The organism is Streptomyces ipomoeae 91-03 (genome assembly GCF_000317595.1).
Taxonomy (GTDB): Bacteria; Actinomycetota; Actinomycetes; order Streptomycetales; family Streptomycetaceae; genus Streptomyces; species Streptomyces ipomoeae.
The window spans coordinates 1-44333 of sequence record NZ_AEJC01000290.1 but is presented as its reverse complement, the minus strand read 5'-3'; the positions used below and the strand labels follow the sequence as shown (position 1 = coordinate 44333).

40 protein-coding genes are annotated in these 44333 nt (G+C 70.6%); 19 read left to right on the top strand and 21 right to left on the bottom strand.

Going from position 1 to position 44333, the window contains the following annotated elements; genetic code table 11:
- Window positions 1-335 precede the first annotated feature (335 nt).
- The 8 genes from STRIP9103_RS19175 (at window position 336) to STRIP9103_RS19145 (ending at window position 6699) form a co-directional block, all read left to right on the top strand.
- Window positions 336-1238 (top strand): S1 family peptidase, encoded by a 903-nt coding sequence (locus STRIP9103_RS19175; RefSeq protein WP_009314945.1) that lies wholly within the window; start codon window positions 336-338, stop codon window positions 1236-1238.
- Between the two features lie 237 nt (window positions 1239-1475).
- On the top strand, window positions 1476-2453 hold the full coding sequence (locus tag STRIP9103_RS19170; protein ID WP_048820564.1) for a slipin family protein: 978 nt from the start codon (window positions 1476-1478) through the stop codon (window positions 2451-2453).
- Window positions 2454-2734: 281 nt separating this feature from the next.
- Window positions 2735-3814, top strand: a complete 1080-nt coding sequence (locus STRIP9103_RS19165; protein WP_009314915.1) for a S1 family peptidase — start codon at window positions 2735-2737, stop codon at window positions 3812-3814.
- A gap of 80 nt (window positions 3815-3894) precedes the next feature.
- Complete coding sequence (locus STRIP9103_RS49980) at window positions 3895-4053, top strand: DUF4113 domain-containing protein (RefSeq protein WP_009314909.1); 159 nt, start codon at window positions 3895-3897, stop codon at window positions 4051-4053.
- 27 nt (window positions 4054-4080) lie between these two features.
- Window positions 4081-4320, top strand: a complete 240-nt coding sequence (locus STRIP9103_RS19160; RefSeq protein WP_009314929.1) for a hypothetical protein — start codon at window positions 4081-4083, stop codon at window positions 4318-4320.
- A gap of 78 nt (window positions 4321-4398) precedes the next feature.
- A complete protein-coding gene (locus tag STRIP9103_RS19155) occupies window positions 4399-4605 on the top strand; it encodes a hypothetical protein (RefSeq protein WP_048820562.1) in 207 nt (68 codons plus the stop codon).
- A 112-nt stretch (window positions 4606-4717) separates the two neighbouring features.
- Window positions 4718-5578 (top strand): esterase/lipase family protein, encoded by an 861-nt coding sequence (locus STRIP9103_RS19150; protein ID WP_009314948.1) that lies wholly within the window; start codon window positions 4718-4720, stop codon window positions 5576-5578.
- A 350-nt stretch (window positions 5579-5928) separates the two neighbouring features.
- The gene (locus tag STRIP9103_RS19145) at window positions 5929-6699 is read left to right on the top strand and encodes a dienelactone hydrolase family protein (protein ID WP_009314941.1); all 771 of its coding nucleotides are present in this window, start codon (window positions 5929-5931) and stop codon (window positions 6697-6699) included.
- A 106-nt stretch (window positions 6700-6805) separates the two neighbouring features.
- Here the strand turns inward: STRIP9103_RS19145 and STRIP9103_RS52805 are convergent, their stop codons facing one another.
- Window positions 6806-6940 carry a hypothetical protein gene (locus STRIP9103_RS52805; RefSeq protein WP_009314949.1) on the bottom strand — a complete coding sequence of 45 codons (135 nt, stop codon included), beginning with the start codon at window positions 6938-6940 and terminating at the stop codon, window positions 6806-6808.
- A 137-nt stretch (window positions 6941-7077) separates the two neighbouring features.
- Between STRIP9103_RS52805 and STRIP9103_RS19140 the strand changes: the two genes are divergently transcribed.
- Complete coding sequence (locus STRIP9103_RS19140) at window positions 7078-7737, top strand: class I SAM-dependent methyltransferase (RefSeq protein WP_009314923.1); 660 nt, start codon at window positions 7078-7080, stop codon at window positions 7735-7737.
- Between the two features lie 80 nt (window positions 7738-7817).
- Here STRIP9103_RS19140 and STRIP9103_RS19135 read toward each other — a convergent pair whose 3' ends face one another.
- Both STRIP9103_RS19135 and STRIP9103_RS19130 read right to left on the bottom strand, forming a co-directional pair.
- Complete coding sequence (locus STRIP9103_RS19135; protein ID WP_009314917.1) at window positions 7818-8339, bottom strand: ribonuclease FAU-1 family protein; 522 nt, start codon at window positions 8337-8339, stop codon at window positions 7818-7820.
- Complete coding sequence (locus STRIP9103_RS19130) at window positions 8320-9249, bottom strand: GNAT family N-acetyltransferase (protein WP_048820561.1); 930 nt, start codon at window positions 9247-9249, stop codon at window positions 8320-8322. Before STRIP9103_RS19130 ends, STRIP9103_RS19135 begins: the two co-directional genes overlap by 20 nt.
- Before the next feature lie 71 nt (window positions 9250-9320).
- On the opposite strand from STRIP9103_RS19130, the gene STRIP9103_RS19125 reads away from it, so the two are divergent.
- Window positions 9321-9689 carry a GntR family transcriptional regulator gene (locus STRIP9103_RS19125; RefSeq protein WP_048820560.1) on the top strand — a complete coding sequence of 123 codons (369 nt, stop codon included), beginning with the start codon at window positions 9321-9323 and terminating at the stop codon, window positions 9687-9689.
- An 82-nt stretch (window positions 9690-9771) separates the two neighbouring features.
- On the opposite strand, the gene STRIP9103_RS19120 is transcribed toward STRIP9103_RS19125, so the two are convergent.
- Both STRIP9103_RS19120 and STRIP9103_RS19115 read right to left on the bottom strand, forming a co-directional pair.
- Window positions 9772-10542, bottom strand: coding sequence for a DUF72 domain-containing protein (locus STRIP9103_RS19120; RefSeq protein ID WP_009314918.1), 771 nt, complete (start codon window positions 10540-10542; stop codon window positions 9772-9774).
- Between the two features lie 82 nt (window positions 10543-10624).
- Window positions 10625-11719, bottom strand: a complete 1095-nt coding sequence (locus STRIP9103_RS19115) for a DUF5925 domain-containing protein (protein WP_048820559.1) — start codon at window positions 11717-11719, stop codon at window positions 10625-10627.
- Window positions 11720-11880: 161 nt separating this feature from the next.
- Between STRIP9103_RS19115 and STRIP9103_RS19110 the strand changes: the two genes are divergently transcribed.
- Window positions 11881-13296 carry a GH39 family glycosyl hydrolase gene (locus STRIP9103_RS19110; RefSeq protein ID WP_009314957.1) on the top strand — a complete coding sequence of 472 codons (1416 nt, stop codon included), beginning with the start codon at window positions 11881-11883 and terminating at the stop codon, window positions 13294-13296.
- Between the two features lie 35 nt (window positions 13297-13331).
- Here the strand turns inward: STRIP9103_RS19110 and STRIP9103_RS19105 are convergent, their stop codons facing one another.
- The 7 genes from STRIP9103_RS19105 to STRIP9103_RS19075 all read right to left on the bottom strand — a co-directional run bounded on the left by STRIP9103_RS19105 (window position 13332) and on the right by STRIP9103_RS19075 (window position 23069).
- Window positions 13332-17147, bottom strand: coding sequence for a lipopolysaccharide biosynthesis protein (locus tag STRIP9103_RS19105; RefSeq protein WP_009314924.1), 3816 nt, complete (start codon window positions 17145-17147; stop codon window positions 13332-13334).
- Window positions 17140-17949, bottom strand: coding sequence for a polysaccharide deacetylase family protein (locus tag STRIP9103_RS19100; RefSeq protein ID WP_009314910.1), 810 nt, complete (start codon window positions 17947-17949; stop codon window positions 17140-17142). Before STRIP9103_RS19100 ends, STRIP9103_RS19105 begins: the two co-directional genes overlap by 8 nt.
- Window positions 17946-18950 carry a glycosyltransferase family 2 protein gene (locus STRIP9103_RS19095; protein WP_009314934.1) on the bottom strand — a complete coding sequence of 335 codons (1005 nt, stop codon included), beginning with the start codon at window positions 18948-18950 and terminating at the stop codon, window positions 17946-17948. Before STRIP9103_RS19095 ends, STRIP9103_RS19100 begins: the two co-directional genes overlap by 4 nt.
- On the bottom strand, window positions 18947-19780 hold the full coding sequence (locus STRIP9103_RS19090) for a glycosyltransferase family 2 protein (RefSeq protein ID WP_009314912.1): 834 nt from the start codon (window positions 19778-19780) through the stop codon (window positions 18947-18949). The genes STRIP9103_RS19095 and STRIP9103_RS19090 overlap by 4 nt, the downstream gene beginning before the upstream one ends.
- A 344-nt stretch (window positions 19781-20124) precedes the next feature.
- On the bottom strand, window positions 20125-21246 hold the full coding sequence (locus tag STRIP9103_RS19085) for a GNAT family N-acetyltransferase (RefSeq protein ID WP_009314926.1): 1122 nt from the start codon (window positions 21244-21246) through the stop codon (window positions 20125-20127).
- 3 nt (window positions 21247-21249) lie between these two features.
- Window positions 21250-21639 carry a hypothetical protein gene (locus tag STRIP9103_RS19080; RefSeq protein ID WP_009314955.1) on the bottom strand — a complete coding sequence of 130 codons (390 nt, stop codon included), beginning with the start codon at window positions 21637-21639 and terminating at the stop codon, window positions 21250-21252.
- A gap of 224 nt (window positions 21640-21863) precedes the next feature.
- Window positions 21864-23069: a S8 family peptidase gene (locus STRIP9103_RS19075; RefSeq protein WP_048820558.1), complete on the bottom strand. Its 1206-nt coding sequence runs from the start codon at window positions 23067-23069 to the stop codon at window positions 21864-21866.
- Between the two features lie 314 nt (window positions 23070-23383).
- Between STRIP9103_RS19075 and STRIP9103_RS19070 the strand changes: the two genes are divergently transcribed.
- Window positions 23384-24190, top strand: a complete 807-nt coding sequence (locus STRIP9103_RS19070) for an SGNH/GDSL hydrolase family protein (protein ID WP_009314943.1) — start codon at window positions 23384-23386, stop codon at window positions 24188-24190.
- A 65-nt stretch (window positions 24191-24255) separates the two neighbouring features.
- Here the strand turns inward: STRIP9103_RS19070 and STRIP9103_RS19065 are convergent, their stop codons facing one another.
- From STRIP9103_RS19065 to STRIP9103_RS19050, 4 genes are all read right to left on the bottom strand, one after another.
- Window positions 24256-25995 (bottom strand): serine/threonine-protein kinase, encoded by a 1740-nt coding sequence (locus STRIP9103_RS19065; protein WP_048820557.1) that lies wholly within the window; start codon window positions 25993-25995, stop codon window positions 24256-24258.
- Between the two features lie 66 nt (window positions 25996-26061).
- Complete coding sequence (locus tag STRIP9103_RS19060; protein ID WP_009314925.1) at window positions 26062-27855, bottom strand: HoxN/HupN/NixA family nickel/cobalt transporter; 1794 nt, start codon at window positions 27853-27855, stop codon at window positions 26062-26064.
- Window positions 27852-29474: a tetratricopeptide repeat protein gene (locus STRIP9103_RS19055; protein ID WP_009314935.1), complete on the bottom strand. Its 1623-nt coding sequence runs from the start codon at window positions 29472-29474 to the stop codon at window positions 27852-27854. The genes STRIP9103_RS19060 and STRIP9103_RS19055 overlap by 4 nt, the downstream gene beginning before the upstream one ends.
- Before the next feature lie 137 nt (window positions 29475-29611).
- Window positions 29612-31138 (bottom strand): DUF4331 domain-containing protein, encoded by a 1527-nt coding sequence (locus STRIP9103_RS19050; protein ID WP_009314932.1) that lies wholly within the window; start codon window positions 31136-31138, stop codon window positions 29612-29614.
- A 423-nt stretch (window positions 31139-31561) separates the two neighbouring features.
- On the opposite strand from STRIP9103_RS19050, the gene STRIP9103_RS19045 reads away from it, so the two are divergent.
- The 3 genes from STRIP9103_RS19045 (at window position 31562) to STRIP9103_RS19035 (ending at window position 33295) form a co-directional block, all read left to right on the top strand.
- Window positions 31562-32104: a sigma-70 family RNA polymerase sigma factor gene (locus STRIP9103_RS19045; protein WP_009314922.1), complete on the top strand. Its 543-nt coding sequence runs from the start codon at window positions 31562-31564 to the stop codon at window positions 32102-32104.
- Window positions 32101-32913, top strand: a complete 813-nt coding sequence (locus tag STRIP9103_RS19040; protein ID WP_009314958.1) for an anti-sigma factor — start codon at window positions 32101-32103, stop codon at window positions 32911-32913. The genes STRIP9103_RS19045 and STRIP9103_RS19040 overlap by 4 nt, the downstream gene beginning before the upstream one ends.
- A gap of 115 nt (window positions 32914-33028) precedes the next feature.
- Window positions 33029-33295, top strand: a complete 267-nt coding sequence (locus STRIP9103_RS19035) for a hypothetical protein (RefSeq protein ID WP_048820565.1) — start codon at window positions 33029-33031, stop codon at window positions 33293-33295.
- A 194-nt stretch (window positions 33296-33489) separates the two neighbouring features.
- Here the strand turns inward: STRIP9103_RS19035 and STRIP9103_RS19030 are convergent, their stop codons facing one another.
- Window positions 33490-34272: an ABC transporter permease gene (locus tag STRIP9103_RS19030; protein WP_009314914.1), complete on the bottom strand. Its 783-nt coding sequence runs from the start codon at window positions 34270-34272 to the stop codon at window positions 33490-33492.
- Window positions 34269-35213, bottom strand: a complete 945-nt coding sequence (locus tag STRIP9103_RS19025; protein ID WP_048820556.1) for an ATP-binding cassette domain-containing protein — start codon at window positions 35211-35213, stop codon at window positions 34269-34271. Before STRIP9103_RS19025 ends, STRIP9103_RS19030 begins: the two co-directional genes overlap by 4 nt.
- Before the next feature lie 63 nt (window positions 35214-35276).
- On the opposite strand from STRIP9103_RS19025, the gene STRIP9103_RS19020 reads away from it, so the two are divergent.
- The gene (locus STRIP9103_RS19020; protein ID WP_009314930.1) at window positions 35277-35984 is read left to right on the top strand and encodes a TetR/AcrR family transcriptional regulator; all 708 of its coding nucleotides are present in this window, start codon (window positions 35277-35279) and stop codon (window positions 35982-35984) included.
- 148 nt (window positions 35985-36132) lie between these two features.
- Here the strand turns inward: STRIP9103_RS19020 and STRIP9103_RS19015 are convergent, their stop codons facing one another.
- The 3 genes from STRIP9103_RS19015 to hmgA are packed head-to-tail and all read right to left on the bottom strand — an operon-like array spanning window position 36133 to window position 39413.
- Window positions 36133-37293, bottom strand: a complete 1161-nt coding sequence (locus tag STRIP9103_RS19015) for a type ISP restriction/modification enzyme (protein ID WP_048820555.1) — start codon at window positions 37291-37293, stop codon at window positions 36133-36135.
- A 25-nt stretch (window positions 37294-37318) separates the two neighbouring features.
- On the bottom strand, window positions 37319-38068 hold the full coding sequence (locus STRIP9103_RS19010) for a GntR family transcriptional regulator (protein WP_009314950.1): 750 nt from the start codon (window positions 38066-38068) through the stop codon (window positions 37319-37321).
- Window positions 38069-38096: 28 nt separating this feature from the next.
- The gene (gene hmgA / locus STRIP9103_RS19005) at window positions 38097-39413 is read right to left on the bottom strand and encodes a homogentisate 1,2-dioxygenase (protein ID WP_009314959.1); all 1317 of its coding nucleotides are present in this window, start codon (window positions 39411-39413) and stop codon (window positions 38097-38099) included.
- A gap of 288 nt (window positions 39414-39701) precedes the next feature.
- Between hmgA and STRIP9103_RS19000 the strand changes: the two genes are divergently transcribed.
- From STRIP9103_RS19000 to STRIP9103_RS18990, 3 genes are all read left to right on the top strand, one after another.
- Window positions 39702-40319 carry a TetR/AcrR family transcriptional regulator gene (locus STRIP9103_RS19000; protein WP_009314937.1) on the top strand — a complete coding sequence of 206 codons (618 nt, stop codon included), beginning with the start codon at window positions 39702-39704 and terminating at the stop codon, window positions 40317-40319.
- Between the two features lie 138 nt (window positions 40320-40457).
- Window positions 40458-42713, top strand: a complete 2256-nt coding sequence (locus STRIP9103_RS18995) for a molybdopterin oxidoreductase family protein (protein WP_009314952.1) — start codon at window positions 40458-40460, stop codon at window positions 42711-42713.
- 123 nt (window positions 42714-42836) lie between these two features.
- Window positions 42837-44297 carry a CitMHS family transporter gene (locus STRIP9103_RS18990; RefSeq protein WP_009314920.1) on the top strand — a complete coding sequence of 487 codons (1461 nt, stop codon included), beginning with the start codon at window positions 42837-42839 and terminating at the stop codon, window positions 44295-44297.
- The last annotated feature ends 36 nt before the right edge of the window (window positions 44298-44333 follow it).

The window sequence follows — 44333 nt, the reverse complement described above, 5'->3', positions numbered from 1 at the left end:
CCGCAGCCCCTTGTCGATTCCTTTGGCTTCTTCGACTTCTTTGACCAGTTCAGCCTCTTCGGACTTTTTCGCCGACCCCTTCCGGGGCCGCTCGGGATTCACACAGAACCCCCACATATCCCCTGGTGGGATCAACTGGCCCGGCCCGCACGTCGGTTGGATTCCGTGCGGCCGAAAGGCACCCTTGCGGGGATCGGCGGTGCGGCCGAATACTTCCCGGCAGCGCCTTGTCAGGGGCACGGCGTGTTCGGAATCCGGACCAATGCCCTTGATTCGCGCCTCACGGGCCCCGACCCCACGCGGGCCCCCGACTTCCCTTTAGGAGGGAACGAATAGTGAGGATCACGCGCACCACCCCCCGCAGCGGTATAGCGAGACGGACCCGGCTGATCGCCGTGGCCGCCGGACTCGCGGCCGCAGCCGCCGTCACGGTCCCCACCGCCAACGCGGCCGGCACCCAGACCTTCAGCGCCGCCGAGCTGAAGAGCGCCAGCTCATCGGTGCTCAAGGCCGATGTCCCGGGCACCGCCTGGGCGATCGACCCGAAGACGGACAAGGTCCTGCTCACCATCGACAGCACCGTCTCCGACGCGGAGCTCGCGAAGATCAAGGAGGCGGCGGGCGACAACGCCGACGCCCTGACGGTCAAGCGGACCCCGGGCAAGTTCAACAAGCTGATCAAGGGCGGCGACGCCATCTATGCGAGTAGCTGGCGCTGCTCCCTCGGCTTCAACGTCCGCAGCGGAAGCACCTACTACTTCCTGACCGCCGGACACTGCACCGACGGTGCGGGCACCTGGTACTCCAACTCCGGTCGTACCACGGTCCTCGGCCCGACCACCGGGTCGAGCTTCCCGACCAACGACTACGGCATCGTGCGCTACAGCAACACGTCCATCGCCAAGGACGGCACCGCCGGCAGCGTGGACATCACCAGCGCGGCCACCCCGAGCGTGGGCACGAACGTCATCCGTACCGGCTCCACCACCGGTACCCGCACCGGACGCGTGACCGCCCTCAACGCGACCGTGAACTACGGTGGCGGCGACATCGTCTACGGCATGATCCAGACCACGGTCTGCGCCGAGCCCGGCGACTCCGGCGGCCCGCTCTACGGCAGCAACGGTGTGGCGTACGGTCTCACCTCCGGCGGCAGCGGCAACTGCACCTCCGGCGGCACGACCTTCTTCCAGCCGGTCACCGAGGCCCTGAGCGCCTACGGTGTCAGCGTCTTCTAGGACCTGACAGGACCGACGGATCGACAGGAGCCGGTGCTCTTTCCCCCGGGCACCCGCTCCCGACCGCTGACAGCTGACCGCAGCCGGCAGCGGACGAGCCCCCGCGCGTACGACGCGCGGGGGCTCGCCCTCGTTCGGGCGGCGGAGTTACCGTCGAGACGCGTGCATGTGCGCGCCGGAACCGCGTGCCGTGCCCGCGAGCCTCTCATACGCCCACTTCGGACCCTGGGGGCCGTGATGGTCGAGGAGCTGGTGACGGCGGGGGTCTCCCTCGCGTGTGTCGGCGGGGTGTACGTGATGTCGGCGGCGCGGGTGGTGAAGCAGTACGAGCGGGGGGTGGTGTTCCGGCTGGGCCGGCTGCGGTCGAAGGTGCGCGGGCCGGGGTTCACGATGATCGTGCCGTTCGTCGACCGGCTGCAGAAGGTCAACATGCAGATCGTGACGATGCCGGTGCCCGCGCAGGAGGGCATCACCCGGGACAACGTCACGGTCCGGGTGGACGCCGTCGTCTACTTCAAGGTGACCTCGCCGGCGGACGCCGTCGTGCGGGTGGAGGACTACCGGTTCGCGGTCTCGCAGATGGCGCAGACCTCGCTGCGGTCCATCATCGGCAAGAGCGAGCTGGACGATCTGCTCTCCGACCGCGAGAAGCTCAACCAGGGGCTGGAGCTGATGATCGACAGCCCGGCGGTGGAGTGGGGCGTCAGCATCGACCGGGTCGAGATCAAGGACGTCTCGCTGCCCGAGACCATGAAGCGGTCCATGGCCCGGCAGGCCGAGGCCGACCGTGAGCGGCGGGCCCGGGTCATCAACGCCGACGCCGAGCTGCAGGCGTCGAAGAAGCTCGCCGAGGCGGCCCAGGAGATGGCCGAGACCCCCTCCGCGCTCCAACTCCGGCTGCTGCAGACGGTGGTGGCCGTGGCCGCCGAGAAGAACTCCACGCTTGTCCTGCCCTTCCCGGTGGAGCTGTTGAGGTTCCTGGAGAGGGCCCAACAGGGTCCGGGTCCGCAGCCGGTGGCGCCGCAGCCGTCGCAATCGCCCCCGCGGCAGCCGCCGTCGGTTCCGCAGCGGCTCAGCGAGTGGGCTCAGCGGCCGGTCCCCGAGAACGCTCCCCAGTCCTCCGCCGATGATCGGCAACCGGTGCAGGAGCAACTTCCGTCACGGGTGCCTCGCTTGGATCCAGACCCGGAAGGGTTGAGTTTCGGACAGGACTAGACCTCACGGGTTGCGTAAGCGGCTGTCGCGTCGTGTGTTTGCAGTGCGAATTCCCGTGGTGCGTTACCGGACGGTAATGGCATAGGGGGCGTGCGCCCTCGTTGCGCGCCCGGCCTGAAGTCGACCTTGTGTGCCCCCTGTGCGCCTCGGAATAGTTGGCGGCGCAAGTTGGCATGGACGCGGCGCTTTTTGTTGTCCGGCGCCTCCATGTCCGTACGCCTTCCGGTCGGCGAGGGTCCCCACAACTCTCTCCGGCCAACCCCCCCACAGGAGGACGTGAGTTGAAGCACCGACGCATACCCGGGCGCCGTGCCGTCGTGACCGGGGCGGGCATCGCCGCCCTGGTCGCCGCGGGGGTGACCTTCCAGACTGCGAACGCGAGTGAGGTCGCGCCGACCCCCGAGCCGAAAGCGCTCTCCGTCGCGGCGGCCGGAAAGCTCGCCCTGAACCTCGACGCGGACCTCGGCGCCGACGCCGCGGGAACGTATTACGACGCGAAGAGCAAGCTCCTCGTCGTCAATGTGCTCGACGAGGCCGCCGCCGAGACCGTCGAGGCGGCCGGCGCGAAGGCCCGCGTCGTCGAGAACTCCCTCGCCGAGCTGAAGAGCGCCCGCAGCACCCTCAAGGAGGACGCCACCATCCCCGGCACCTCCTGGGTCACCGACCCGACGACCAACAAGGTCGTCGTCACCGCCGACCGCACGGTCTCCAAGGCCGAGCTGACCAGACTGACGAAGGTCGTGGACGACCTCGGCGCCACGGCCGAACTCAGGCGCACCAAGGGCGAGTACAAGCCCTTCGTCGCGGGCGGCGACGCCATCACCGGCGGCAGTGGCCGCTGCTCCCTCGGCTTCAACGTCGTCAAGGACGGCCGGCCGTACTTCCTGACGGCCGGGCACTGCACCGAGTCCATCTCCACCTGGTCGGCCGGCGGCCAGGTCATCGGCCAGAACGAGGACTCCAGCTTCCCGGACAACGACTACGGACTGGTCAAGTACACCGCGAACGTCGACCACCCCAGCGAGGTCAACCTCTACAACGGCTCCACCCAGGCCATCACCGGCGCCGCCGAGGCGACCGTCGGTATGAAGGTCACCCGCAGCGGCTCCACCACCCAGGTGCACAGCGGCACGGTCACCGGCCTCGACGCCACCGTGAACTACGGCAACGGCGACATCGTCAACGGCCTCATCCAGACCGACGTCTGCGCCGAACCAGGCGACAGCGGCGGCTCGCTCTTCTCCGGCGACAAGGCCATCGGTCTCACCTCCGGCGGCAGCGGCGACTGCACCTCGGGCGGCGAGACCTTCTTCCAGCCCGTCACCGAGGCGCTGAGCGTCTACGGCGCCGAGATCGGCTGATCCTCCCGATTCGGTTTTCTCCCAGGGGCCGCCATCACCACCGTGATGGCGGCCCCTGCCGTCGTCCGGAACAGCGGGTCGTGGACGCCGCTCTGGCCCACACCCAGCTGTCCCTGGACCGCGGCAGAGAGGCACGGTTGCGTGCGGAGCCGGTCATCGACACCCTCAACGAACGGTACGGCCCCGGCACGGTGGGCCCGGCCGCCTGCCTCATCGAGGGAAAACCTCGCGCAGCGTAACCGCCTGCGCGGAGCCCAGGTGCTCCGGTGCGGAAAGTGATCTCGCGCCGACGGTCGGCAACGCGCCCCGCACCGTGGGCAGTTGCCTGCCCGTCGTACGGCACCGAGCAGGCCTCCCTCGCCTTCGACTCCCGCACGCTCAGGGGTGCCAGTGAGCCGTACCAGCGGGCGCTCCTCGCGGCGGCCCGGGCGGCGGCCGACGTCTCCGGCGCCGGGCAGCTCATCCCGGCGCCGGGCGCCCCGGGCCGCGACCCGCACCACGCCTAGCCGGTCGTCGGCATCAAGGGCGACGTCGACGCACGCCGGCGACTGCTCCCCGAACTGCGCTCGGCGACCGGCCGGGCGGTGGCGGCGGCCTCGCACGGCCGCGTCACCGTCGCCACCCCCGTCTTCACCGAACAGATCAAGGCGGACCTGCGCGACCTGCGGTACGTGGAGGCGGTCACGGTGCCGGCCGGCCGCTTCCCCCACCGGACGCGCCGCCCCACGACGTACCCGCCGACGTTTCCGAACAGTGCGCGGCCGTCGCTTGAAAATTTTACTGACGCGTAGCTTCCCACTTTTCCTACTCGCCCGTAACTTGGCGAATCAGAACAGCATCCTCGTGATCCGGATCACAGGGCGAACGTCGTCGCACGTCCTTGAGCCGCAAGGAGATCACCCGATGCTGCCCTGGAAACGCCTGCTCAGACCTCTGGCCGCCCTGCTCCTGGCCTCCGCCGCGACCCTCGTCCCCGTCACCGCCGCCGAGGCGGACGCCGCCCCCAGCCGGGGCTGGAACGACTACTCCTGCAAACCCTCCAGCGCCCACCCCCGCCCCGTCGTCCTCGTCCACGGAACCCTCGCCAACTCCGTCGACAACTGGCTGGGCCTCGCGCCGTATCTGGTGAACCGCGGGTACTGCGTCTTCTCCCTCGACTACGGGCAACTGCCCGGCGTCGCCTTCTTCAACGGACTCGGCCCGATAGACAAGTCGGCGGAGCAACTCGACGCCTACGTCGACCAGGTGCTCGCCACGACCGGCGCCGCCGAGGTCGACCTCGTCGGGCACTCGCAGGGCGGCATGATGCCCCGTTACTACCTCAAGTTCCTCGGCGGAGCCGCGGAGGTGAACGCCCTCGTCGGCATAGCCCCCTCCAGCCACGGCACCACTCTCAACGGCCTCACCCAACTCCTCGAGTACTTCCCCGGCGCCGGCGACCTGCTGTCCGCCGCGACCCCGGCCCTCGCCGACCAGGTGGCCGGCTCGCCCTTCATGACCAAGCTCAACGCGGGCGGCGACACCGTCCCGGGCGTCACCTACACCGTCCTCGCCACCAAGTACGACGAGGTGGTCACCCCGTACCGGACCCAGTTCCTCGACGGCCCGAACGTACGCAACCTCGTCATCCAGGACCTCTGCGCGGCCGACCTCTCCGAACACGCCGCCGTAGGGCTCATCGACCGCATCGCGTTCCACGAGGTCGCCAACGCCCTCGACCCGGCCCACGCCACGCCCACGACCTGCCTCTCCGCCGTCGGCTGACACGTGCGAGCACCGCCGGGGCCTGTCCGGCCTGAGCCGCCGGGCAGGCCCCGGGGTCTGTACGGGCCTCGGCGCGAGCCCCGGGATGGGCCCCGGGCGCCGGGGGCGATCAGCAAGCTAGCCCCAAGGAACCGCGAAATCGCCTGCTGAGGGCGGGTACGGGAGGTCCTTATGGCCGTTTTAAGGAAGGGCTAACCGGGGGCTCAGGAACGCCGGGTGCGGCGCCGGAGGATGATCCGTTCTCTTACCCTGGCGCGGAACAATGCGATCGTTCACGTCAGTTGTTGACCGGTTGAGGGAACAGCCGGCGCGAGGAAGACGCGAAGACGACGCGAGGAAGAGGAGCACCCATGACCGCCGTACGCGGAACGACCGTGGACATCGCCACCGAGGACGGTACGGCCGACGCCTATCTCGTCCACCCCGACGACGACGCCCCGCACCCGGCGGTGCTGTTCTACATGGACGCGTTCGGGCTGCGACCGCAGCTGAAGGCGATGGCCGACCGGCTGGCGGGCGCCGGATACACCGTCCTGGTGCCGAATGTCTTCTACCGTGCCGGACGGGCCCCGGTCTTCGACCTGCCCGACTTCATCGACACGCAGGCGCGGCCGGATCTGTGGGGCACGATCATGCCGGTCATGCAGGCGCTGACGACGGACCTGGCCATGCGGGACGCGGAGACCTATCTGGGGTGGCTGGCGGACTGCCCGCAGGCCGCCACCGGCCCGGTCGGCATCACCGGCTACTGCATGGGCGCCCGTCTGGCACTGCACACCGCCGGTGCCTTCCCGGAACGGGTCGCCGCGGCGGCCGGGTTCCACGGGGGCCGGCTCGCGACCGACGACCCGGACAGCCCCCACCTGGCGGCGCCCCGGATCACCGGCGAGGTGTACTTCGGCCACGCCGACAACGACCACTCCCTGCCGCCGGAGCAGATCGACCGCCTCGACAAGGCGCTCACCGAGGCCGGCGTCCGCCACCGCACCGAGGTCTACCCGGGCGCCCACCACGGCTACACCCAGGCCGACACCGCCGCCTACGACGCCGAGGCGACCGAACGCCACTGGACGGCACTGCTGGACCTACTGGACCGCACCCTCGCGCAGCCGCGCTCCTGACCGGAGGCACCGGCCGCCGCTCCTCCCGACGTCCACGGTCGGGGCGTCGGGCGGCGACTGTCGGAACTCTCGGATCTCGGGGCCGGGCGGACTCAGCCGGACGGCCTCAGCCGTCCGGCCACCAGGTGCGCGCGATGTCCTTTCGCACTTCCCGGCGCTCGACGGGGCGTTCGTCGGTCTCTTCCCGCATCCGGCGGGACACCGACTTCTTCAGGGGCTTCTGCACGGTCGTACGGCGCATGGCTGCCTCCTTGTGTCTACCGGGTTCCGCGGTTTCACGGAGGTAGACCCTTTCCGGGAGCGTTCCTCATCGTTCGTGCTGTGTCAGTGGCGGTTGTCACCATCGGGACTGTCAGTGGCAGGTGTCACTCTGGCGGCATGACCAACATCGACGACGGTGAAACCTCCCGAGCCCCTGAAACTCCCGAGAAGTCGACGCCGAACGCCCCTTCACCCACCGTGGATTGGGACGCGCAGGCGGCCACGTTCGACGACGAACCCGATCACGGCCTGCGCGATCCCGTCGTCAGGGACGCCTGGGCGGCCCGGCTGCGGGAGTGGCTGCCGCACCGCGCGAGCGACGTACTGGACCTCGGCTGCGGCACCGGCAGCCTGTCACTCCTCGCGACCGAACAGGGCCACCGGGTGACCGGAGTCGACGCCTCCCCGGCCATGGTCGCCCTCGCCCGCGCCAAACTGGCCGGGCGCCCCGCCGTGTTCCTCGTCGGCGACGCGGCGGCACCGCCCGTGGGGGAGGAGCGCTTCGACGTCGTCCTCGTTCGCCATGTCCTGTGGGCCCTGCCCGACCCGGGGCGCGCCCTGCGCCACTGGTGCGGGCTGCTGCGGCCCGGTGGGCGGCTCGTGCTGATAGAGGGAGTGTGGGGGACGGTCAGCCCGGTCGGCATACCCGCCGAGCGGCTGTACGGGCTGGTCGCGCCGCTGGTGTCCGACGCGGTGGTGGCGTGGCTTGGGGACGACTCGCCGCTGTGGGGGAAGAAGGTCGAGGACGAGCGGTACGCGGTGCTGGCCGATCTTTGACCGTTCGCGTCGGCGACCGGATGCGGCTCGTCCTCGATCGTCGTCGGTGACTGGATGCGGCTCGTCCTCGACCGTTCGGGTCAGCTCAGCAAGGCCGTGAAGTCGCCTTCCCGGGCGAGGAGTTCGAGTTCGTCCAGCGCGGCCAGGGCCGCCTCCGCCGCCGTCGGGTCGGTGGCCCTGAGGCCGCTCTCCTCGAACTCGTCCTCGTCGAGGCGCAGTACGGCCGTGCCGTCCGCGGAGCGCCACAGGTCCAGGTCGAGGTCCTCGACGACGAGTTCCCCGCCGGACAGCGTGGCGGGGCGCGTGATGTCGCAGTACCAGCCCTTCAGGCCGCCCTGCCCGTCACGCACCTCCTTCACCGAGTACCACCGGTCCCGCCAGTAGTACTCGGTGAAGACATCGCCCGGCTCGAACCGTACGAAGCCGAAGTCCCGTACCCCGGGGCTCGCCCAGGCGGCGCGGACGGCCACCCGGGTGCCGTCGTCGCTCAACAGCCGCGCGGGGTAACGGATCTTCGTACGGCCCGCCTTGAGCAGGACGACGTCCAGACCCGGATCGTCGGCGGTCGAACCAGCCGTGGGATCAGCCGAGTTCGCGGACATGGCGCACCTCCGTCGCACACACTTCGTATCCGAACCACTTGTTGATCGCCAGCATCGGCCCGTTGTCGGCGTCGTTGCCGGTGAACGCCTCCGCGTAGCCGGCGGCGCGGGCGCGGTGCAGGGAGTCGTTCTTGGCGAGCTTCGCCAGGCCACGGCCGCGGAAGGCGCGGGCGGTGCCGGTCATGCCGGTGAAGTAGCGGTCACGGCCGTCCGTGCGGACCGCGGTGAACGCCACGGGTACGCCGTCCACCACGACCACCGTGCTGAGCGCGTGGTCAAGGAGCGGGTGGCGATAGGTGTCCTGGAGCCACTGCTCGTAGTCGTCCAACTCGGCGTCGATGTCGCCCGGTTCGTCCGCCGTGGTCTCCGCGTCCAGGTCGAACAGGGGGCGAGGGTCGTCGGCGAAGTCGGCGGCCGTGCGCAGGTCGACGCCGTTCGGCGGGGGCTGGAGCGGGGGGAGGGTGCCGTGGGCCAGGTCCAGGCGGAGGAAGTGGGCCGAGCGGCTGGCCGTGTAGCCGCGACGCTCCGCGAACGCGCGGTTGTCCGGGGTGTCCAGCACCCACGAGAACAGCTTCGTCGCCCCCGCCGCGGCCAGCCGTTCCTCCGCAGTGCGCACCAACAGGCCGCCCGCGCCCCGGCGCGGATGGTCCGGGTGTACGTACACGTTGATGTTGCCCTGTCCCGGTACGGGGCTGTCGTGGGCGATGTCCAGCTGCGCGGTGCCGATCACCACGCCGTCCGCCTCGGCGACCAGGTGCTGGTGGTGGGCCTCGGGCGGTGCGTGCGTGGCGTCGTGGAGCAGGGACTCGGCGGTGCTGACCAGGAAGGGCAGGGCACGCCTTCGTACGTCGGCGAAGGCCTCGGCGTCCGCGGGGTCCGCGGGGCGGAGGTCGCGCACGATCACTGTCATGGGTGCGCACGGTACGCGGCTCGCGGCGGCGGTCGCCTCCGAATTTCCGGCGGGTACGGGACAATCGCCGCGTGACCTTGAAGATTCGCATCGTGGAGGGGACCGCGCCTTATGAGCAGGTGCGGGCCCAGATCTCGGAACAGGCCCGCTCCGGGGCGTTGCCCGTGGGGTATCGGCTGCCTACCGTGCGGGGGCTCGCCGAGCAGCTCGGGCTTGCCGCCAATACCGTCGCCAAGGCGTATCGGGCGCTGGAGACGGACGGGGTGATCGAGACACGGGGACGCAACGGAACGTTCGTGGCTGCCGCCGGCTCGGCCGCGGAGCGGGAGGCGGCGGCAGCCGCTGGGGTGTACGCCGAACGGGTGCGCAGGCTCGGGCTGAGCGAGGCGGAGGCGCTGTCGGCGGCCCGGGACGCCCTGCGGGCCGCGTACGGGGAGTAGGCGAAAGGGGAGCGGAGCGAGGGATGGGAAGCGGCTCGCTCGCCAGGTCGTCGCGAGCGAAGGGTTGGAAGCGGTTCGCTCGCTAGGTCCTCGCCAGTCGTTCCGGCGTTCGTGTCACCGTGAGCCCCGTTCTTCTCGCCGCTCGTGCGAACGTCCTCGCGTCCTCCACGGCCGCCGCGTGGGGGTCGTTGTTGAAGTAGACGTAGACGTCCTTGGTGTCGGGCCAGGTGTCGGACAGGCGGTGGGCCCAGGTGGTGAGGGACTGGCGGCCGTAGTGGGGCCAGGGCTGGGCCCGACCGGCATGGAGGCGGAGGTAGCCCCAGTCGGTGGTGCGCCAGAGGGGCGTGACGGGGCGGGACCGCACATCGGCCCAGCACAGGGCCGCGCCCCGGGACTCCAGGATCTTCCGCACCTCCGCCGTCCACCAGGAGTCGTGGCGTGGTTCGACCGCCACCCGTACCCCGGAGGGGAAACACTTCAGGCACTCGTCCAGGAGTTCGGGGTCGGCGCGCAGGGTCGGGGGGAGCTGGAGCAGCACCGGGCCGAGGCGGTCGCCCAGGCCGGTGGCGCGGGACATCAGGCGGTCCACGGGCTCGGCGGGATCCCGTAGACGTTTGATGTGGGTCAGATAGCGGCTCGCCTTGACCGCGACGACGAAGCCCGGCGGGGTGCGGTCCCGCCACGCCTCGAAGTTCTCCCGCGACGGCAGTCGATAGAACGCGTTGTTGATCTCCACGGTCGCGAACTGCGCCGCGTACTCCTCCAGCCACAGGCGCGTGGGGCACCCGGACGGGTACAACACGCCCCGCCAGTCCTTGTACTGCCACCCCGACGTGCCGACGAACAGGGTCATACCTCATGAAAGCACTACGGCGCCACGGCGACAGCCCCGCGGCTACGGCGACAGCTCCGCCACTACAGGTACAGCCCCGCCGCTACAGGTACAGCCCCGCGTCCGTCCTGCCCCGCGGCTCCGGGAGCGACGTGGGGGACGTGCCCCGGCGCAGGGCGTACAGCTCGGCCAGGGTGGCGCCCTCGCGGCCGACGCCCTCTTCGGTGCCGAGCCAGTTCACGGCCTCCTGGCGGGTGAGGGGGCCGACCTCGATACGGGCGAGGCAGCGGCCGGGGCGGACCACGGCGGGGTGGAGGCGTTCGAGGTCCTCGTTGGTGGTGACGCCGACCAGGACGTTGCGGCCCTGGCCGAGGAGGCCGTCGGTCAGGTTCAGCAACCGCGACAGCGCCTGGCCGGCCGTGTGCTTGGCCTCGCCGCGGATCAGTTCGTCGCAGTCCTCCAGAAGGAGCAGACGCCAGCGGCCCTTGCCCGCCGCGTCCTCCTCGCCGATCGCGATGTCCATCAGATAGCCGACATCGCTGAACAGCCGCTCCGGGTCCAGGACGCAGTCCACCTGGCACCAGTCCCGCCAGGAACGGGCCAGCGTGCGCAGCGCGGAGGTCTTGCCGGTGCCGGGCGGGCCGTGCAGCAGCAGGAGACGGCCCGCGATGTCCTCGGGGGTCGTCTTCATCAGGCGGTCCATCGCGTCCGCCACCGGGGCCGTGTAGTTCGGCCGTACCTCTTCCCAGGTGCCCGCCGAGATCTGCCGGGTCGTACGGTGCGGGCCCCGGCGCGGCGACACGTACCAGAAGCCCATCGTCACGTTCTCCGGCTGTGGCTCGGGCTCGTCGGCCGCGCCGTCCGTGGCCTGGCCCAGCACCTTCTCCGCCAGCTCGGCGCTGGTCGCCGTCACCGTGATGTCGGCGCCGCGGTTCCAGCGGGACACGAGCACCGTCCAGCCCTCGCCCTCGGCGAGGGTCGCGCTGCGGTCGTCGTCCCGCGCGGCGCGCAGGACCCGCGCGCCCGGCGGCAGCAGCGTGGCCCCCGTCCGCACCCGGTCGATGTTGGCCGCATGCGCGTACGGCTGCTCGCCCGTCGCGAAACGGCCGAGGAACAGCGCGTCGACGACATCGGACGGCGAGTCGCTGTCGTCGACGTTGAGCCGGATCGGCAGTGCGTCGTGTGGGTTGGCAGACATGTCGCCATGATCCGTCACCGAGGGCGCCCCGTCATCCGCTTTCCGTAGTGTGCCGGTTGTGTCGGCCGCGTCCCCACTCCCCGCCGGCATCGATCCGATCGCTCAGGAGTTCCTCGCGGAAGCTCCCCCACCGCCACCCCACGCGGTTACTGTTGCCCTTGATGGCACGCCATGGGTGGAATTCGGGGGAACGGCGGTGGCGACTCACCGCGCTGTTCGGCGTGGGGGCGGCCGTACTGGCCCTGATCGTGACCCTGATCAGCACGCTTCCGGGGGACGGCAGCACCGTCGGCACCACCCGCGACGGCGACAAGGTGCACGGCACGCCCGCTACGCCGTCCGAGGACACCGGCCCGAGTGTCGGCTGGGGCTTCACCCACACCCAGTACAGCGCCGACGAGGGCAGCGCGGACGCCATCGGGCGCGTCGAGGAACGGCTCCGGGAGCAGCCGCTGCCGCAGATCCAGCACATCATGGGCTGGGGCGCCGGCAACCCCGAACCCGTCAAGGGGCGTTACGACTTCGAGGAGATGGACCGGCGCATCGACTTCGTCCGCGCCACCGGCGGCACCCCCGTGGTCACCCTGTGCTGTGCCCCCGACTGGATGAAGGGCGGCGGCTCCGGCGCCGACAGGACCGACTGGAGCCAGGCCGCCCTGGAGACCGCCCCCGAGCCCGAGCACTTCGAGGACTACGCCGCCCTCGCCGCGACCGTCGCCAAGCGCTACCCCGACGTACGGCACTTCATCGTCTGGAACGAGTTCAAGGGCTTCTGGAACGACAGCGAGGCCCGCTGGGACTACGAGGGCTACACCGAGCTGTACAACCTCGTCTACAAGGCCCTGAAGAAGGTCGACGAGGACATCATGGTCGGCGGGCCGTACCTCGTCATGGACAGCCTCGACCCACGGCAGAAGCAGGACGCCTCCACGACCCTGAAGGGCTCCTGGGGTGCCATGGACCAGCGGGTCCTCGACGCCTTCGACTACTGGAACAAGAACAAGGCCGGCGCGGACTTCGTCGTCGTCGACGGCTCCAGTTACACCAACGACGACGATCTGCTGCCGGACGAGTTCGCGGCCACCGACAAGTTCACGGCGGTCAGTCGTTGGGTGCGGGATCGCTCCGCTGGTCTGCCGCTGTGGTGGGCCGAGTACTACGTCGAGCCGGCCGACGCGAACGACGACCGTCACGGCTGGTCCGAGGACCGGCGGGTCGCCGTCCAGGCGTCCGGGCTGATCGCCATGGCCAAGGGCGGGGCCACCTCCGGGTTCTACTGGAATCCGGAGGAGAGGAGCGGGGAGTGCCCCGGATGTCTGTGGACTCCGACGGACACCGGCGACGGCGGCCGGGCGCTGCCCATGTACGGCTTGTTGTCCCGGTTCAGCAAGGAGTTTCCGCCGGGGACCGCGTACGAGACGGTGTCCGTCGCCGATGACGACAAGCCCAATGTACGGGTGCTCGCCGATGACAGGGCCGTGCTCGTTGTGAACACCCTCGACCGCAGGATCAGCGCGCAGATCGACGGTCAGAAGTTCGATATGGGTGCCTATGAGGTCAAGTGGCTCAAGAGGTGAGTGCCGCGTTCACAGCCCGTGCCCCTTCAGGGGCGCTACGGCGAGCCCATCGTCAAGAACCTCTGCACCAGCGACGCCAGCAACAGGGCCAATAGCGGCAGGCTGAACCAGAAGCTGCTCTGGAGCCGGCGGAGTTGGCGGACGCTCGGGCGGGCCGCCACCCGTACGACCTCCCGCGTCGTCAGCAGCACGATCAGCGCGATCGCCGCCAGACCGCCCACCACCGACCACGGGGTCCAGGTCACCTGGGGGCCGATCGGGCCCGGGTCGGCCTTGGGCGGCGTGCCGGTCCGGCCGCGCATCTCGTAGATGGTGACGTCCTTGTTGGTGAAGGCCCGCTTCAGTTCCCCGCGTTTGTCGAGGTTCTGGACGAGACGGGACTCCCAGGTCTTCGAGTAGCCGGAGTTCAGCCGGAGGGAGACGACCTGGCTTCGGTTGATCATCAGGTACGAGTTGGCGCCCGCGTCCTTCAGGGACTTGACCAGGCCCGACACCAGGACCGGATCGCTCGGCGCCAGTGTGGGAACGTACTGCACCTTCTCCATGTCCCGGGCGCCCCACGGCATCGCCGGGGTCACGTTGTTCACCGGGTCGTCGCTGAGCCAGAGGAGCCGTACGGTCGGGTCGTCGTGGGCGTAGACGTACTCCATGGCGGCGACCTCGCCCGTGCGGACGCGCTCGAAGGGTTCATTGCCCCAGCGGGCGACGAGGAAGCCGCCGATGAGGACGAGGCCGGCCATGAGCGCGGCCAGCGGGGCGAGGCTCCTCCGGTCCTTGTCGCGTTCCTCGGCGGTGGCACCGGTGCGCGGGAAGAGGGCGAGCCCGGCGAGCAGGGCCGCGCCCGGGAGGGCGAACATGAAGACGCGCAGGGCCATCTCACCGCCGTACGACTGCATGCCGAAGCCCAGGAACGGAACGAACGTCAGGACGAGCAGGGAGCGTTCGCGGTACTTGTTCCTGCGGCGGCGCCAGAAGCCGTAGCAGGCCAGGAGCATGACGGTGCCGGCGAGGGCCACGCGCGCGTACAGCACGAGTTTGTGGGTCGAGCTGCCCTCGCCGATACGGCCGGAGACCGAGGACGTGACGTTTCCGCCGACGCCGCCGACCCCGCCGAAGAGTTCGTCGAAGTGGCCGGACCAGTACGGTTCGGCGAGGAAGCCCACCCAGACGGCGACCATGACGGCGAACAGGATGGGCAGGCCGCGCAGTTCGGAGCGGCCGATCAGGACGAGGACCCCGAGGACGCCCAGCATCACGAACGGGGTGAGCTGGTGGGCCGGGACGGTCGCCGCGTACAGCGCGATCAGGACGGCCAGGAGGACCGCGCGCTGCCGGCGGTCCGTGGGTTCCACCTCGGCCTCGCCCGGGCGGACCGCGCCCCACAGCATGCGCGGCGCGCGGAACCAGACCAGCAGGATCGCCACGAAGGCCAGATAGAGGAGATAGGTGAAGCCCTGGGGGGAGAAGTAGTCCTGGCCCACCCAGCCGCTCAGCACGAAGATCCAGACGCCGGTCCACTTGGCGCGCCAGCCCGCCCGCATATGGCGGGTGAGGAGGAACAGCGGGGCCAGATAGAGGAGTTGGACGGCCGTCGGCCACCAGCGGATGATCTCCGTGAAGTCGCTGACCCCGCAGGCCTTCGCGACGAACGCCGCCGCGGCGAAGAAGCCCGGCCAGCTCCAGCGGGCGTCCAGGTCGGGTACGGCCGAGCCGGTGCGGTCGATGTAGTCGATGAAGCCCAGGTGCTGCCAGGCGGTGGGGAAGCGGGGCTCGGTCTCGATCACGGCCGGCAGCGCGTGCAGGGACACGACCGTCGCCAGGAGGGTGATGAGCAGCAGGCCCTTGTGCTCGCGGGCCGGCCACAGCAGCGACGCGAAGACCGTGGCCAGCAGCGCCGCCCCGGCCAGCGTCGGCGTGGGCAGCACCGAGATCAGCCCGAGCCCGCCCATCCGGTCCAGGTCGGAGTCGTCCAGCGCGAGGGCCGGCACCCAGTACAGCAGCAGCGCGGAGAGCAGAAGGAAGCCGAGGACCACCCTGGTGATGGTGGGGTGCGGCAGTCGCTCACGCAGGGGGGCCGAGGGTGTCTCGGCGGGGCCCGGCGAGGCCTCCGAGCCGGGCTCGCTCCCCCACTCCCGGCTTTTCCCCCACTCTCGGCTCCGCTCGAGCGGGGGGACCCCCATGGCCGGGGGGACCCCCACTTCTACCGGCAGGCCCAGCGCGGGTGGCTTCCCGAGGGGATGGGTCGGGCGGTCCTGGGCCCAGGCCGGGCGGTGGTCCTTGCGGACGGCCGGGGTTCCGGTGGGCGGGGTGCCGGGGCCGGGGCGTACGTCGGGGCGGCGTTCCAGGTGGTCGAGGTCGGCGTGGATGCCGAGGGCGAGGGTGTCGGAGTCGAGGCGGCGGGCCCGGGCGCCGCTCTGCTTCCTCGCGGCGGAGGCCACCCGGCCCAGGTCGGCGAGGTCGCCGTCCGGCGCCGCGTCCGCCGGGATCTCGGCGGGCGGCGCGGCGCGGACGATTCCGTAGAGCCGGGGCGCGGCGATGAGCACGATCACCGCGAGGCTGGTGACCTCGGCGACGCCCGCGCCGGTCAGGCCCATACGGGGGAGCAGCAGCACTGTCAGGCCGAGCACCAGGACGCAGAGCAGGCCCTGCAGCCAGGCGAGTCCGGCGGTGCGGCTCTGGGCGCGCAGGACCGCGAAGTACGTCTCCATCACGACCCGGAGCACGGCACCCACGGCGAACCAGCGCAGCAGCACGGTCGCCGCGTCCGCGTAACCCTGCCCGAAGACGGCCAGGATCCAGGGCGCCCCGAAGAACAGCACCGCGCACACCGGCAGCATGATCCGCGCCATCCGCTTCAGCGCGGCCCGGGTGTTGAGGGCGAGGCGTGCCGGGTCGTGCGCGCCCTCGACGGTCAGCGAGGCGCCCATGTTGATGGCGAGCAGGTTGACCGTGCCGCCGATGGTGGTGGTGATGTAGAAGTACGCGTTGTCGGCGGAGCCGACCTGCGCGGCGACGATCACCGGGACGAGGTAGACCACGGCCAGCGAGAACAGCGAGCCGGTGTAGTCGCCCGCGAGGAAGCGGCCGATCTCCCTCAGCGACGGTGGACGCGTGTGGTCCTCGGTGGCCTTCACATGCTTCGGGATCAGGCGCCGGAACACCAGCCAGCCCAGCGGCAGCACCGACATGGCGATCGCCGCGACCCAGGACACGAACACACCCATGGTGGGGATCGCCGCGGCGAACAGCACCAGCAGCACCAGCTTCACCGCCGAGAACACGGTGTTGCCGACCGGCACCCACACCGCGCTGCGCAGCCCGGTGAGCACCCCGTCCTGAAGCGTCAGCACCGACCAGGCGACCACCGCGAGCACGAAGAACACGGCGTTCACCGGGTCGTGCAGGAAGCGGTACGACGAACCCCACAGGCCCAGCGTCAGCAGGAACACGCCCGCCGCCAGCGCCACGACCACCGAACTGGCCGCGTACGTACGGAAGACCAGCCGTCCCGTGCCGCGTCCCGCGACGGGGATGAACCGGGCCAGGGCACCCGTCAGCGTCAGCGCGGTGAGCCCCGCCAGGAGCTTCATCGCGGCGATCGCCGCGGAGCCCTGACCGACCGCGGCCTCGGTGTAGTAGCGGGCGGCGGCCAGCCAGAAGCCGAGGCCCAGCACGGCCGAGATCCCGGTGTTCAGCATCAGGGCATAGGCGTTGCGGAACAGCTGGTCGCCCCCCGCCCCCTTGCCCAGCCCCGGCAGCCGCAGCCGTCGGCCGGAGCCGGACCGCCGCTCGGTGGTCTCGGTCGTCGTGGTCCCGGCCTGCTCGGCCGTGGTGGTCGTCGTGTCAGACACGGGAACGGATGGCCTTCCGGACCTGTCGAGCTCTTCGGACCATGGCGTACCCCTTGGTGAAGGCACGGTCCCGGGCGAAGGTGCGGCCGATCGCACGGCCCTCGATCAGCCGCTCGAACTCCGCGATCCCCGTCGACCGCCGCACGGTGACCCGCCGCAGCGCGTACGGGCCCTGGCGGCGCCGGGCGAGCGCGTTGCCGACGGCGAGCGACTGGGCGAACCCCGTCTCGCGCACCGCGACCCGCACCCGGCGGCTGGAGTAGCCGTACGGGTACGCGAACGAGACGGGCCGGGTGCCCAGTTCGTCACCGACGATCTGCCGGCAGCGGCGCAGCTCGAAGCGGAGCCGGTCGTCGTCGAGCTGGTCGAGCTGCGGGTGGGTGTGGCTGTGGCCGCCGATCTCGACGCCGCCCGCGGCGAGTTCGCGCACCTGGTCCCAGTCGAGCATGGTGTCGAGGCCCAGGCCGTTGTCGTACGGGCCCTTGATCCAGCCCGTGGTGACGAACAGCGACGACGCGAAGCCGTGCTTGGCGAGGACGGGCAGGGCATGGCGGTGCACGCCCTCGTAGCCGTCGTCGAACGTGATCAGGACCGGCCTGTCGGGGAGCGGGCGACCGACACGCCAACTCGCCGCCAGATCCGCCGTGCCGACCGGGGTGAAGCCCAGGTCGCCGATCAGCGCCATCTGCTCGGCGAAGGCCTCCGGGGCCACGGACAGCTCCCGGGTGGCGTCGTTCGGTGCGACGGACACCGCGTGGTACATCAGGATCGGTACCGCTGCCCCAGCCGTTGTCTCCGTCATGACGAGCCCCCCTCGCCGGCCGTACCACCAGGGATCTCGCCCACCGAGAACGTGACGTCGCCCCTGCGGGCCCGGACGCTCCCGACAACGTACCCCCCGGCCGCCGCGGCCACGCCCGCGACGATCGCACCCGCGCGCCCCGCACCCCCCGTGCGGCCGAGCACCGCGTCACGCAGCCCGCGCGCCACCCCGGCGGGCAGCACCCGGGTGGTGTACCGGCGCTCCGACTCCAGCCCCTTGCCGGCACCGACGCTCCGCGCCACCAGCGCCTTCGACAGGCCCTCGGCGTACGTACGCGTGCGGAAGTACCCGAAGCGCATCCGCACATCGGGCACCCGGTGGTGGATCACCGCTCGGTCGTCGAGCAGCAGGACGGCGTCCGGTCTGGCCCGGGAGAGCCGGATGCACAGCTCCGTCTCCTCGCAGCCCAGCGGGCGCTTGTCCCCGTCCCGGCCGATCCCGGTCGCGAAGCCCCCGGCCACGTCGAACGCGCTGCGGCGGAACGAGGCGTTGCCGCCCAGGACGTTGCGCACCCGGGCGACGCCACGGGGCAGGCCCTTGTAGGCGCAGCCCACCACCCAGTCGAACTCCTCCGGGAACCAGGCCGGACGGCGGCCCGACGCCCAGATGGGCACCGTACGCCCGCCGACGGCCATGACCCGCGGATCGGCGTACCCCTCGACGAAGTGGCCGAGCCAGTCCCGCTCGGCGACGGCGTCGTCGTCGAGGAACGCGATGATCTCCCCGGACGAGGCGGCGATGCCCGTGTTGCGGCCGGCCGAGAGCCCGCGCGGGCCCGCGTTGGCGAGCACCCGGACCTCGTCGACCTCCTTGTACTCCCTGGTCAGACGCTCCAGCAGACCTGGGTTGTGGTCCACCACCAGCAGTGTCTCCAGGGCCGGCCGGGACTGGGCGCGCACCGAGGAGACCGCCGCGAGGATGTCCTCCCAGCGGTCCTCGGTGTACATACAGATCACGACCGACACGGTCGGCTCGTTCAAGACGCCTCTCCTCGGCCCGCGGTGAGCATCGAGGAGTGCGAACGGCGGCGCAGCGCACGCCGGTTGGAACGCTCCTTCAGGATCACCTTCAGCACCCGGAGCCCGTCCCGCACGGCCCGCAGATTGCTGGCGCCGTGGATGCGCAGATACTCGTGGCTCGGGATCTCCTGGACCTTCAGGCCCGCCTTGACGACCCGGATGTTCATCAGGGTCTCCACCTCGAAGCCGGTGCAGTCGAGGTCGATCTTGTCCAGGCAGTGCCGCCAGAACGCGTTGTAGCCGTAGCACAGGTCGGTGTAGCGGGCGCCGAACTTGCGGTTCACCGCTGTGCACAGCGCCCAGTTGCCGAGCTTGCGGATCAGGGTCATGTCGTCGGTGCCGCCGCCGTTGGCGAAGCGGGAGCCCTTGGCGAAGTCCGCCCCGGAGACCAGGGCGGAGACGTACGACACGATCTCGTGGCCGTCGGCCGAGCCGTCCGCGTCGACCATCACGATGATGTCGCCGGTCGCCGCCTCGAACCCGGTGATCAGGGCATCCCCCTTGCCCTTGCCCCGCTGCGGTACGACCTTGACGTCCGGCCACAGCTCGCGGGCCACCTCGACGGTGTCGTCGGTGGAGTTGCCGTCGACGAGGACCACTTCGTGGATCCAGCCCGGCAGGGTCTTGAAGACGTACGGCAGGTTCTCCGCCTCGTTCATGGCGGGGATCACCACGCTCACCGGCGGTGCTATGGCCAGATGGGTGGAGATCGGGCGGTACTTGCCGGGCAGCGACGGCTCGGCGCTCCCGGTATCGGAATCGGATATCGCCGGGCGCAGAACTGAGCTCATGAGTCTGGTCCCTCTCGTCCGGTGAACCACCCGCCCCTGGGTGGTTCGGTTCTTGGTCCGGTTCGAAAGGGGGGTTCTCACTCAAGGCATGCCGAAATCGATCTCCGTGCATGCCGGGTGAGCCGGCAAAGCCGGCCGACTGTCGCGACTCGGCAGTCGGTCGCGCGGCACGACTCGGCAAAAGTTGCGGTCACCGAGCACGGCACCCCCCTACCGCGCGCCCCGCGCCGGGACCGTCGAGCTCCTCGAGCCCTCCCCTTGGAGCCTGTGTCGACGGACCGATGCGGGTGGATGTATGACGGTATTGATGGTTGAGCCCGTATGGCAAGGCCTCTTACCAGGCCTCACTTTTTTGTGGTTGTGTCCGTTACTGGCAGTCCCGCGCGGATTTTACCCATCCGCTTCAGTGCTCTGTCTGCCGTTTCGAACAATTCCGGTCGGGCCAGGACTGTGTTCCGCAGTGCCCGCACCGGGGCTCGGCGAGCCCGGTGCCCGAGTGCCACCGGATGGCGTCGGGTGACCCACCCCTCGGACACGGAGATCTCCCGTGTCTTCAGGGAGTCCTTGTACTGCTTCTGACCCCGTCCCAGGTCCAGATACGCGATGCCGTCGGCGGCTCCCTCCTCGGCCATGTGCAGATGCAGCAGCAGCCCCGGCGAGAACTTCGCGAACGCCGGGTCGTACGCCGGGAACCAGCAGGTCAGCACCCGCTCGGATCGCGGCCCGAAATGGGCCGCGATCGGCTTGTCGTCCGCGTACAGCACCGACAGCTGGCCGGCGAAGGAGTCGGAGCGAGTGTGGAAGAGCTGCAGCACCAGCTGGATGATCCACGGGTGCGCGAACCGGTCGCTGCGGCCCGTCCTGCGGTACTGCGCCGACTTCCAGGCCATCAGGGTGCGCAGGACACTCGGGTCGCGTTCGTCGTGGACATAGCGCACCTCGTTCACCGCCCGGCCGAGCCGGCGTTCCTTGGCCAGCGTCGACCGCACGAACTTCGGTGAGCGCGCGCGAAGTTGGCTCAGATACGCCTCGTAGCCCTGCTCCAGGTCCATGACCGGCGAGGGGAAGGTTCCGGTGACATGGTCCCGGAACGGTGTCTGGCCCTCCGCCAGATGGTCGAACTCCCACACCGCGAGCCGACAGGCCCGCAGCAGTTCCTTGGCGTCCCAGGTGAGGCCGGGGCGGTGCACCACGCCCTGGCAGTCGGAGACACCGAGGCCGATGGCACGGCCGACGCCGGCGGCGGTTCTCTGGAACGGGAAGAAGCCCACCGCCTCACCGCCCTCCCGCAGCACCGCGATCCGCACCCCGCGTCGGCAGCGGCCCATGGCGAGGGTGAACTCCGGGGACAGGAAAGGATTCGCCAGCTCCGGAGCGCCGTGGAGGTGGGCCTTCGACTGCAAAGCGGTCCAGGTCGCCCGGTCGGCGGCCGTCAGCTCGCCGGGGCGGTACACACTGATGTCCACGTCTCAGGTCCGTCTTCTCTCCGTACGGCCGCGCACGCGCCGCACCAGCACCAGCAGGAGGACGAGCGAGCTGATCACGGTCACGGCCGCGATCCCGCCGGGCACCGACCATGAATGAGTGGCGAGCATGCCCTGCGCGACGAGCAGGTTCACCGCGATCGCACCGGCGACGGACGCCACGACACGGCCGAACGGCTCCAGCCCGCGCAGCGCGGCCCCGATGGCGGCTCCGGGCGCGACGAGGAGGAAGAACAGCGTGAAGGGGCCGCGCAGCACCGAGTCCGCGTCGGTGAACGCGAGCACCGCGCCGACCCCCGCGACGGCCGCGGCGGCGCCCGCGAGCAACGGCGCCACGTCCCGTTCGGCGCGTGGCTTGATACGTATGGTCTGCATTGGCGACTTTGCCCCCCGAAGCGCCGGATGCCGGGCTTCAATGTCGCGCAGGGGGCGCGGGGCAGTCAAGACGCGGAACGGGGACCCCGCACGTATGCGTCATGCGCGGGCAAAGGAACCGCCAACAGTGGACCAGGACCCGTATACGGAGATTCCCCGGAGGCGGGTGCGCCTCCGGGGAACTCATGGTCGGACGGGGCCTGTCGGTGTCGGGCCCGTCGGTGTTACGGGACGATCTGGAGCAGACGGTTCGGGGAACCGGTGCCCGGGCTGGTCACCTTGCCCGTGACGGCCCCGCCGGTCAGCGCCGAGGCGACCTGGGCCGGGGTGGCCGAGGTGTGGCCGGCCAGATAGACGGCCGCCGCGCCCGCGACGTGCGGCGTCGCCATCGAGGTGCCCGAGATGGTGTTGGTCGCGGTGTCGCTGGTGTACCAGCCGGCCGTGATCGACGAACCCGGGGCGAAGATGTCCAGGACCGAGCCGTAGTTGGAGTAGCTCGCCCGGGCGTCCGTGTTGGTGGTCGCGCCGACCGTGATCGCCTCCGTGACACGGGCCGGGGAGTACGAGGAGGCGTTGGCGCTGCTGTTGCCGGCCGCGACGGCGTAGGTCACACCGCTGGCTATGGAGTTGCGGACGGCCGTGTCGAGGGCGGTGGACGCGCCGCCGCCGAGCGACATGTTGGCTACCGAGGGGCCGCTGTGGTTCGCGGTCACCCAGTCGATGCCGGCGACGACACCCGCCGTGGTGCCGGAGCCGGAGTTGTTCAGCACCCGGACGGCCACGATCTTGGCCTGCTTGGCGATGCCGTAGGTCGAGCCGGCGATGGTGGACGCCACGTGCGTGCCGTGGCCGTTGCCGTCCTGTGCCACGTTGTCGCCGTCGACCGCGTCGTAGCCGTTGACCGCCCGGCCGCCGAACTGGGAGTGCGAGATGCGGACGCCGGTGTCGATGACGTACGCGGTCACGCCGCTGCCCGCGGAGTCGGGGTAGGTGTACGTGCCGGAGAGCGGCAGCGACGCCTGGTCGGAACGGTCCAGGCCCCACGGGGCGTTGGACTGCGTGGCGTCGGCGGTGAAGACCTGGTTCTGCTCGACGGAGGCGACCGCCGGGTCGGCGGCGAGTCTCCTCGCCTCGGCGGCGGAGAGCTCGGCCGAGTAGCCGTTGAGCGCGGACTTGAAGGTCCGCTTCACCGTGCCGCCGTACTCCTTGATCAGGCCCTTGCCCTCGCTCGACGCGGCCTTGACGCCCGCGCTCTTCTTGAGCGTGACGATGTAGCTGTCCTTGATCGCGGTGGGGGAGTCGGCCGCGAGCACCTTGCCCTCGGCCGGGGCGGCCTGGGCGGGAGTTGCGGTGAGGCCGCCGAGCAGGGCGGCGGTCGCCATGGTGGTGACGGCGGCGACGCGGATCTTCTTGCTACGCAGTTCTGCCATTACGAGGGATTCCTCCTCATAGGCGGCGCGCACCAGGGTGAGGTACGCGTCTGTGGGGGATGCGTGCGGGATCGCACTCACAACCGGGAGCGTCGCGTTCCGCTCACGGCTGTAAGCAGAGTGGGTGATCTACGGGTGTAGCTCAAGAGAGTTGAGCGCTTGTCATGTTTCTGTCACATGCTTGAAATCGAACAAGGGTTGAACGCGGTGGGTACGTTCCCTTGGGAGCGGGAAAGTACTGACATGAACACTTCCGATCAACACGCGTAGCTGTTACGACGGTTGAGGCAGAGATCCTGCTAAAGGGAGGTTCCATGAGACGTTCCCGACTTGCGGCATACGCGACCTCACTCCTCCTCGCCGTCAGCACCGCCCTCACCGGGGCAGCGACGGCGCAGGCGTCCTCACAGGCCGCTCCGACCGGTTATGTGGCCCTCGGCGACTCCTACTCCTCGGGAGTCGGCGCGGGGAGCTACATCTCCTCCAGCGGTGACTGCAAGCGCAGCACGAAGGCCTACCCGTACCTCTGGGCCGCCGCCAACTCACCCTCGTCCTTCAACTTCACGGCATGCTCGGGCGCCCGAACGGGTGATGTCCTGGTCGGCCAACTCGCCCCGCTGGGCGCGAACACCGGGCTGGTCTCGATCACCATCGGCGGCAACGACGCCGGCTTCGCCGACGTCATGAGCACCTGCGTACTCCAGTCCGACAGCGCCTGCGTCTCCCGCATCAACACCGCGAAGGCGTACGTCGACTCGACGCTGCCCGGCCAACTCGACAGCGTCTACTCGGCGATCAGGTCCAAGGCCCCCGCCGCCCACGTGGTGGTCCTCGGCTACCCCCGCTTCTACCAACTGGGCGGCACCTGCGCCGGCCTGTCCCAGAGCAAGCGGTCCGCGATCAACAACGCGGCCGACTACCTCAACACCGCCATCGCCAAACGGGCCGCCGACCACGGCTTCACCTTCGGCGACGTCCGCCCCGCCTTCACCGGCCACGAACTGTGCTCCGGCAGCTCATGGCTGCACAGCCTCAACCTGCTGAACATCGGCGAGTCGTACCACCCGAAGGCCGCGGGGCAGTCGGGCGGATATCTGCCGGTACTCAGGAGCACGGCCTGAGCACCGGCCGTACGGCTGTCACCTGATCCCTGTCGTTCTACGGCGTCGTGTCCATGGCGTTGCGTCTACGGCCGTGGCCTGATCGCCCGGTCGTAGGCGCCCGCGCCGTCGTCGCTGTAGCCGTCGGGGTTCTCCGAGACGGAAGGGTCGGAAGGGGAGGTCCCGCCCGTGGTCGGGGCCTCCGGCTCGCAGGTCACCGAGAACGGCACGGAGTTGGACGTGGCCCGCACCGGGTCGCGGACCTCGATGCCGATCTCGTCCTCGTAGGTCCCGGACGTCCGCTCCGCGGTCACGACGACCCGGTCCTGCTTCGTCCTCCCCGCGCCCGCCGGGAACGACAGCGTCTTCCAGCTCTCGTCCGAGCCCTCCCCGCTCTTCGTCACCCACCGGTAATCCACCTCCACCGGCACACTGCCCACGGTGAATGTCGCGGTGAACGTGGGCGCATCGGCGTCCGGCGGCGGACAGGCCCCCGAGTAGTCGGTGTTCGCGCCGGTGACCGTCACCCGCACGGACTGCGCGGGCGGCTTGCTCGTGGTGCCCCCGTCGTCCGGCGTGGTGGAGGAGTCGGGCGTGTCCGACGAGCCGCCGTCGCCCGCGCCGCCGTCGCCGCCCTGCCCGGAGCCCCCGTTCCCCGTCCCGCCGTTCGTACCGCCCGCCGTGCCGGTCCCGTTGGTGGGGTTGTTGTCGCCCCCGCCGTCGCGGTTGACCAGGGCGTACGTCAGTCCCGCGATGGCGAAGGCGATCGCGGCGATACCGGCGATCAGGAAGACGAGGGCACGGCGGTTGCGGTCCGGCTCACCGGAGGGCACCGCCGAGGGCCGGGTCGTGGCGGCCGGGGCGGGATACGGCGGGGTCGGCGGCCCGAACCGGTTCGCGCCCGGCTCCTGCGCCGGCCCCCGGCCCGGGTCCGGGGCCGGCAGGCCGGCCACCGTCGGGGTGTACGGCGTCGAGAGGACCGTGTCCGACCGGGGAGTGCCGCCCGTGCCGATGATCCGCAGATCCTGCTCGGCCTGTTCGGCGGAGATCCGCTCGGCCGGGTCCTTGCGCAGCAGCCCCTCGATCACCGGGGCCAGCGGACCCGCCCGGCGCGGCGGCGGCAACTCCTCGTCGACGACCGCGCGCAGGGTGCTCAGCGGAGTGTTCTGCCGGAAGGGGGAGTTGCCCTCGACCGCCGCGTACAGCAGCACACCGAGCGACCACAGGTCCGACTCGGGGCCGAACGCACGGCCGAGCGCGCGCTCCGGGGCCAGGAACTCCGGCGAGCCGATGACCTCGCCGGTCATGGTCAGCGCGGAGCTGCCCTCCACCGTGGCGATACCGAAGTCGGTGAGGACGACCCGGCCGTCGTTGGACATGAGCACGTTGGCCGGCTTCACATCCCGGTGCAGCACACCGGCGTCATGCGCGGCGCGCAGCGCGGCCAGCACCTCGGCGCCGATCTGCGCGGTGCGCTGCGGGGCGAGGGGGCCCTCGGCGTCCAGGAGGTCGGCGAGCGACAGACCCCGGACCAGCTCCATCACGATCCAGGGGCGACCCTCCTCCATGGCCACGTCGTACACCGTGACCACATTGCGGCTGGCGACCCGGGCCGCGGCCCACGCCTCCCGCTCCAGCCGGGCGTACATCCGCTCCACGTCGGACGCCGGGATCCCGGCGGGCGCGCGCACCTCCTTGACGGCGACCTCACGGTGCAGAACCTCGTCGCGGGCCCGCCACACGGTTCCCATGCCGCCCTCGCCCAGCGGGGTCAGCAGACGGTAGCGGCCCGCGATCACACGTTCACTGCCCCGATCTTCGGACACGGGAGTCCCCCATCATTCGCAGCCGCGTGAAATCTCCACTCCGTGCGATTTCTACACAAAAGTAGCTCAGCCGATCGCGGATGCCGCACCCCTGAGCACCAAAACAGCCCCCAGAGCGACGACCAGCAGCGCCGACGCCAGCGGCACGGTCCTGCGCACCAGCGCGGCGGTCGGCCCGGCGAGCCTGCCCTGGCCCTTGTCCAGCACCCGCGTCGCCCAGCCGCCCGCCTTCACCACGGCGTACCCGGCCGCCGTCAGCGTGAGCGCCAGCCCGATGCCGTACGCCAGCACGAGCAGCAGCCCGAACCATGCCTTCCCCATGGCCGCCGCGCCCACCAGCACGACCACGGCCGACGGGCTCGGCACCATCCCGCCCGCGAAGCCCAGCAGGATCGTGCCGCGCAGGGTGGGCGCGGTGGGGTGGGTGTGGGTGAAGCCGCCGTGGGTGTGCGTGAGGCTGCCGCCGCCGAAGAGGGACTTCTTGGGGGCGTGGGTGTGGGCGTGGTCGTGGGGGTCGTGATCGTGGCTGTGGCTGTGGTCGTGGTCGTGTGAGTGCGCCTTGGTTGACGCATGGGTGTGGGCGTGGGTTTCGCCGTGCGTGTGGGCGTGGGCGAGTACGAGTTCGCGCTTGGGCTCGTGAGCGTGGGTGTGGGAGTGCCCGTGGCCCTCCCCATGACCGTGATCGTGGTGGTCGTGGTCGTGGCCGTGATCGTGATCGTAGGAGTGCCCGTGCCCGTGCCCGTGCCCGTGCTCGTGACCGTCGTGGTCGTGGTCATGGGCATGGCTGTGGTCGTGCGGGTCTCCGTGTCCGTGCCCGGGCATGAGCGTGAGTTTCCGGTTCAGCCAGGCGCGGCGTACGAGTGTCGTGCCCGCTGCCATCACGAACAGGCCGCTGGCGATGCCGAGCCAGGTGATGACGGACGGGGCGGCGGCCGAGCCGGCGAGGACCAGGAGGCCGAGGGCGACCACGCCCAGGGTGTGGGTGACCGTCACCGACGCGGCCATGGGCAGGACGTCCCGCATCCGGGCCCGGTCGCGGGCGGCGGCGGTGGCGGCCATCAGGGTCTTGCCGTGGCCCGGGGCGAGGGCGTGCATCGCGCCGAGGAACAGGGCGATGCCGAAGGCGAGGGCGCCGAAGCCGAGGGTGAGGTCGTGACTGGAGACCAGGTCGTCGAGCATCCGGGTCCAGCGGTCCGCGCCGCGCGGGAGGATCGAGGCGCCGGGGGCGTCGCGCTCCTCCTCCGCCAGCGCCGGGCCGCCGGGCTTCACCTGGAGGGACGCGGTCGCCGTGTCCTCCGGGGACTGCAACAACTCCTCGGGGTAGCTGGTGAGCTGTCCGGACACCGACTCCTCGGGCACGTCCGACCCGGCCAGTGTCATCCGGTCGCCCTGGGCGGTGACCTCGCGCCAGCCGGGGCCGGAGTCCACGGCGGCGTGGAAGCGTACGTCGCTGGCCCGCTCCGGCAGCGGAGCCGTCAGCCGGCACTCCACGCGCAGGGTCTTCAGCCCCGCCTGTCCGGGCCGCTCCTCGGCACTGCTGGACTTCAGTGTCATCTCGACGGCACGTCCGTCGACGGTGACCTCGGTGTCCTCGGCGGCCGTCTCGCACCGCTCGCGGGCCCAACCGTCCATGCCCTGGCGCTTGATGGCGGGTCCGGCCTGGGTGGCCGGGATCTCCGCGAGGTCCTCGACATGGAAGACCTTGAGCTGTCCGGGGGCGGCGACGAGGCCGTCGTACCGGTTCACGGTGAAGTTGCCGAGCGGGTGCGCGCTCGCGGTCCCGGTGGGGACGAGTACGAGGGCGCAGGCGGCCGTGAAGACCGCCGTGGCGGAGGCGAACAGGCGCCGACGGGACGTCACTTGGCGGCCTCCAGAGCCTTCAGGGTCCTACGGGCTTCGGCGGCGCCGAGCGGTGAGAACCCGGGGTTGAGGTCGAGCGCCGCCTTGAGTGAGGCCTCGGCGGCCTTCTCGTCACCGGCGGCGTACTCGACCATGCCGCGGTGGTAGAGGAACGTCGCGTCCCGGTATCCGGTGGCCGTGGCGCGGCGGGCGTACGGCAGGGCCTCCTCGTCACGGCCGTTGACGTGCAGCGCCCAGGCGAGGGCGTCCGCCGTGTGGACCGTCTCCCGGCGCTCCCACTCGGCCCGCGCCGCGCGCAGCGCGGCCTTCTTGTCGCCGTGGTCGGCGGCGGCGAGCGCGGTGTCGAGGTCGGCGTTGACGCCGTTGGCGCGGGCGATGTCGGTCCAGGCGTTCACCAGCGCGTACTGCTCGCGGGCCGCGGTCTTGTCGCCCTCCGCCTCGTACAGCTCGCCGAGCGCCACGAGCGGGCCCGGCAGCGGATAGGTGGACACGACCTGCTCCAGCCCGCGGATCGCCTCGGCGCGGTCGCCGCTCGCGGCCTGGGCGCGGGCGCGGCCGTCCAAGGCGGGGAGGTAGGTGTCGTCGGCGCCCAGCGCTCGCGCGTAGTGGTCGAGGGCGGTCTTGAACTCGCCCTGTTTCCAGGCCAGTTGACCGAGCTGTGTGGCCACATAGGCGATGTCGCCGCGGGTCACCGCCGAGGCGAGCGCCTGCTCCAGGACCCGGCGGGCGGTCTTCACGTCGCCGCGCAGCTCGTACACGTAGGCGTACCGCGTGAAGACGGGGATGCCGGGGCGGCGGGTGTCGGCGAGCCGGGCCGCCTTCAACGCCTCGTCGTAGCGGCCGAGTTCGACCAGGGCGTCGATGCGGGAGCACAACGCCCGCTCGCTGTACGGGTTCTCCTTGAGCGCCCGGTCCGCGTACCGCAGCGCGTCCTTGAACTCGTGCCGCGCGGCGGCCAGTGCGGCGAGGCCCGCGAGCGCCGGGTCGTTGTCCGGCCGCAGCTCCAGCGAACGCTCCAGTGCCTTCTCGGCCTGCGGGTAGCGGGAGGAGTCGCCCGTGGTACGGGCCTGCTCGACATACGCCAGGCCCAGCGTCGACCAGGACCCGAAGTCCTTCGGCTGCTCCCGCAGATGGGCCTGCAACGCCTTGACGGTCGTGCCGAGATCCCCACTGGCGAGCTGCGCCGCCGAGACCCCGGGAGCGGTGGAGACGGACACGGTGGCCCGGTCGTCGTCCTGCGCCCCCAGGGCAATCGCGAACCCCGTGAACGCGACGGCCAACGCGGCCGCACACGCGGTGAGCCGCAACAGCCGCCGCCGAACGGGCTCACGCCCGGGGCCAGACGCGGGAACGGCCTTCGGGACGGCCCCGGCGCCGGACTCGGCAACGTCGCGGCCGGCTTTCGAGGCGGCCCCGGCGCCGGACTCGGCTGCGCCGGACCCGGAACCCGTGCCGGACTCGGCTGCGCCGGACTCGGAACCCGTGCTGGACTCGGCGGTGTTCTTCCCGGGCTCGGTGTCGGGCTTATCGGCGTTGTGTTGTGCGGTTGTGGGAGGGGCCCCCTCGTCGGGGCGCGGTTGTCCGTTGTCCGGCGCGGTCTCGGTCGTACGCGGGGACATGCCCTCTCCTCAAGTTCCTTGCCCGGCACCGGGGTCGCTGTTCGGTGAGGCGCGGCCCGCGCCGTGGGGGATGGGTACGAGCGGGCCGCGCCGGTCGGTGGACCGGGCCCCAGGGGGCGGGCCCGGTCGGGGTGGGCCTAGTAGTACGCGCGGTCGTTGATCCGGCGGCGCCACCACAGCAGGCCCGTGCCGAGGAGCAGGACACCGGCCGCGCCGGCGCCGGCCGAGGCCGCGATCAGCGTGGTGTTGTCCATGCCGGACTCGGTGACACCGGTGCCGATGGCGCTGCGCACGTTGTTCGTGGTGTTGCCCTTGACGGTCTTGCCGCGCGAACCGGCCGTCGGCAGACCCACGTACGGGAAGGACTTGCCGAACTTCTTGTCGTTCTTGTCGACCGCGTCGCCCAGGTCGTTCTTGGCGCCGACCAGCTCACCCTCGACGACCTGCAGCGCGATGTCGATCACGTCGTCGGTGAGCCGGCGCCCGTTCGGGAAGCCCTGGTTGTCGCCGTCGAGCACACCGAGCCGCTTCGGCTTCTTGGTCGGCTCGATGGAGGTGTTGAGGCGCAGTTGCTCCGACGGGGTCACGTGCGGCGGCTGGTTGAGGCCCTCGACACCCTTGAGGAAGACGTCGACGAGGTCGTTGCGCGGCTCGTCCGGGGCCGGGATCTTGTAGATCGCCTCGATGAGCTTGGGCAGCTCGGGCTCGGTGACGTTGTTCAGGAACTGCGCGTCGTCCACCGGCGAGGACGCGTTGAACGTGTCCTTGTCCTTGATCGGGTTGACGACCTCGTTCACCAGCGGCATGCCGAGGCGCGAGACCTGGTGGAACCTGCCGCCCGCGCCCTTGCGCTGAGTCGTCGACCAGATGCCGACGATCGGCTGGTCCTTGGACTCCACGAGCGCCTCGCTCGGCACCTGCAGGGCGATCGAGTTGACGTTGTAGCCCTTGAGCGTGTCGCGGCCGACCTCGGAGAGGTCACCGCCGTACAGCAGGTCGAAGACGCGCAGGTCCAGGAAGAACGGGTCGTCGGCCTGTCCGGCGTACGTCGTCACCCCGCTCGCGGTCTTGTAGACGGCCTCGTCGCGCAGCTTCTTGAAGTCCGGCATGGACGCCTTGCCGACGTTCGAGGGGGCCACCCACACGTCGTCCGCGAGCTTCGTCCGGGACACCGCGCTGCGGTTCTTCAGCTTGATGAGCTCGATGTCGTACGTCTGCGTGATGTTGAGGTCCGGGTCGTCGAGGCTCTCCACGACGCCCGTGTTGTACAGGAAGGTGTCCTTGTTCTTCGTCTTCGTCTTGAACGTGTAGCGGAAGATCAGGTCTTCCTGCGCGTCGCCGTCCTGGTCGACCCGGATGTCGTACTGGGCGTCCTCGGCGAAGGTGAAGAAGTTCGGACCGCCCGCCGGTTCCTCCATGGGGATCCAGTTCGCCACGATCGTCGTGGTGTCCGGCTTGTCCGGGCTGACGAACGCGTACACGTCCGTGTTGTCGTACTGGGGCTGCCCCGAGATCAGCGGGGCCTCGCGATGGCTGGAGGCGGAGGCCGCCCCCGGTTCCAGCGCGGTCACGCCGGCGGCTGCGAGCCCTCCGGCGGCCAGCGAACCACAGATGAGGGTCGCGATGCTCCTGCGCCCCGCGCCGCTCCTGGAAGTAGGTGTCATGCCGTCCGTCCTCTGTCCCAACTTGCCTGACGAACGCCATTCGGAGCGATCGGCAGGGTGGATTGGTCGAATCCCAAACGTTCTTACGGAGCGTTTGAAAGGTTGTTTCAGCGGAGACAGCGATTCGTTGATCGAGATCTGATCCGGTCGTTCGAGATCTGATCCGGCCGTTCGGGAGCGGGTCCGGTCTGATCCGGTCCAATCCATTCCGGCCCAGCCCGGCCCAGCCCGGCCCAGCCCGGCCCAGCCCGGCCCAGTCCGGTCCAGTCCGATCGGACCCGAACGGGACCGATCGGTTCGGATCCATCGACGGATGACCCGCGTTTTGGGCAGGCTGATCCGTAACCCCATCCGGAGGTGGGTTCGTTGCGAATGCCTTACGCGCGGGGATGGCCGTGCTCAGCGGGAGGCGAGGGGGATCGAGTGGACGCGGACAAGCTTCTGGTCCGTGTGGCCGGAGGTGACCAGCGGGCCTTCGAGGAGCTGTACGCACTGGTGTCCGGCCCGGTGTTCGGGCTGGTGCGCCGGGTCGTACGGGACCCCGCGCAGTCGGAGGAGGTGGCCCAGGAGGTGTTACTCGAACTCTGGCGTTCCGCGGGCCGGTTCGACCCGGGCCGAGGCAGCGCCCTGTCCTGGGTCCTCACCGTGGCGCACCGCCGCGCCGTGGACCGGGTGCGCAGCGCCCGCGCGGCCACCGAACGCGAGCAGCGCGAGGGCTACAAGGCCCACCACCCCGCCTTCGACCAGGTCGCCGAGGAGGTCGAGGCCGGACTCGAACGCCAGTGGGTGCGCCACTGCCTGGACCGGCTCACCACCCTTCAGCGCGAGTCCGTCACCCTCGCCTACTACGACGGCTACACCTACAGAGAAGTGGCCGAACGGCTCTCCCTGCCGCTCGGCACGGTCAAGACCCGCATGCGCGACGGACTCACACGGCTGCGCGAATGCCTGGGAGGAGTCGCGTGAGTCTGTTCCGCCGCGAGGACCTGCACTCGCTCGCCGCCCCGTACGCGCTCGATGCCCTGGAGCCCGACGAGCGGCGCCGTTTCGAGAAACACCTGGACCGTTGCGACCGCTGCCAGGCCGAGGTGCGCGCCCTGTCCGAGGACGCGGTGCGCCTCGCCTGGTCGACGGCGACCCCGGCACCCGCCGCCATGCGCGACCGGGTCTTCGCCGCCGTACGCAACACACCGCAGGAAAGCTCCTCCCGGAACGCACGGCATGCGCCGCCCCATCATCTGCCGGCGCATGTGTGGGGGACCGAACCGCCGCCGAGGGCACGTACCCGTGCGCCCAGGATGCGCTCCTTGTTCGGACCGCTGGCCACCGCCACGGCCGCCGCCGCGCTCGTCGTGGCCTCCCTCTTCGCCGTGAAGGCGAACCAGACGCAGGATCAGCTGAACGCGGAGCGCGCGCAGTCGCGTGAGATCGCCCACGTTCTCAGCGCGCCGGACGCCGAGGCGACCAGCGAACGGGACGCTCGGGGCAATGGAATCGGAGTGATCGCTTCCGCGGAGGAGGGGAGCGCGATCGTCACCCTCAGCGGATTCGACGACCTCCCGAACGGCCGAGTGCATCAGCTCTGGCTCATGCGCCCCGACGTGCAGCCACGTTCCCTGGGTCTGTTCGACGGCGACACGCCCTTGGTCACCAGCGGATTGAACACTGACGTGACGTCACTCGCTGTGACCGTCGAGCCCGACGGGGGATCACCACAGCCCACCAGCCAGCCAGTTGTCCAACTCGCCCTGAAATCGGTCGGATTCGGAGAGTAATCAACAACCCTGTGACAGGGAAGGGGAATATCAGAAGCGGGATACACGAGTGCTCCAGCGGGGCGATATGGTTACGCTGCCCGGGCCGGGTGGACTCGTACGGGTGGGGAGTGACATGGAACAGATAACAGTGCGCAGGGCGCGAGTCCCTGCGATCACCTGCGGGAGCAGCGCGAGCAGTACGCGCCTCGACCGCCATCTCTCGGTGCTGAGCGGCCCCGCCGTGCCGCAGTGCGAGACGGCCGAGGCGACGTCACTGATGCGCGAGATAACGGCGCGCTCCCCACGCGAGCGTCGCGACAGCAAGGACACGCGCGTCGGCCGCGTCTCGCTGTTCGCACCCCTGAAGCGTCTGCGTCGCTCGCTCTTCGGCAGCCGCTAGTACCAAGGTTTTTCCGGCAGGAAGCCCGCGCTCGGGCGATCGCACCGTCCCGGCATCACGCTGCGATCGCCTCGTCCGTCATCCCCAGCGGTACGCGGCAACGACTCGGTGAGCTCCCCGAGCGCGGGCACATCCATCCCCCCGCCTCCTCCCCTCCACCTCCTCCGCTCAGCCGGCGCCCAGGCGTCAGGCGCTCAGTCCGTGCCGCGCGCGTACCGGTGTACCGCGAGCGGCAGGAACACCGCGATCAGTACGGCACACCAGGCCAGCGACCCGGCGACCGGATGAGCCACCGGCCAGGCCGCGCCCTCCGGCACGGGAGCGTTGCCGAACAGGTCCCGCAACGCCGTCGTCACCGCGCTGATCGGATTCCACTCGGCGGCCGTACGCAGCCAGCCGGGCAGGTTGTCCGTCGGGATGTAGGCGTTGGACAGCAGCGGCAGCAGGAAGGTCGCGCCGCCCAACTGCCCGGCCACCTCCTCGTTCCGGGTGAGCAGCCCCAGGAAGACGCCGACGCACACGGCCGCGAACCGGAACAGCAACAGCAGCGCGAACGCGCCCACCGCCCCGACCGCGCCGCCCTCCATCCGCCAGCCCACGGCGAGCCCGACCAGTAGGAACGGCACCGTCCCGGCCGCCGTGACCACCACGTCCGCCACGGCCTGCCCGAGCGGAACCGCCGCCCGGCTCATCGGCAGCGAGCGGAAGCGGTCCATCACACCCCGGTGCGTGTCCTGCGCGGCCTGGAACATCCCGGTCATCACCCCGCCCGCCGCCGTCACCACCAGCAGACCGGGCACCAGGAGCGACCGGTACTCCTCGCCCGGCACCGCCAGCGCGCTGCCGAACACATACCCGAAGAACAGCAGCATCGAGATCGGCATGGTCTGCGTCAGGATCAGCAGCCCCGGATTGTTCCGGGCCCGCCGCAGCTGCCGGCCGAGCATCGCCGTGCCGTCGTACACCAAGGCGCTCACTTCACCGACTCCTTGCCGCTCGTCAGCCGGAGGAAGACATCGTCGAGTGTCGGCGGGCGCAGACTCGCGTCGATCAGCGGCACGCCGGCCGTGTCGAGTTCACGGACCAGCCGGGGGAGAGTGAGCGTCGGGTCCACGGAGACGGCGCCCACGGCGTGCCGCTCATGGTCGAACGAGGGCTCCGCACCGGTGAGTTGATCGAGCACGCCCGCCGCCTTCGTCATCGCGTCCGCGTGCGCGACGACGACCTCCGCGTAGGTGCCGATGAGTGCCTTGAGTTGCGGCGGCGAACCGCTGTGCGCGACCTGGCCGTGGTCCAACAGCACGATGTGGTCGGCCAGTTGGTCGGCCTCCTCCAGATACTGAGTGGTCAGCAGCACCGTCGTCCCCTCCTTCCTGAGCGCCCGTACGGCGTCCCAGATCTGGTTACGGCTGACCGGGTCGAGCCCGGTCGTCGGCTCGTCGAGGAACAGCACCGCCGGGTGCCGGATCAGACTCGCCGCGAGGTCGAGACGGCGGCGCATCCCGCCCGAGTACGTGGAGACCGCGCGGTCGGCCGCCTCGGTGAGCCCGAAGCGGTCGAGGAGTTCGCCGGCGCGGGCGGCCGTGTCCCGGACCCGGTGCAGCCGGGCGAACAGCCGCAGGTTCTGGCGCCCCGTGAGATCCCCGTCCACCGACGCGTACTGCCCCGTGACCCCGATCACCCGCCGTACGGCGCCCGGCTCCCGTACGAGGTCGTGCCCCGCGATCCGCGCCGAGCCGGCGTCCGGCCGCAGCAGCGTCGCCAGCAGCCTTACGGCCGTCGTCTTGCCCGCTCCGTTCGGGCCGAGCATCCCGACCACCGAGCCCTCCGCCACGGCCAGGTCCAGACCGCGGACCGCGTGGACCTCCCCGAAACGCTTCTCCAGACCCTCACTAAGTACAGCGTACGTAGTAGTCATGGCTCGACCATAGCGCATTACGTACGCTGTACGTAACTAGGATGGTGGCCGAGGTGATGATCGATGGCTGGCCGACCGGCCGTACCCCAAGTGATCTGGGCGCGCCCCGAGCGCACCGGGCGCGGCCCGAGGCCCGCGTTCAGGCGCGCGGACATCGCGGTGGCCGCGGTGCGGCTCGCCGACGAGGGCGGTCTGGACGCGGTGTCGATGCGCCACGTCGCCGCCGCGCTCGGCTGCGGGACCATGTCGCTCTACAACTACGTGCCGCGCAAGGAAGACCTGTACGAGCTGATGGTCGACGAGATCAGCGGGGAGCACGAGCTGTGGGAGCCGAGTGGGGACTGGCGGGCCGACATGCGGAAGGTGGCCCACCAGACCCGTGACCTCCTGCGGCGGCACCCCTGGATGCCCCGGCTGATGTCACCGGTGTACGGGTTCAGCCCCAACGCGCTGCGGTATCTGGAGCACTGCTTGGCCTGCATGGATCCGCTCGACGCGCCGTTCGGGGCGAAGATACGGCTGCTCGGGATGCTGAACGGGTGCGTGACGACTTACGTCGCGAACGAGCTGGCCACGGCCGAGAGGGTGCGGTCGTTGCCGTGGTCGGAGGAGGAAGAGAACGCGGCGCGCTTCGCCTACTTGGCCGGGCAGGTGGCGTCCGGTGCGTATCCGAGGCTGGCGGCGGCCTTTGCGGAGGATTCGGGGCCGATTGATCTGGAGGCAGCGTTCGAGTGGATGTTGGGGAGGGTGCTGGATTCGTTCGCGCCGTAGGGGCTTTGGGCCGGTTCGCGGCCGCGGGTTGTGAGTGGCTGGTCGCTCCCCCACTCTCGGCTTCGCTCGAGCGGGAGGTACCCCCATCGCGGCGGAGCCGCACAATGTCACAGCCCCGCGCCCCTTCGGGGGCGCTCCAGCGAGCCTCTTACAACAACGCGAACTGGCCCTCCGGGCCCTCCTCGTGGTGGTCCAGGACCGACGCCGGCCTGCGAGACGTGTCGGGCACGGGGAGTACTCCCGCCTTGCGCAGGTCGGCCGTCGTGATCTGGGTCTCGACCTCCAACTCGGCCTGCCCCGGTCTCAGTTCCGCCAGCAACGCCAGTACCGTGATCAGTTCCAGTAGCTCCGACGTCCACGCCTGCGGCCATGTCGTCGGGCGGATCGCCCCCAGCGTTCCCGGCTCGACGGACTCCGTCCTTCGGGTGAACCACTGCTCCAGGACCCGGGCCCCGGCCACCTCGAAGTCCCAGGCCTCGGGCGGTACGGGGGAGATGCGGCCCTCGCCGATGAGGAGTGACTCCTCCTCGCGGTCGTAGAGGAGCTCCAGGGGGCGGGGCGGCAGCGGGGCCCGGACGTAGGGGCGGCGGCCACCGGGGAGTTTGGGGCGGGCACCGTCGCGGCGCATCAGCCAGAGCAGACGGCGGCCCAACTCGACGCCCCGGGACCACAGCTCGGGGTCACCGGTGAGCGGAACGGTGAGGGTGGGGCGGACGGTCGCCAGGGCCCAGGCGAGCACGTCCGACGGAGTGGGGGTCAGACCCAGGCGGGTGCCCAGGTGGTCCAGCAGGCCCGGCGCGAGGTTGGGTTCGGTGCCGCCGGGGCGGCGGTAGAGGGGGCGCACGGGGCCGGGGCGCAGGAGCGGGAGGTGGGACGTGGCGAGCAGGTGCGGGCCGTCGCCGTTCGTGGCCGTGTCGACGACGAAGACCTGGTGTTCGTCCGTCACCCGCCACAGCTCGGGGCGGGCCGAGTCGATGAGCCGGTGGTCGGGGATCAGCCACTGCTCGTCGAAGGGCGCCGCCAGGACCCGTACCGGCTCGGGGCAGGGGCCGGACGCGCGGGCCAGCTTCTCCGTGCCGCTGGACTGGCCCGGCAGCTGTCCGACCGCCGACCGGAGCGTACGGGAACGGCTCGGTTCGAACAGGGCCTCGCGGTCGGGGCCCTCGGCCTTGAGCAGGGCGTCCCAGCGGGCCTTCAGGGATGCCGCGTCGGGGGCCGTCGGCCACCCCCGGCCCAGCCGTGGCGGTGCGACGGACCACGGCATGAGGTCCGCGAGAAGCGGAGCGTCGTCGTGCGTCACGCGGGGCATCGTACGACGGGGTGCCGCGCCGGGATCACGTCGCATCGAGGGTCACCGTGAAGGAGAAGCGGTCGCCGCGGTAGTGGATGATCGCGACATCCAGGACGCGGCCCTCCTCGTCGTACGTCACGCCCGTGTAGCGCAGGATGGGGCTGAGCAGCGGCACTCGGAGGAGCCGGGCCGTCTCGGGGTCGGCGAGGCGGGCCTCCACGGTGTCGGTGATGCGGCTGATGGCCACCCCGACCACGTCCCGCAGCACTTTGGTCATCGGCCAGCGGATCAGGTCCTCCCGGTCGATGCGTTCGGCCAGCTCGGGGCGTACGTAGTTGCGGGCGTGGTTGGTCGGCTCACCCGTCCGCTCGTCGCCGCGCAGCCGGTGGTACGTGGCCACCTCGGTCAAATCCGGGAAGTACTCCGAGAGTTCACCCGACAGGGGGGTCCTGCCCTGGTCCAGCAGCTCGGTCGTCATGCCCGACTGCTGGGCCACGATCGCGTCCACCGAGCCGAGCAGCCGTACCGGGGAACTCCGTCGCGCGTCCGGCTCGATGAAGGTCCCGCGTCGGCGGTGCCGGCTGATCAGGCCCTCGTCCTCCAGCTCCTTCAGCGCCTGCCGCATGGTCAGCACGCTCACCCCGTAGTGCCCGGCCAGTTGTTCCTCGGTGGGCAGCCGCAGCGGGTCCCGGGGCGACCGGCCGAGTATCGAGGCGCGCAGAGACTGCGAGACCTGATACCAGAGGGGCAGCTTGCGGTTCAGGACGATCGAATCCGGGGCGAAGGAGGTCACGAGGGTATCCGTACCCGGCGGAACGCGTTCAGTGCAACGGGCCGAAGTGACGCCTGAGACCCGACCACACGTCGTCGTACCCCTGCTGTCGGTGCCCGGCGCGCGCCGCCTGCGCGGTTGTGAGGACCGGCCAGCGGGTCTCGAACATGAACGCGAGGCCGTCGTCCACCCGTTGCGGCTTCAGCTCCGCAGCGCTGGCCTTCTCGAACGTCTCCCGGTCCGGTCCGTGCGCCGACATCATGTTGTGCAGCGAGCCGCCACCGGGCACGAAGCCTTCGGCCTTCGCGTCGTACGCCCCCTCGATGAGGCCCATGTACTCGCTCATCACGTTCCGGTGGAAGTACGGCGGCCGGAAGGTGTCCTCGCCGACCAGCCAGCGCGGCGCGAAGACGACGAAGTCCACACCGGCGAGCCCCGGAGTGTCCGACGGCGACGTCAGCACCGTGAAGATCGACGGGTCCGGGTGGTCGTACGAGATCGTGCCGATGACGTTGAAACGGCGCAGGTCGTAGACGTACGGCGTGTAGTTGCCGTGCCAGGCGACCACGTCGAGCGGCGAGTGGTCGTATGTGGCGGTCCAGAGGTTGCCGCAGTACTTGTTCACCACCTCCACGGGGCCCTCGACGTCCTCGTACGCCGCCACCGGTGCCCGGAAGTCACGGGCGTTCGCCAGGCCGTTGGCGCCGATGGGGCCGAGGTCGGGGAGGCGGAAGAGGGCGCCGTAGTTCTCGCAGACATAGCCGCGGGCGGAGGCGTCCAGGAGGTCGACGCGGAAGCGGACGCCGCGGGGGATCAGGGCGACCTCGCCGGGCTCCGTGTGCAGCAGGCCGAACTCGGTGCGCAGGAGGAGGCCGCCCTTCTCCGGGACGATCAGCAGCTCGCCGTCCGCGTCGCTGAAGACCCGGTCCATCGAGGAGTTGGCGTGATAGAGGTGCACGGCCATGCCGGTGCGCCGGGTCGCGTCGCCGTTGCCGCCGAGGGTCCACAGGCCCCGTAGGAAGTCCGTGCCCTCCGGGGGCTCGGGCAGGGGGTTCCAGCGCAGGCGGTTGGGGTCGGGGACCGTCTCGGCGAAGGGGGCTGTGCGCAGGGTGCCGTTGTCCGTGCGGGTGAAGGCGGGGTGGGCGGCCGACGGGCGGACGCGGTACAGCCAGGAGCGGCGGTTGTGCGCCCTCGGCTCGGTGAACGCGGTGCCGCTCAGCTGCTCGGCGTACAGGCCCAGCGGGGCACGCTGCGGGGAGTTCCGCCCCTGCGGCAGCGCGCCAGGGACCGCCTCCGAGGCGTGTTCATTACCGAAACCGGAGAGGTACTCCAGCCGCTCGGCCCTCTTCCGCGCATCCCCACTCATACCCGCTCCTCACCGCACTCCCGATTCCTATGCTTCACCGTAGGATTCGGTCGGGATGGCCGCAAGGGGCACCACAGACGCCCCCGAAGGGGCGGCGGCCACTGGAGGGCCCGGCGAAGGTGAACCAGATCCCGAGCTGATCCGTCTTGTCACTGCGGTGCTCTACTCTCCGGGCAGGCCATGGACGCGCGAACGTTCGTCGTTCACCACGTTCGACCGCTGAGCGGGAGTGGCGGTACCGGCCGTACTGACAACGGAAGGCTCATCGGACCTCGGCGGAAAGGCATCATGAAGCCCGTGTCCCAGGCGACCTCCCTGCGTCGCGCACCCGTGCAGCGGCGTAGTGCCGAACGACTGACCAGGATCCTCGACGCCTGCGCCGACCTCCTCGACGAGGTGGGGTACGACGCGCTGAGCACCCGTGCCGTGGCACTGCGGGCGGGCGTGCCCATCGGCTCCGTCTACCGCTTCTTCGGCAACAAACGAGCGATGGCCGACGCCCTCGCCGAACGCAACCTGGACCGCTTCACCGAGCGCGTCGCCGAGCGCCTCCAGGCGGCCGGCGGCGGGGACTGGCGCACCGCGATGGACGCCGTCCTCGACGAGTACCTCGACATGAAGCGCAACACCCCGGGCTTCGCCCTCATCGACTTCGGCAACCAGATCCCCGTCGGAGGCCGCCGTCAGGAACCCAACCACCGCGTCGCCGACCGGCTCTCGGACCTGCTCTCCGCCTATATCGACCGCGCCCCCGACGAAGACCTCCGCCGTACCTTCCTGATAGCCGTCGAGACCGCCGACACCCTCGTCCATCTCGCCTTCCGGGTCTCCCCGGAGGGTGATCCGAAGATCATCGAGGAGATGAGGGAGCTGCTGCGGGCGTATCTCGCGCGCGTGCTGGACTGATCCCCGCGGTCCCGCGCCGGGTCCGGCCCCGCGTCTTCCCCCGGGTCCTCCTGTCGTCCGGCCCCTCCCGCTGGTGCATACCGGTCGGTATGCTCGGGCGTGCTCCAGCCCCAGCGTCGTCGCCCTCCGGGAGGACCCGTGTCCACCACCACCGACTCCCGCACCGCCCTGCGGATCTGCCCGCTCTGCGAGGCCACCTGCGGGCTCACCCTCACCATCGAGGGCACCCGGGTGACCAAGGCGCGCGGCGACCGCGACGACGTGTTCAGCAAGGGGTTCATCTGCCCCAAGGGCGCCTCGTTCGGGGCGGCCGACGGCGACCCCGACCGGCTGCGCACACCGCTGGTCCGCAGGGACGGGGAACTGCGCGAGGCCACCTGGGCGGAGGCCTTCGACGCCGTCGCCGCCGGACTGCGGCCGGTCGTCGAGGCGCACGGGCCGAACGCCGTCGGTGTGGTCCTCGGCAACCCGAACGTCCACACCGTGGCCGGCGCCCTCTACCCACCCGTCCTCCTCGCCGGCCTCGGCACCCGCAACCTGTTCACCGCCTCCACGGTCGACCAGATGCCCAAGCACGTCTCCAGCGGACTGCTCTACGGCGACGCCCACGCCATCCCCGTACCCGACCTCGACCGCACCGACCATCTGCTGCTCCTCGGCGCCAACCCGCTGGAGTCCAACGGCAGCCTCTGCACCGCCCCCGACTTCCCCGGCAAGCTCAAGGCCCTCAAGGCCCGCGGCGGCACCCTCACCGTCGTCGACCCCCGCCTGACCCGTACGGCCAAGCTCGCCGACCGGCACGTCGCCATCCGGCCGGGCACGGACGCGCTGCTGCTCGCGGCGATGGCGTACGTCCTCTTCGAGGAGGGACTGGTCGACCTCGGGGACCTCGCCGCGCATGTGCGGGGAGTGGATGAACTCGCCGCCTCACTCGGTGAGTTCACGCCCGAAGCCGCCGCCGAGGCCTGTGACGTCGACGCCGACACGATCCGTGCCATGGCCCGTGAACTGGCCGCCGCGCCCACCGCCGCCGTCTACGGCCGCCTCGGCAGCTGCACCGTCCCGCACGGCACCCTCGCCAACTGGCTGGTCGACGTCCTCAACATCCTCACCGGCAACCTCGACCGGCCCGGCGGCGCGCTCTTCCCGCAGTCCGCCACCGACAAGACACCCCGGCCCGCCGGACCGGGCCGTGGCTTCAGCCTCGGGCGGTGGCGCAGCCGGGTGAGCGGTCACCCGGAGGCCAAGGGCGAGCTGCCGCTGTCCTCGCTCGCCGAGGAGATCGACACCGCCACGCCCGAGGGCAGCCCCATCCGTGCCCTCATCGCCGTCGCGGCCAACCCCGTGCTCTCCGCGCCCGACGGCGACCGCCTCGACAAGGCGCTCGGCTCACTGGACTTCATGGTCAGCGTCGACCCGTACCTCAACGAGACCGCCCGGCACGCCGATGTCGTGCTGCCCCCGCCGCCGCCCTCGCAGTCCCCGCACTTCGACTTCGCCTTCAACTCCTTCGCCGTACACAATCAGGTCCGCTACAGCCCCGCCGCCGTCCCGCTGGAGGACGGCCGCATGGCCGAGACGGAGATCCTCGCCCGGCTCACCCTCGCCGCCACCGGTATGCACGGCGCCGACCCCTCCGCCGTCGACGACCTGGTCATCGGCCAGACCCTGGGCAAGGCGGTGAAGGAGGCCCACTCACCCGTGCACGGCCGGGATCCGAAGGAACTCGCCGACCGGTTGACGGGTGACACGGGCCCCGAGCGGCGGCTGGACATGATGCTGCGCCTCGGCCCGTACGGCGACGGCTTCGGCGCCCGACCGGACGGCCTGACCCTGGCGAAGGTGCGCGCCCACCCGCACGGCATCGACCTCGGGCCGCTCCGGCCCCGTCTGCCGCAGCCGCTGAAGACGGTGAGCGGCAAGGTCGAACTGCTGCCGCAGCCGATCGCCGACGATCTGCCCCGGCTCCGCCAGGCCCTGCGGGAACGCCCCGACGGGCTGGTCCTCGTCGGCCGCCGGCATCTGCGGTCCAACAACAGCTGGCTGCACAACATCCCCGCGCTCACCGGCGGCACCAACCGCTGCACCCTGCACATCCACCCCGAGGACGCCGACCGCCTCGGAATCGCCGACGGGGACACCGCACGGATCAAGGGCGCCGGGGGAGAGGTGGCCGCCCCGGTCGAGGTCACCGACGCCGTCCGGCAGGGCGTCGTGAGCCTCCCGCACGGCTGGGGACACGACCGCCCCGGCACCCGGATGAGCCACGCCGCACTCGACCCCGGCGTCAACGTCAACCAGCTCCTCGACGGCTCCCAGCTCGACCCGCTGTCGGGCAACGCGGTCCTCAATGGCGTACCCGTAGAGGTGTCGCGAGCAGGCGCAACGCTGTGACCAGGAGTTTTGCGCTTATTGCTCGCATGTCAACGTCTTGTTAACGCTTGTGGCGCCGCCCTAACGTCGTCGCACCGCCGGTGCCCTGGTGGGAGTTCAAGGGCGAACGTTAGGTAGCCACACATGTTGACCATCCTCGGCTTCGCCATGATCGCGACCTTCCTGGTCCTGATCATGATGAAGAAGATGTCGCCGATCGCGGCGCTCGTGCTGATCCCGGCCCTTTTCTGTGTGTTCGTAGGAAAGGGCGCCAAGCTCGGCGACTACGTCATCGAGGGGGTGGGCAATCTCGCGCCCACCGCCGCGATGCTGATGTTCGCCATCGTGTACTTCGGCGTCATGATCGACGTCGGCCTCTTCGACCCGATCGTTCGCGGGATCCTGAAGTTCTGCAAGGCCGACCCGCTGCGCATCGTCGTCGGCACGGCCGTCCTCGCCGCGATCGTCTCGCTCGACGGCGACGGCTCGACCACCTTCATGATCACGGTCTCGGCGATGTACCCGCTGTACAAGCGCCTGAAGATGAGCCTGGTCGTGATGACCGGTGTCGCCGCCACCGCCAACGGTGTGATGAACACGCTGCCCTGGGGCGGCCCGACGGCCCGCGCCGCCACCGCGCTCAAGCTCGACGCGGGCGACATCTTCGTCCCGATGATCCCGGCGCTCCTCGTCGGTCTGCTCTTCGTCTTCATCCTCGCCTACGGCCTCGGCCTGCGGGAGCGCAAGCGCCTCGGCGTGCTCAGCCTCCAGGAGGTCCTGGAGCAGGAGAAGCAGAAGATCGTCAAGGACGCGGACGAGAACGAGGAGTCCGAGCGGACGGTCCTCGTCGGCGCGGGCGGCTCCGGCGACGGCAAGGTCCGTACGACGAAGACCACCGGCGGCGCCGGCTCCGGCACCGACGCGGACGACGCCTCCGACGAGGACGACCTCGACGACGTACGCCTCCAGGGCCTGGACCCCAACCGCCCGACGCTGCGCCCCAAGCTGTACTGGTTCAACGCGCTGCTCACGATCACGCTGCTCACCGCCATGATCATGGAGTGGCTGCCGATCCCGGTGCTGTTCATCCTCGGCGCCGCGCTCGCCCTGACCGTCAACTTCCCGCACATCCCCGACCAGAAGGCACGGCTCGCCGCCCACGCCGACAACGTCCTCAACGTCTCCGGCATGGTCTTCGCCGCCGCCGTCTTCACCGGCGTCCTCCAGGGCACCGGCATGGTCGACTCGATGGCCAAGTGGATCGTCGACGCCATCCCCTCCGGCATGGGCCCGCACATGGCCCTCGTCACCGGCTTCCTGAGCCTGCCGCTGACCTACTTCATGTCCAACGACGGCTTCTACTTCGGTGTCCTGCCGGTGCTCGCCGAGGCCGGCGCCGCGCACGGGGTCTCGTCGCTGGAGATCGCCCGCGCCTCGCTCGTCGGCCAGCCCCTGCACATGTCCAGCCCGCTCGTCCCGGCCGTGTACGTGCTCGTGGGCATGGCGAAGGTCGAGTTCGGCGACCACACCAGGTTCGTGGTCAAGTGGGCGGCCCTCACCTCGCTGGTGATCCTGGGCGCCGGAATCCTGATGGGCATCATCTGAGCCGAGTCCATGGGCGCCGTCGTCCGAACGCCGGGA

Excerpts from the sequence above, each read along its gene's own strand:
- STRIP9103_RS19120 (WP_009314918.1), bottom strand. The coding sequence starts at position 10,542 with ATGACCCTGTTCGTCGGCACGTCGGGGTGGCAGTACAAGGACTGGCGG.
- STRIP9103_RS18990 (WP_009314920.1), top strand. The coding sequence starts at position 42,837 with ATGTTGACCATCCTCGGCTTCGCCATGATCGCGACCTTCCTGGTCCTG.
- STRIP9103_RS19070 (WP_009314943.1), top strand. The coding sequence starts at position 23,384 with ATGAGACGTTCCCGACTTGCGGCATACGCGACCTCACTCCTCCTCGCC.
- STRIP9103_RS19055 (WP_009314935.1), bottom strand. The coding sequence starts at position 29,474 with ATGTCCCCGCGTACGACCGAGACCGCGCCGGACAACGGACAACCGCGC.
- STRIP9103_RS19025 (WP_048820556.1), bottom strand. The coding sequence starts at position 35,213 with ATGACTACTACGTACGCTGTACTTAGTGAGGGTCTGGAGAAGCGTTTC.
- STRIP9103_RS19050 (WP_009314932.1), bottom strand. The coding sequence starts at position 31,138 with ATGACACCTACTTCCAGGAGCGGCGCGGGGCGCAGGAGCATCGCGACC.
- STRIP9103_RS19020 (WP_009314930.1), top strand. The coding sequence starts at position 35,277 with ATGGCTGGCCGACCGGCCGTACCCCAAGTGATCTGGGCGCGCCCCGAG.
- STRIP9103_RS52805 (WP_009314949.1), bottom strand. The coding sequence starts at position 6,940 with ATGCGCCGTACGACCGTGCAGAAGCCCCTGAAGAAGTCGGTGTCCCGC.
- STRIP9103_RS19110 (WP_009314957.1), top strand. The coding sequence starts at position 11,881 with ATGGCACGCCATGGGTGGAATTCGGGGGAACGGCGGTGGCGACTCACC.
- STRIP9103_RS19015 (WP_048820555.1), bottom strand. The coding sequence starts at position 37,293 with ATGCCCCGCGTGACGCACGACGACGCTCCGCTTCTCGCGGACCTCATG.
- STRIP9103_RS19035 (WP_048820565.1), top strand. The coding sequence starts at position 33,029 with ATGGAACAGATAACAGTGCGCAGGGCGCGAGTCCCTGCGATCACCTGC.
- STRIP9103_RS19130 (WP_048820561.1), bottom strand. The coding sequence starts at position 9,249 with ATGACAGTGATCGTGCGCGACCTCCGCCCCGCGGACCCCGCGGACGCC.
- STRIP9103_RS19000 (WP_009314937.1), top strand. The coding sequence starts at position 39,702 with ATGAAGCCCGTGTCCCAGGCGACCTCCCTGCGTCGCGCACCCGTGCAG.
- STRIP9103_RS19090 (WP_009314912.1), bottom strand. The coding sequence starts at position 19,780 with ATGAGCTCAGTTCTGCGCCCGGCGATATCCGATTCCGATACCGGGAGC.
- STRIP9103_RS19140 (WP_009314923.1), top strand. The coding sequence starts at position 7,078 with ATGACCAACATCGACGACGGTGAAACCTCCCGAGCCCCTGAAACTCCC.
- STRIP9103_RS19145 (WP_009314941.1), top strand. The coding sequence starts at position 5,929 with ATGACCGCCGTACGCGGAACGACCGTGGACATCGCCACCGAGGACGGT.
- STRIP9103_RS19100 (WP_009314910.1), bottom strand. The coding sequence starts at position 17,949 with ATGACGGAGACAACGGCTGGGGCAGCGGTACCGATCCTGATGTACCAC.
- STRIP9103_RS19135 (WP_009314917.1), bottom strand. The coding sequence starts at position 8,339 with ATGTCCGCGAACTCGGCTGATCCCACGGCTGGTTCGACCGCCGACGAT.
- STRIP9103_RS19115 (WP_048820559.1), bottom strand. The coding sequence starts at position 11,719 with ATGTCTGCCAACCCACACGACGCACTGCCGATCCGGCTCAACGTCGAC.
- hmgA (WP_009314959.1), bottom strand. The coding sequence starts at position 39,413 with ATGAGTGGGGATGCGCGGAAGAGGGCCGAGCGGCTGGAGTACCTCTCC.
- STRIP9103_RS19080 (WP_009314955.1), bottom strand. The coding sequence starts at position 21,639 with ATGCAGACCATACGTATCAAGCCACGCGCCGAACGGGACGTGGCGCCG.
- STRIP9103_RS19150 (WP_009314948.1), top strand. The coding sequence starts at position 4,718 with ATGCTGCCCTGGAAACGCCTGCTCAGACCTCTGGCCGCCCTGCTCCTG.
- STRIP9103_RS19170 (WP_048820564.1), top strand. The coding sequence starts at position 1,476 with ATGGTCGAGGAGCTGGTGACGGCGGGGGTCTCCCTCGCGTGTGTCGGC.
- STRIP9103_RS19075 (WP_048820558.1), bottom strand. The coding sequence starts at position 23,069 with ATGGCAGAACTGCGTAGCAAGAAGATCCGCGTCGCCGCCGTCACCACC.